Origin of the sequence: Massilia sp. CFBP9026 (genome assembly GCF_034045165.1) — a bacterium.
Classification (GTDB): domain Bacteria; phylum Pseudomonadota; class Gammaproteobacteria; order Burkholderiales; family Burkholderiaceae_D; genus Telluria; species Telluria arenae.
On sequence record NZ_JAXCWH010000007.1, the window covers coordinates 115,344 to 172,249 of the forward strand.

General features: G+C 67.5%; 47 protein-coding genes (2 of these 47 cut by a window edge). 19 read left to right on the forward strand and 28 right to left on the reverse strand.

Annotated features, from left to right (window positions below):
* The 3 genes from SOM28_RS17965 to SOM28_RS17975 all read left to right on the forward strand — a co-directional run.
* Positions 1-3,068: the 3' portion of a two-component regulator propeller domain-containing protein gene (locus SOM28_RS17965; protein ID WP_320468937.1), read on the forward strand. Its footprint begins 757 nt before the window's first position; the window shows 3,068 of its 3,825 coding nt (coding positions 758-3,825); the start codon falls outside the window, past its left edge; it ends in the stop codon at positions 3,066-3,068.
* Positions 3,065-4,075, forward strand: coding sequence for a GlxA family transcriptional regulator (locus SOM28_RS17970; RefSeq protein ID WP_320468938.1), 1,011 nt, complete (start codon positions 3,065-3,067; stop codon positions 4,073-4,075). Before SOM28_RS17965 ends, SOM28_RS17970 begins: the two co-directional genes overlap by 4 nt.
* Before the next feature lie 144 nt (positions 4,076-4,219).
* Entirely contained in the window at positions 4,220-4,627 is a 408-nt protein-coding gene (locus SOM28_RS17975; protein WP_123068125.1) for a RidA family protein, read from the forward strand.
* A gap of 44 nt (positions 4,628-4,671) precedes the next feature.
* Here the strand turns inward: SOM28_RS17975 and SOM28_RS17980 are convergent, their stop codons facing one another.
* Together SOM28_RS17980 and SOM28_RS17985 are read right to left on the reverse strand one after the other, a co-directional pair.
* Complete coding sequence (locus SOM28_RS17980) at positions 4,672-5,613, reverse strand: D-2-hydroxyacid dehydrogenase (protein WP_320468939.1); 942 nt, start codon at positions 5,611-5,613, stop codon at positions 4,672-4,674.
* A gap of 150 nt (positions 5,614-5,763) precedes the next feature.
* Positions 5,764-6,057 (reverse strand): hypothetical protein, encoded by a 294-nt coding sequence (locus SOM28_RS17985; RefSeq protein WP_147934630.1) that lies wholly within the window; start codon positions 6,055-6,057, stop codon positions 5,764-5,766.
* A 227-nt stretch (positions 6,058-6,284) separates the two neighbouring features.
* Between SOM28_RS17985 and ligD the strand changes: the two genes are divergently transcribed.
* Positions 6,285-8,855, forward strand: coding sequence for a DNA ligase D (gene ligD / locus SOM28_RS17990; protein WP_320468940.1), 2,571 nt, complete (start codon positions 6,285-6,287; stop codon positions 8,853-8,855).
* Here ligD and SOM28_RS17995 read toward each other — a convergent pair.
* The 5 genes from SOM28_RS17995 to SOM28_RS18015 form a co-directional block, all read right to left on the reverse strand.
* Positions 8,818-9,693, reverse strand: coding sequence for a hypothetical protein (locus SOM28_RS17995; RefSeq protein WP_320468941.1), 876 nt, complete (start codon positions 9,691-9,693; stop codon positions 8,818-8,820). The genes ligD and SOM28_RS17995 overlap by 38 nt on opposite strands.
* 153 nt (positions 9,694-9,846) lie before the next feature.
* Positions 9,847-11,310, reverse strand: a complete 1,464-nt coding sequence (locus SOM28_RS18000; RefSeq protein WP_320468942.1) for a catalase — start codon at positions 11,308-11,310, stop codon at positions 9,847-9,849.
* Between the two features lie 153 nt (positions 11,311-11,463).
* Complete coding sequence (locus SOM28_RS18005) at positions 11,464-11,697, reverse strand: hypothetical protein (protein ID WP_147934627.1); 234 nt, start codon at positions 11,695-11,697, stop codon at positions 11,464-11,466.
* Positions 11,698-11,699: 2 nt separating this feature from the next.
* A complete protein-coding gene (ku, locus tag SOM28_RS18010; protein ID WP_320468943.1) occupies positions 11,700-12,782 on the reverse strand; it encodes a non-homologous end joining protein Ku in 1,083 nt (360 codons plus the stop codon).
* Positions 12,783-12,807: 25 nt separating this feature from the next.
* Positions 12,808-13,776, reverse strand: coding sequence for an SDR family oxidoreductase (locus tag SOM28_RS18015; protein WP_320468944.1), 969 nt, complete (start codon positions 13,774-13,776; stop codon positions 12,808-12,810).
* Between the two features lie 155 nt (positions 13,777-13,931).
* On the opposite strand from SOM28_RS18015, the gene SOM28_RS18020 reads away from it, so the two are divergent.
* Positions 13,932-15,416: a diguanylate cyclase gene (locus tag SOM28_RS18020; RefSeq protein ID WP_320468945.1), complete on the forward strand. Its 1,485-nt coding sequence runs from the start codon at positions 13,932-13,934 to the stop codon at positions 15,414-15,416.
* A 121-nt stretch (positions 15,417-15,537) separates the two neighbouring features.
* Positions 15,538-17,214 (forward strand): SulP family inorganic anion transporter, encoded by a 1,677-nt coding sequence (locus tag SOM28_RS18025; RefSeq protein WP_320468946.1) that lies wholly within the window; start codon positions 15,538-15,540, stop codon positions 17,212-17,214.
* 9 nt (positions 17,215-17,223) lie between these two features.
* Here the strand turns inward: SOM28_RS18025 and SOM28_RS18030 are convergent, their stop codons facing one another.
* Positions 17,224-17,853, reverse strand: coding sequence for a 1-acyl-sn-glycerol-3-phosphate acyltransferase (locus SOM28_RS18030; protein WP_320468947.1), 630 nt, complete (start codon positions 17,851-17,853; stop codon positions 17,224-17,226).
* 190 nt (positions 17,854-18,043) lie between these two features.
* Here SOM28_RS18030 and arsC point away from each other — a divergent pair, with 190 nt between their 5' ends.
* Positions 18,044-18,391: an arsenate reductase (glutaredoxin) gene (gene arsC / locus SOM28_RS18035; protein ID WP_320468948.1), complete on the forward strand. Its 348-nt coding sequence runs from the start codon at positions 18,044-18,046 to the stop codon at positions 18,389-18,391.
* Positions 18,392-18,416: 25 nt separating this feature from the next.
* Here arsC and SOM28_RS18040 read toward each other — a convergent pair whose 3' ends face one another.
* The 10 genes from SOM28_RS18040 to SOM28_RS18085 all read right to left on the reverse strand — a co-directional run bounded on the left by SOM28_RS18040 (position 18,417) and on the right by SOM28_RS18085 (position 28,746).
* Positions 18,417-19,616, reverse strand: a complete 1,200-nt coding sequence (locus SOM28_RS18040; RefSeq protein WP_320468949.1) for a DUF1565 domain-containing protein — start codon at positions 19,614-19,616, stop codon at positions 18,417-18,419.
* 122 nt (positions 19,617-19,738) lie between these two features.
* Entirely contained in the window at positions 19,739-20,176 is a 438-nt protein-coding gene (locus SOM28_RS18045) for an acyl-CoA thioesterase (protein ID WP_320468950.1), read from the reverse strand.
* Between the two features lie 379 nt (positions 20,177-20,555).
* Complete coding sequence (locus SOM28_RS18050; RefSeq protein WP_320468951.1) at positions 20,556-21,266, reverse strand: hypothetical protein; 711 nt, start codon at positions 21,264-21,266, stop codon at positions 20,556-20,558.
* Between the two features lie 7 nt (positions 21,267-21,273).
* Positions 21,274-23,928 carry an aminopeptidase N gene (pepN, locus tag SOM28_RS18055; RefSeq protein WP_320468952.1) on the reverse strand — a complete coding sequence of 885 codons (2,655 nt, stop codon included), beginning with the start codon at positions 23,926-23,928 and terminating at the stop codon, positions 21,274-21,276.
* Positions 23,929-24,154: 226 nt separating this feature from the next.
* On the reverse strand, positions 24,155-25,219 hold the full coding sequence (locus SOM28_RS18060) for an alkene reductase (protein ID WP_123068142.1): 1,065 nt from the start codon (positions 25,217-25,219) through the stop codon (positions 24,155-24,157).
* 9 nt (positions 25,220-25,228) lie between these two features.
* A complete protein-coding gene (locus tag SOM28_RS18065; protein ID WP_123068143.1) occupies positions 25,229-25,525 on the reverse strand; it encodes an ArsR/SmtB family transcription factor in 297 nt (98 codons plus the stop codon).
* Between the two features lie 99 nt (positions 25,526-25,624).
* A complete protein-coding gene (locus SOM28_RS18070) occupies positions 25,625-26,593 on the reverse strand; it encodes a succinylglutamate desuccinylase/aspartoacylase family protein (protein ID WP_320468953.1) in 969 nt (322 codons plus the stop codon).
* A 72-nt stretch (positions 26,594-26,665) separates the two neighbouring features.
* Positions 26,666-27,136 (reverse strand): hypothetical protein, encoded by a 471-nt coding sequence (locus SOM28_RS18075; RefSeq protein WP_320468954.1) that lies wholly within the window; start codon positions 27,134-27,136, stop codon positions 26,666-26,668.
* A gap of 103 nt (positions 27,137-27,239) precedes the next feature.
* A complete protein-coding gene (locus SOM28_RS18080) occupies positions 27,240-28,109 on the reverse strand; it encodes a pirin family protein (RefSeq protein WP_123068145.1) in 870 nt (289 codons plus the stop codon).
* Between the two features lie 40 nt (positions 28,110-28,149).
* Positions 28,150-28,746 (reverse strand): FMN-dependent NADH-azoreductase, encoded by a 597-nt coding sequence (locus SOM28_RS18085; protein WP_123068146.1) that lies wholly within the window; start codon positions 28,744-28,746, stop codon positions 28,150-28,152.
* Positions 28,747-28,856: 110 nt separating this feature from the next.
* On the opposite strand from SOM28_RS18085, the gene SOM28_RS18090 reads away from it, so the two are divergent.
* Complete coding sequence (locus SOM28_RS18090; RefSeq protein WP_123068147.1) at positions 28,857-29,819, forward strand: LysR family transcriptional regulator; 963 nt, start codon at positions 28,857-28,859, stop codon at positions 29,817-29,819.
* On the opposite strand, the gene asd is transcribed toward SOM28_RS18090, so the two are convergent.
* On the reverse strand, positions 29,809-30,663 hold the full coding sequence (gene asd, locus SOM28_RS18095) for an archaetidylserine decarboxylase (protein ID WP_491715952.1): 855 nt from the start codon (positions 30,661-30,663) through the stop codon (positions 29,809-29,811). The two genes, SOM28_RS18090 and asd, sit on opposite strands and share 11 nt — an antisense overlap.
* Positions 30,664-30,949: 286 nt before the next feature.
* Here asd and SOM28_RS18100 point away from each other — a divergent pair, with 286 nt between their 5' ends.
* Positions 30,950-33,118, forward strand: a complete 2,169-nt coding sequence (locus tag SOM28_RS18100; RefSeq protein ID WP_320468955.1) for a TonB-dependent receptor plug domain-containing protein — start codon at positions 30,950-30,952, stop codon at positions 33,116-33,118.
* Positions 33,119-33,131: 13 nt separating this feature from the next.
* Here the strand turns inward: SOM28_RS18100 and SOM28_RS18105 are convergent, their stop codons facing one another.
* The 4 genes from SOM28_RS18105 to SOM28_RS18120 are packed head-to-tail and all read right to left on the reverse strand — an operon-like array spanning position 33,132 to position 36,594.
* On the reverse strand, positions 33,132-33,974 hold the full coding sequence (locus SOM28_RS18105) for a DMT family transporter (RefSeq protein ID WP_320468956.1): 843 nt from the start codon (positions 33,972-33,974) through the stop codon (positions 33,132-33,134).
* A 3-nt stretch (positions 33,975-33,977) separates the two neighbouring features.
* Complete coding sequence (locus SOM28_RS18110; RefSeq protein ID WP_320468957.1) at positions 33,978-35,222, reverse strand: MFS transporter; 1,245 nt, start codon at positions 35,220-35,222, stop codon at positions 33,978-33,980.
* A 50-nt stretch (positions 35,223-35,272) separates the two neighbouring features.
* Positions 35,273-35,932, reverse strand: a complete 660-nt coding sequence (locus SOM28_RS18115) for an HD domain-containing protein (RefSeq protein WP_320468958.1) — start codon at positions 35,930-35,932, stop codon at positions 35,273-35,275.
* On the reverse strand, positions 35,929-36,594 hold the full coding sequence (locus SOM28_RS18120) for a ribonuclease HI family protein (RefSeq protein ID WP_320468959.1): 666 nt from the start codon (positions 36,592-36,594) through the stop codon (positions 35,929-35,931). The genes SOM28_RS18115 and SOM28_RS18120 overlap by 4 nt, the downstream gene beginning before the upstream one ends.
* 103 nt (positions 36,595-36,697) lie before the next feature.
* Here SOM28_RS18120 and SOM28_RS18125 point away from each other — a divergent pair, with 103 nt between their 5' ends.
* Complete coding sequence (locus SOM28_RS18125; RefSeq protein ID WP_320468960.1) at positions 36,698-38,602, forward strand: S9 family peptidase; 1,905 nt, start codon at positions 36,698-36,700, stop codon at positions 38,600-38,602.
* A gap of 24 nt (positions 38,603-38,626) precedes the next feature.
* Here the strand turns inward: SOM28_RS18125 and SOM28_RS18130 are convergent, their stop codons facing one another.
* Positions 38,627-39,130 (reverse strand): YXWGXW repeat-containing protein, encoded by a 504-nt coding sequence (locus SOM28_RS18130; RefSeq protein ID WP_123071467.1) that lies wholly within the window; start codon positions 39,128-39,130, stop codon positions 38,627-38,629.
* Between the two features lie 161 nt (positions 39,131-39,291).
* A complete protein-coding gene (locus SOM28_RS18135; protein ID WP_123071466.1) occupies positions 39,292-39,528 on the reverse strand; it encodes a hypothetical protein in 237 nt (78 codons plus the stop codon).
* 214 nt (positions 39,529-39,742) lie between these two features.
* On the opposite strand from SOM28_RS18135, the gene SOM28_RS18140 reads away from it, so the two are divergent.
* The 8 genes from SOM28_RS18140 to SOM28_RS18175 all read left to right on the forward strand — a co-directional run bounded on the left by SOM28_RS18140 (position 39,743) and on the right by SOM28_RS18175 (position 52,315).
* Positions 39,743-42,856, forward strand: coding sequence for a penicillin-binding transpeptidase domain-containing protein (locus SOM28_RS18140; protein ID WP_320468961.1), 3,114 nt, complete (start codon positions 39,743-39,745; stop codon positions 42,854-42,856).
* A 91-nt stretch (positions 42,857-42,947) separates the two neighbouring features.
* The gene (locus tag SOM28_RS18145) at positions 42,948-44,246 is read left to right on the forward strand and encodes a hypothetical protein (RefSeq protein WP_123070811.1); all 1,299 of its coding nucleotides are present in this window, start codon (positions 42,948-42,950) and stop codon (positions 44,244-44,246) included.
* The gene (locus SOM28_RS18150) at positions 44,243-44,803 is read left to right on the forward strand and encodes a hypothetical protein (RefSeq protein WP_229415018.1); all 561 of its coding nucleotides are present in this window, start codon (positions 44,243-44,245) and stop codon (positions 44,801-44,803) included. The genes SOM28_RS18145 and SOM28_RS18150 overlap by 4 nt, the downstream gene beginning before the upstream one ends.
* 27 nt (positions 44,804-44,830) lie before the next feature.
* Positions 44,831-45,937, forward strand: coding sequence for a hypothetical protein (locus SOM28_RS18155; RefSeq protein ID WP_229415019.1), 1,107 nt, complete (start codon positions 44,831-44,833; stop codon positions 45,935-45,937).
* Entirely contained in the window at positions 45,934-46,938 is a 1,005-nt protein-coding gene (locus tag SOM28_RS18160; RefSeq protein ID WP_320468962.1) for a hypothetical protein, read from the forward strand. Before SOM28_RS18155 ends, SOM28_RS18160 begins: the two co-directional genes overlap by 4 nt.
* 145 nt (positions 46,939-47,083) lie before the next feature.
* On the forward strand, positions 47,084-49,117 hold the full coding sequence (locus tag SOM28_RS18165) for a coiled-coil domain-containing protein (protein ID WP_320468963.1): 2,034 nt from the start codon (positions 47,084-47,086) through the stop codon (positions 49,115-49,117).
* Positions 49,118-49,127: 10 nt separating this feature from the next.
* A complete protein-coding gene (locus tag SOM28_RS18170; RefSeq protein ID WP_320468964.1) occupies positions 49,128-51,383 on the forward strand; it encodes a bifunctional serine/threonine-protein kinase/formylglycine-generating enzyme family protein in 2,256 nt (751 codons plus the stop codon).
* A gap of 41 nt (positions 51,384-51,424) precedes the next feature.
* Positions 51,425-52,315, forward strand: a complete 891-nt coding sequence (locus SOM28_RS18175) for a pirin family protein (RefSeq protein WP_123070816.1) — start codon at positions 51,425-51,427, stop codon at positions 52,313-52,315.
* Between the two features lie 223 nt (positions 52,316-52,538).
* Here SOM28_RS18175 and SOM28_RS18180 read toward each other — a convergent pair whose 3' ends face one another.
* The 3 genes from SOM28_RS18180 to SOM28_RS18190 all read right to left on the reverse strand — a co-directional run bounded on the left by SOM28_RS18180 (position 52,539) and on the right by SOM28_RS18190 (position 56,517).
* Complete coding sequence (locus SOM28_RS18180) at positions 52,539-54,089, reverse strand: FHA domain-containing protein (RefSeq protein ID WP_320468965.1); 1,551 nt, start codon at positions 54,087-54,089, stop codon at positions 52,539-52,541.
* Positions 54,090-54,205: 116 nt separating this feature from the next.
* On the reverse strand, positions 54,206-55,189 hold the full coding sequence (locus tag SOM28_RS18185; protein WP_123070818.1) for a PP2C family protein-serine/threonine phosphatase: 984 nt from the start codon (positions 55,187-55,189) through the stop codon (positions 54,206-54,208).
* A gap of 62 nt (positions 55,190-55,251) precedes the next feature.
* Positions 55,252-56,517, reverse strand: coding sequence for an MFS transporter (locus tag SOM28_RS18190; protein WP_320468966.1), 1,266 nt, complete (start codon positions 56,515-56,517; stop codon positions 55,252-55,254).
* Positions 56,518-56,625: 108 nt separating this feature from the next.
* On the opposite strand from SOM28_RS18190, the gene SOM28_RS18195 reads away from it, so the two are divergent.
* A protein-coding gene (locus tag SOM28_RS18195) for a GNAT family N-acetyltransferase (protein ID WP_123071331.1) crosses the window boundary here: on the forward strand, positions 56,626-56,906 show its 5' portion. 205 nt of this gene lie beyond the right edge of the window; only the first 281 of its 486 coding nucleotides appear in the window; it begins with the start codon at positions 56,626-56,628; the stop codon falls past the right edge of the window.

Here is a 56,906-nt window from a genome sequence, read left to right on the forward strand (position 1 = left end):
AGGGCCTGGGCGACGTGCACATCCGGACGCTTTACCACGACAGCGGGGCCCAGCTATGGGTCGGCACCGAGACCGACGGCCTCAAATGGCTCGACCCCTCCAGCGGCCGCTTCATCAGCTACCGCAACGCGGCCCAGGACCCGCACAGCCTGTCGGACAACCAGGTGCCGGCGGTGCTGGTCGACCGCACCGGCACGCTGTGGGTCGGCACGTATTTTGGCGGCATCAACCGCACCGACCTGGCCAGCGGCGGCTTCGCGCGCTATGGCGATACCGAGGGCATCGGCCGCGCGCGGGTGCGCGCCATCGCCGGCGACTCCTCCGGCCGCCTGTGGGTCGGCACCGTCAGCGATGGCCTGATGCTGCTCGACCCCGCCACCCGCCAGGCCAGCCGCGTGCGTGGCGCGCTGCTGGGCGACAGGGTGACCGCGCTCGCCAGCGCCCGCGGCCGGTTGTGGATCGGCACCCCGACCGGCCTGCTGTGGCGCGCCCCGGACGGACGCATGGGCCGGGTGGCGCTGGCCCCCGGACCGAACGCCAGCCATGTGCAGGCGATCCGCGCCGGCCGTGACGGCACTTTATGGGTGACGACGCGCGACGGCCTGTCGGCGCTGGCGCCCGGGGCCGAGACCACGCGCAGCTGGCGCAACGATCCGCTCGACCCCACCAGCCTGGGCGACAACTATGGCCGCGCGCTGCTGGAAGACCGGCACGGCATCCTGTGGATCGGCACCGAGTCGGGCCTGGAACGGTTCGATCGCGCCACCAATACCTTCACCCGCTTTCGCAACGACCCGTCCGATCCGGACACCTTGCGCCACAGCCGCGTCAACTACCTGCACGAGTCGCGCTCGGGCGAGCTGTGGGTCGGCACCGCCGGCGGGCTGCACCGCATGATGCGCGACGGCGAGCGCACCTGGTTCCGCTTCTATCCCTTCCCCGATGCCGGCGAGGCGCCCTCGGTCGGCGCCATCCTCGAGGATGACGACGGCATCCTGTGGGTCAGCTCCACGGCCGGGATCACGCGGGTCGATCCGGTCAATGGCCAGACCAAGAGCTACTCGGCCAAGGACGGCCTGATCGATGGTTCCTATTTCGTCGGCTCGGCCTGGCGCGGCGCCAACGGGCAGATGCATTTCGGCGGCATCAACGGGATGACCTCGTTCCAGCCCGCCGAAGTGAGAGATAACCCGTTTCCGCCGGCGGTCGCGATCACCGACCTGCTGGTACTGAACAAAACCCGGTCCATCCCCGACCTGCCGATCCGGCGCGAGATCACGCTGTCGCACCGAGACACCGTGTTCACCCTCGAATTCGCGGCCCTGCACTACGCCGACCCGCAGGGCAACCGCTACGCTTACCAGTTGGCGGGCTTCGACCAGGGCTGGGTCGACACCAATGCCAGCCGGCGCTTCGCAACCTATACCAACCTCGATCCGGGGCGCTACGTATTCCGGGTCCGGGCCAGCAACAAGGATGGCTTGTGGAGTCCGGACGCCGCCACGCTGGCGATCACGATCACGCCGCCATACTGGAAGACCTGGTGGTTCCGCACGCTGGCGGCGGCCGCGGTGCTGGCGCTATCGTACCTGGCCTACCGGCTGCGGGTGCGCGCGCTGGTCGAGCAGAAAGGGCTGCTGGCGCGCGAGGTCCATGCCCGCACCGCCGAACTGCTGTTGCAGAAGGAGGCGGCCGAACGCGACAAGCGCGAAGTCGAGCGCCAGAAGGAATCGGTCGAGCGCGCGCACCGCAATATCGCGCTGCTGTCCGACATGGGCCGCGTGCTGACCGCGAACCTCGACAACGAGGCCATCATGAACACGCTCTATCAGCACGTGGTGGCGCTGATGGACGCGCCGGTGTTCGCGGTCGCGCTATGGCGCGCGGAGCGGGGAATGCTCGAGCTGCCGTACGCGATGATGGTGGGACGGCGCATGGCGCCGCGCGAACTGCGCTTCGATCCGGCGCGCCACCTGCTGTCGTGCTGCGTGGCCGAGGGCCGCGAATTCCTGCTGATCGACGTCGAGGCGGAACTGCCGGCCGTGCTGGCGCACCCCGTCGATGCGGTCGACGCGGTGGCGGTGTCGGGCACGGCGGCGCTGGCGCCGCGCTCGCTGCTGTGCGTGCCGGTGACGGTGGGCGATCGGGTGCTGGGCGCGGTGACGGTCCAGAGCCGCCAGCCCGGCGCCTACGGCCAGGTCCACCTCGACATGCTGGGCACCCTGGCCGCCTACGTCGGCGTGGCGATGGACAATGCCGAAGCCTATCTGCGCCTGAAGGAAACCCAGGCCCAGCTGGCCGCGCAAGAGAAACTGGCTTCGCTCGGTTCGCTGGTGGCGGGCGTGGCGCACGAGCTCAACACCCCGATCGGCAACAGCCTCTTGATGGCCAGCACGCTGCAGGAGCGCACCAGCGCAGTGGCGGCGCGCTTCGCGCACGCCACGCTCAAGCGCTCCGACCTGGAAGACTATATGGCGGCCTCGAAAGAGGCGTCGGAGCTGATCGTGCGCAGCCTGCACAATGCGGCCGAACTGGTGAGCAGCTTCCGCCAGGTCTCGGTCGACCAGGCCAGCGCCCAGCGCCGCCGCTTCGACCTGGCCCAGGCGTGCCACGAAATCGTGGCGACGCTGATGAATACGGTGCGCCTTGCCGAACACCGCCTGCTGCTCGACGTGCCGGCCGGGATCGTCATGGATGGATTCCCCGGCCCGCTGGGCCAGGTCCTGATCAACTTCGTCAACAACGCCATGCTGCACGCCTTCGAGGGGCCGGGCGGCAGCATGACGATCGGCGCCGTGCTGCACGACGGCCGGGTGACCATCACCTTCCGCGACGATGGCCGCGGCATCGAGACGGCCCATCTCGGCCGCATCTTCGATCCCTTCTTCACCACCCGCATGGGGCAGGGCGGCACCGGGCTGGGCCTGAACATCGTCTACAACATCGTCACGAGTCTCCTTGGCGGGACGATCCGGGTCGAAAGCACGCCCGGCGCCGGCACGCTGTTCGTGCTCGACCTGCCGCTGCATGCGCCGGACGCGCCGGCGGCCGAGGCTGGGCCGGCATGAACAACACACCCCAAGCCAAGCCTCGTCACCGTATCCTTCTTGTCGGCTTTCCACCTGCACAAATGCTCGACATCAGCGGGCCGCTCGACGTATTCACGATCGCTAACGAGTTGAGCGAGGCGGCAGGTTGCGGCGCACCCTACCAGATCGACCTCGCGGCTCCCAGCGCCGGTGCGTTGATGACCACATCCGGCGTATCCTTGCAGGCCGAATTCAGCCTGCTCGATACAACGTTGAGGCCGGATACTGTACTGGTATGCGGTGGGCGTGGCGCTCGCGTGGCATCGCGCGATGCAGGCCTCGTCAAGGCGCTTGCAACGCTCTGCGATCGCGCGCACCGGGTCGGCTCGATCTGTACCGGCGCGTTTCCGCTGGCCGCCACGGGCGCGCTCGACGGTCATCGCGCAACGACGCACTGGGGACACTTCGACGAATTCTCCGATCAATTCCCGCACATCGACATCGACCGCGATGCGCTGTTCCTCAGTGCAGGAAAATGTCATACATCGGCTGGGGTTACTGCCGGTATCGACTTCTGCCTGTCGCTCGTCGAGAAGGATCTTGGCCGTGCGATCGCTCTGTCGGTCGCTCGGGAACTGGTCGTCTTCATGAAACGGCCGGGTGGCCAATCCCAGTTCAGCACCTTGTTGATGCACGATGCCGCCGGGACCGGCGCCGGGAAGGCGCCATTTGCGGAACTCGTCAGTTGGATGGCTGAGCACTTGACCGACGATTTGTCGGTCGACGTGCTGGCCGGGCGAGTTGCAATGAGCCCCCGACATTTTGCCCGGCGTTTCAGCGTGGCGCTGAAGGTCGCGCCAGGCCGCTACGTGCAGATGCTGCGGCTCGAAGCTTCCCGCCGCCTGCTGACGGAAAGTACCTTGTCCGTCAAGCAGATCGCGGACCGTTGCGGGTTTCAGTCGGTCGAGACGATGCGTATTGCATTTCAGCGTAATCTGAATACCTCGCCATCCGAGTTCCGCGACCGGTTCCAGACGATTGAGTAGCCCGCTGGCGTACTCCATCTCATGGCAGTTTTTTTGGGATGGATGTCATTGTGGCCCATTCAGTGGGCGCCTACACTCGCGGCATGTCTTCAATCGGGAATCACATGAACGTCATTCCCATTAGCCTAGCGGACCGGAGCGAAAATGAAGCAATGCATCACTGAAGGGGCAAACCTGCCGGCCTGGTCTTCGCCGATCAGTCATGCGGTCGTTGCAGGCGACACCTGCTACCTGAGCGGGCAACTGGCCATCGACCTTGATGGAAATTATGTTCCTGGAACTAGCCTGGAGGAGGCACGGCGCGCATTCCAGAACATCGGCCACGTCCTGCAGGCATCTGGTTTCACGCTGAAGGACATGGTGTTCGTCGATATCGCTTTTATCGACCTGGCTGACGTGCCGCAGGTGAACACGCTGTTTGCAGAGCTGTTCGACGCAGGGCGCCGTCCGGCCCGCACCGTCTACCAGGCGGCCCGCTTGCCCTACGATGCCCGCATCAAGGTAGCCGGTGTGGCGGTGCGCACTTCTGCCGGTCACCCGGCGGCCAGGTAAGCTCGGCCAGCTCGACGAGCATCGCTTGCGCGGGCAGCCGCGTTTTACACCACGTTGCGTGGAGCACCCGCCCGCCAGGCCTCGATATTATCGACCAGCATGTCGGCCAGCGTCTGCATGGCACCAAAGCTGGCCCAGGCCACATGCGGGGTCAGGACGAAGTTCGGCAGGCGCAGGCCGAGCAGGGGATTGCCGGACGATGGCGGTTCCTTGGAGAGGACGTCGAAACCGGCGCCGATGCGGCCTTCCATCAGCACCTCGGCCAGCGCCGCCTCGTCGACCAGGCCGCCGCGCGCGGTGTTGATCAGGAGCGCGCCCGGTTTCATCAGGCCCAGCTCGCGCCGGCCGATCAGGTCGCGGGTCTGTTCGGTGAGCGGCAGGTGCAGGCTGACGATGTCCGAGGTGGACAGCAGTTCGTCCAGCGCCAGTTCGGTGACGTCCGGGTCCTGGATCGGCGAGCGCGAAGTGGCGGCCACCCGCATGCCGAAGGCGCGCGCGATGCCGGCGACCCGCTTGCCGAGCGCGCCGTAGCCGACAATGCCCAGGCGGCTGCCGGCCAGGTCGCCGATCGGGTGGTCGAGCAGGCAGAAGCGGCTCGACGTTTCCCATTTGCCGGCCTCGACGTCGAGGGCATAGGCGCGCAGGTTGCGGCGCAGCGCCAGCATCAGGGTGAAGCAGTGTTCCGGCACCGAGACCAGCGAGTAGTCGCGGATATTCGAGACCACGATGCCCCGTTCGCGGCAGGCGGCCAGGTCGACGTTATCAAGGCCGGTGGCCGCGACCGCAACCAGTTTGAGGTCGGGCAGTCGCGCGATCGCATCCGCGCGCAGCGGCACCTTGTTGGTGATGGCGACGGTGGCGCCGGCCAGGCGTTCCACGACCTCATCCGGGCTGGTGCCCGCGTGATCCTGCCAGGTATGCGCAAAGCCCGGCACGCGCACATTGGCTTGCAGGCTGTCTCGATCGAGGAAGACGATACGGTCCATGATGTCCTTTACACAGCGGGCAAAAGCTTATTGTAGAGCAGACAAGGCAAAAGACAGGAAGGCCTGTCTTTTGCATGGGAGCGGCGTTGGGGACGTCGCGATATGGTGGGGCTCGAGCCGGCTTCTGGTGAGGGCCTTGAGCCGTGGGGATTACTGCGAGCGGGCGACGCCGTCGGCCTTCGCTTCGACCTGGTCGGCCTTGGCTTCAGCTTTCTTCTCGGATGCTTTCGCTTCCGCCTTGGCCACGTCGGCCTTTGCTTCGGCGTTGGCTTTCTCTACCTTCTCGTCGGCCTTGGCGACTTCTTTCGCATGCTTGGCGTCGGCCTTGGCTGCATCTTTGTGGGCCTGCGCTTCGGCATGGGTAGGGGTGGTGGCGGCAGGCGTCTGGGCGAACACGGAAGTAGCGAACAGACCAGCGATCAGGGTAGCGGCGATTTTGCTCATGGTGTCATTCCTTTAAAGTGGTTTGAAACTCGGTTGCTCTCGTGTGGGGCTCCGTGGAGTTGTTTTCCCCGTGTTACTGAGCAGATAACGGGCCCCGTTACGGTCCAGTTGACGAAAATTACATCCGCTTACATTTGTTCTTTCGACCACGGTCAGCGTTCGCTGCCGTACAGTCCGTGGCGCGGGCCGGGAATAGGCTGTAATCAATTGGTCCCAGGAGCACCGCGATGCCAGACGCACTCAAAGTCTATAAAGCCAAGCGCAATTTCACGATCACGTCCGAGCCCGCCGAGGGCGGCACGCCCGGCGTCGATGAATTGACCTTCGTCATCCAGAAGCATTGGGCCAGCCGCCTGCATTACGATTTCCGCCTCGAACTGGATGGCACCATGAAGAGCTGGGCGGTGCCGAAAGGCCCCAGCTATGACACCCACGACAAGCGCATGGCGGTGCACGTCGAGGACCACCCGATCTCGTACTCCGATTTCGAAGGAACGATTCCGGCCAAGCAATATGGCGCCGGGAAAGTCATCATCTGGGACAAGGGCACCTGGGAACCGCTGGAAGATCCGCACAAGGGTTTCGCCAAGGGCAGCATCAAGTTCGAGATGCATGGCCACAAGATGCGTGGCCGCTGGACCCTGGTGCGCATGAAGGGCCGCGGCAACGAGAAGCAGGAACCATGGCTCCTGATCAAGGAGAAGGACGAGTATGCGCGCTCGTCCGAGGAGTTCTCGCTGGTCGACGAGATGCCGGACAGCGTCAAGAGTCTGCCGATGCCGGAGCGGGCGCAGCGCAAGGTCGACGCGCTGCGCGAGGAAGAGGAAGAAAAAGATGCGTCGGCGCCGAAAAAGAAGACGGCTGCGAAGAAAAAAGCGGCCGCCAAGCCCACGGCGGCGCCGGTAGCCGATCTGGTCGCCTTGCCCGAGAAATTCTCGCCCGAACTGGCCACGCTGGTGGACGCACCGCCGCCCGATCCCGAGAACTGGGTATTCGAGGTCAAATTCGACGGCTACCGCATGCTGGCGCGCATCGAGGACGGCGCAGTACGCCTGATCACGCGCAATGCCAACGACTGGACCGACAAGCTGTTGCCGCTCAAGGCCGAGCTGGAACGCATGAAGCTCCCCGACGGCTGGTATGACGGCGAGATCGTGGTCCATGACGAGAGCGGCAAGCCCGATTTCGGCAAGCTGCAGCTGGCCTTCGACGGCAAGCATGCCGAGCAAATCGAGTTCTTCCTGTTCGACGTGCCGTACTTCGACGGCCACGATCTGCGCGAGTTGCCGCTGGTCGAGCGGCGCGGCCTACTCGAAAAACTGCTGGCGAAGAAGAAGTCGGACAAGGTCCGCTTCTCCGCCGAATTCGGCGACAAGCCGGACGAGCTGGTGGTCGCCGCCTGCAAGATCGGCCTGGAAGGCGTGATCGGCAAGCGCCGCGATGCGCGTTACGTGTCGCGGCGCTCGCCCGACTGGATCAAGCTCAAGTGCGGGCTACGCCAGGAGTTCGTGATCGGCGGCTTTACCGATCCCAAGGGTTCACGCACCGGCATCGGTGCGCTGCTGCTCGGGACGTATGATGAGGAGGGCGTGCTGCGTTACGCGGGCAACGTCGGCTCGGGCTTCAACTATTCCTCGCTGGCCTCGATCGCCAAGCGCCTGGAGAAGTTGCGCACCGACGAAAGTCCGTTCCCGGCGCGCGCCGTCCCCGGCCGCAAGCACCACTGGGTGAAGCCGGTACTGGTGGCCGAGGTCAGCTTCTCGGAATGGACAAGCGCCGGCGCCGTGCGCCATCCGGTATTTCAGGGCCTGCGCGAAGACAAGCCGGCCAAGGGCATCACACGTGAGAAGGCACAGCACATGACCGAAGCGACGCCAAAGGACGATGAAGAACCCGTTGCGGCGCCCGGCAAGCTGCCGGCATCGATGAAGATCACGAACGGCGACCGCGTGATCGACAAGGAGAGCGGCGCGACCAAGCTCGACCTGATTCGCTATTACGCGCTGGTCGGCGAACTGATGATGGAGCACCTGAAGGGCCGGCCGGTGTCGCTGGTGCGCGCACCCGAGGGCGTGGGCGGGGAGCTGTTCTTCCAGAAGCATGCCGACGTGCGCAAGATGCCGGGCCTGCGCCAGCTGGATCAGGCGCTCGATCCCGACCATCCGCCGATGCTCGAAGTGGCGAAAGTAGAAGGCATCCTGTCGTCGGCGCAGTGGAACGTGGTCGAGATCCATACGCAAAACGCGCTCAAGGGCACGTACCAGAAGCCGAACCGCATGGTGTTCGACCTCGACCCGGGCGAGGGCGTCGAGTGGCCGGCGATGCAGGAAGCGGCACAGCTGATGCATGCCTTCCTCGACGAGCTGGGCTTGCCGGCTTTTCTCAAGACCAGCGGCGGCAAGGGCCTGCACGTGGTGGTGCCGATCAAGGGTAGCTACGACTGGGATACGGTCAAGGCGTTCTCGCAGGCGATCGTGCGGCATATGGCCGACACCTTGCCCGACCGCTTCGCCTTCAAGAGCGGCCCGAAGAACCGGGTCGGCAAGATCTTCATCGACTACCTGCGCAACGGGCAGGGCGCAACCACCGTCGCCGCCTGGTCGGCGCGGGTGCGGCCCGGACTCGGGATTTCGGTACCGCTGCGCTGGGAAGAACTGGCGGGTCTGAAGTCGAGCACGCAGTGGACGGTGGCCAATGTGCACACGCGGCTGGACGAGGGCAATGCGCCGTGGGAAGGCTACGCCAGTGCGGCGAAGACGCTCACGAAGGCGATGAAGGCGCTCGGCTTTGTGCCTTGACCCCTGGCCCGAAGGCGTCCCAGGCGAGTGCGGCCAGGAAGCCGAGGGCGAGGAATTCGAAGAGGAACTGGCTGTAGCTGAGCATTCCTTCCAGCGGCGGCTGCTGCATGAAAAAGCTGAACACGAAAGTGATGCCAACGATCCCCTTGAGCAGCGCGACCAGCAGCGCGGCCGTCAGCAGACGGGCGAGCTTCGTTCCGGGCAGGCGCTCCCATACCAGGGCGAGCAACAACGTCGCGCCGATCACCGGTTCGAGCATGGTGAGATACGCAGCCAGCGTGACGTGGAAGGGGTAGGGGAAGACGTATAGCGCGGGACGGGCGAGCCAGGCGAAGTGCTCCATGAGCGGCGCCAGCGCCATGCCGGCCAGCACCTGGCCTCCCATGCATACTGCCCCCGTCGCCAAAGCAGCGACGACCAGCGACACGCCGCCGCGCACCCAGCGCACGGCGGCAACGCACAGCACGGCCTGGATCAGGATCCGTGCCACGGGCTCGATCAGCCCGATCGCCGAATAGGTCCATCCGCTCGTCACCACGCCGCCCATGATGCCGGCACGCGCCGTTTCGCGGATGGTCAACAGCAAGGCGAAGACGATGAGTGTGCGCGCCACGAAGCCTCGCTGCGCGAACGCCGGTCCGGCCAGCCGCAGGACGACGAACGCCGCGCCGATCGCGAGCGACAGGTTGAGCCAGCGCGCCCAGGCCGGCGGCGATGACATTGGAAAGGGGATGCCCCAGGCCAGCATCGCCACGTGAATCGTCAGGGCGACGGCGCCGGCCAGTACCAGGCTCGCTGCAAGCAGCAGGGGTTGTCGTGGGGCAGTTGGTGCGAGCATGCGGGGATCCGGTTGAGTTGGCCGCATCGACGGCGCGGTTCCGGAGTATGGCCGAGCATGCCCTGTACGGGAATGCACATGTCGCGCGACACAGAAAGCCGCCACGCGGAACGGATGTCCCGGGTGGCGGCAAGAGGCAGGGGCGCTGCCGGGTCAGTCGACGTTGCGGCCCAGCGCCTTGAGCGAGGCGCGCACGCCGCGTCCGTAGGCTGGATCGGCCTGGTCGAAGTGGCCCAGCTGGCGCTGCAGGATGTCTTCATCCACCTGGCTCAGCGGGCCGGCCAGGTTGTCGCACAGGTTCTGGCGCGCCTGGGCGTCCATCAGGCGGAACAGGTTGCCGGCCTGCGTGTAATCGTCTTCCTGGCCGCGGAAATCGAAGCGGCCGGCATCGCCTTCCAGGGCCAGTTCGCGCTCGCCATGGCCCATGCCGGTGGCGCCGGCGCCCACGCTATTGAGCGTGTGGTAGTTGCGCGCCGAACCGCCGTTGGCGATCGCCATCGATCCATCGCGCTGGTGGTTGTGGACCGGGCAGCGCGGGGCGTTCACCGGCAGGTGCTGGTGGTTGGTGCCGACGCGGTACAGCTGGGCGTCGTGGTAGCCGAACAGGCGGCCCTGCAGCATCTTGTCCGGCGAGTAGCCCAGTCCCGGCACGACATTGGCCGGCGAGAAGGCGGCCTGCTCGACTTCGGCGTGATAGTTCTGCGGGTTGCGGTTCAGTTCCAGCACGCCGACCGGCTGCACGGGGAAGTCGCCATGCGGCCAGACCTTGGTCAGGTCGAACGGATTCCAGCCGGTGCGCGCGCTCCAGGCTTCCAGTTCCTGGATGGTCGCGACCTGCACCTGCACGTCCCACTGCGGGAAGTCATTGCCGGCGATCGCATTGAACAGGTCGCGCTGGGCGTGATCCGGGTCGCTGCCGGCGATGCGGGTAGCATCCGCCGCGCTCAGGTTCTTGATGCCCTGGCGGGTCTTGAAGTGCCATTTCACGTAGACGCGCTGGCCCTGTTCGTCGATCAGGCTATAGGTGTGGCTGCCGAAACCGTCCATGTGGCGGTAGCCGTCCGGGGTGCCGCGGTCCGAGAACAGGATCGTCACCTGGTGCAGGCTCTCCGGCGCATTGCTCCAGAAGTCGAACATCATATTGGCCGACTTGAGGTTGGTCTGCGGGTCGCGCTTCTGGGTGTGGATGAAGTCCGGGAAGTTGATCGGGTCCTTGATGAAGAATACCGGCGTGTTGTTGCCGACCAGGTCCCAGTTGCCTTCCTCGGTATAGAAGCGCAGGGCGAAGCCGCGCGGATCGCGTTCGGTATCGGCGCTGCCTTTTTCGCCGCCGACGGTCGAGAAGCGCAGGAAGACCGGGGTTTGCTTGCCGACGTGGGTGAACAGGTTGGCCTTGGTCAGCTTGCTGATGTCATGGGTGACGGTGAAGGTTCCATAGGCGCCCGAGCCCTTGGCGTGGACGACGCGCTCGGGAATGCGCTCGCGGTTGAAATGTTGCAGCTTTTCGATCAGGTGGAAATCCTGGAGCAACAGCGGGCCGCGCGGGCCGGCGCTCAGCGAATTCTGGTTGTCGGCGAGCGGGATGCCGGAGGCGGTGGTCAGGCGGGGTTGGCTCATTCGTGATCTCCTCATTGCGATGAATTTCAATGAGTTAGATTCTAAAGAGCAATTCGATTTAGGGAAAGATAATTGCTTTAATTATTATGATAGGTTTTTACAATACCTCGAAAGGAAGAGATGCAAGAAAGCGGTGCGGCCGCCTTCTTGCACTCAGTTGTCGTTCTTGAAGATACCCCGGATATTCATCGCCATCAGCGCAAACTGCAGGGTGATCAGGGCCCAGGCTTCGTCGTGCCAGCCCCAGACGATCCACATCAGGTTACTGAGGATGAACATCCAGAATCCGAACACCCTGCGTTCGGCGCGCTTGGAGCCGATCAGGAAGGCGGCGTAGAGGCTGACCACCATGGCTGGCCATTGGAGGAGGTCGATCAGTTCCCCCATCCTCACGCCGCCTTCTTGCGTGCCGGCGCCTTGGCCGGGGCCTTTGCTGCTGCCTTCTTGGCCACGGCTTTCTTTGCGGCCGGCTTGGCAGCGCTCTTGCTCGCTGCGGTGCGGGTCGACTTGGCGGCGGTGGCGCCCGAACGGCTGCCCGCGCCGGACGTCTTGCGCGCGCGCGGCGCGGGGGCGTCGTCGTCGTCGTCCTCATCGTCGGCCGGCTTCCTCGACTTGCGCGGTGGTGGATCGTCGTCATCGTCGTCGTCATCTTCCAGCGCCGCCAGCGCGGCCTTGGCCGGCTTCTTGCCCAGGCTGGCCTGGAGCAGGGCGACCAGGTCGATGACCTTCCCGCTCGTGCGTTTTTCCTTCTCGGGCTCGGGCTGGGTGATGGTCTTGGTCTGCTTGGCCTTGATCTTCTTCTTGACCAGGGCAAGCACGTCCTCGCGGTAGGTGTCGTGATACTGCTTCGGCTCCCAGTCCTCGCTCATGCCCTCGACCAGCGCCATCGCCATCTTGAGTTCCTTGACGGTGACGGCGGCCGTCTTCGAGTCGGGCGACGGGATCTTGAGTTCGCCCGCGTCGCGCATCTCGTCCGGGTAGCGCAGGGTGTTGAGCACGATGGTGTCGCCCACGCACACGAGCGCCGCCAGGTGCTGCTTGACGCGGATGACGACGCGCGCGATGCCGATCTTGCCGGCCTCGCGCAGGGTCTCGCGCAGCAAGGCGTACACCTTGGCGCCGCCCTTGCCCGGGGCGAGGTAGTAGGGCTGGTCGTAGTAGATCAGCGGCACGTCCTCGGCATCCACGAAGGCCTGGATGTCGATGGTCTGCGTCGCCTCGGGGTTGGCGCGGCGCAGGTCTTCGTCGGACAGCACGACGTACTCGCCGTCTTCATATTCATAGCCCTTGACGATGTCGTCCCACGCCACCTCCTTGCCGTTGCCCTTGTTGTAGCGCTTGAAGCCCACCGGCGAAAAGTCGCGCCGGTCGAGCATGGTCAGGTCCAGCCCCTTGCTCTCGACCGCGGTGTACATATCGACCGGAATATGGACCAGCCCGAAACTGATCGCTCCCTTCCACATGCTGCGCATGGACGTTCTCCTTTTTTTTCGCCTGTCAGCCGACCGAACCGGTAATCGGCAGCACGATGCCGGTGATGTAGCCCGAACACACGGGCGAGGCCAGGAACACATAGGCCGGCGACAGTTCTTCTGGCTGGGCCGGGCGCTTGTAGTCGGTGGCGGCGCCGAATTCCTTCAGCTGCTCGGGCGTCTGGTCGGCCGGGTTCAGCGGGGTCCAGACCGGGCCCGGGGCCACCGCGTTGACGCGGATGCCCTGGTCAATCAGGCTCGAGGCGAGCGACATCGTGAAGGCGTGGATCGCGCCCTTGGTGGCCGAATAGTCGAGCAGCTTTTTCGAGCCCTGCAGACCGGTCACCGAGCCGGTGTTGATGATCGCCGCGCCGCGCTTCAGATGCGGCAGCGCCGCGCGCGCCATGTGGAAGTAACCGTAGATATTGGTGCGGAAGGTCTCGTCCAGGCGCTCGTCGGTGATGTCGAGCAGCGAGTTCGCATGTTCCTGGAAGGCGGCGTTATTCACCAGCACGTCCAGGCGGCCGAATTCGGCGACCACTTTTTCCACGGCCTCGTTGCAGAACGCCGCGTCCTTGACGTCGCCCGGGATGGTGATGCAGCGGCGGCCCTCGGCCTCGATGCAGCGCCTGGTTTCCTCGGCGTCCTCGTGTTCGTTCAGGTACATCACGGCCACGTCGGCGCCCTCGCGCGCGAACAGCACGGCGACCGCGCGGCCGATGCCGGAGTCGCCGCCGGTCACGATGGCGCTCATGCCTTCCAGCTTGCCGCTGCCCTTGTAACCCTCCGCCATGAATTTCGGCTTGAGTTCCATCTGCGCCTCGATGCCGGGCTTGGCCAGGTGCTGGCCGGGCATCGGCGTCTCCGGCTGCGGGACGCCGGTCTGCACGGCGCCCTTGTCGTCACTCTTGGCCTTCTGCATGCTGCCGTCGATCTGGTCCTGGCGGTTCTGTATGGCCTTCTGCTTGTTTGCCACGTCGTCCTGCTGTCCCATCGCGCTTCTCCCATGAATATGCATTCGATCTGGAGAGTATTGGGCGCAGCGCAACGCGCGACGGTGCGGTTCCACACACAGCGCTGCGCTTATGGCACACTCGCGATGGAAACATGCCGAGTCGGTAATACCTGGAAACGTTTTGGAGGATGGGAATGCAAGAAGAAGGCGCGCGCGCAGACACGGTGGACGATGAACGCAGCTGCCTGTTCGTCAATCCGGTGGGCCAGCGCCGCGCCGATTTCCAGTCCGCCTGCGCCGGCGTGTTCGCGCAGTTGCGGGTGGCCTCCGGCGCCGAGCAGGCACGCAGCCTGCTGGCGCGCGAGCCTGCCGACCTCGTGGTGCTGGACCTCGAACGCTGCGAACTGGGTATCGACCTGGCGGCCCTGGGCGCCCTGGTGGCCGAACGGGCCGGCAAGCCGATCCTGGTGCTATGCCCCTTCACCAATGCGCGCTGGTTGCCGGCGTTGATGGCCTTCGGCCCGGTCGACTACGCCATCGGCCCGCTGCGCGCGCAGCAGACCCGCGCGCTGCTGGACGCGCGCCTGCGCACCGGCTTCGCGCCGGCGCCGGCGCTCGCGTCGACCTCCGCCGAGGAAGAGCTGCACGCGCTGCTGGCGCTGCGCGGCGCCAGCCAGGAAGCGCTGGGCCACGCCGACGACAGCGAGCGCTTCGCCGAGCGCCTGTGCGCGGCCTTGTCGGGCTGGCCAGGGCTGGTGCATGCGGCGCTGTTCCAGCACCGCGACGGCGACCTGCACCTGGAAGCCGAGCAGGGCGTGGCCGGCCTGCACCTGATGGCGCTGCTCAAGGATGAAGGCCGCCTGCTGCAGTCGCCGTTGCGCCATGCCTTCCCCGGCCTGCTGGCCGCCGCCAGCGGCGAATTCACCCTGCTCGATGCGCCGGACAAGGCGGGCGAGCCCGAGCTGGCGGCCAGCCTGGAGCGCTTTGGCGTGCGCATGGTGGTCGGCCTGCCGATCCCGGGCCAGGGCCCGGGCGGCCCGCGCGGTTCGCTATGCCTGATGTTCGACCACGCGCGTGCCTTCTCGCGCGCGCAGCTGCAGGCGCTGGACGACCTGGCCCAGCTGGCGTCGCATGGCCTGCGCATGGCCGAGGTGACGCGCGAGAACGAGATCCTGCTGGCGCGCGTGACCCACCTGGCCACGACCGACGCCCTGACCGAAGTCGCTAACCGCCGCCACGGCGAGCACCTGCTCGAGCAGGAGATCAAGCGCTCCCGCCGCTACCGCCTGCCGCTGGCGCTGGTGAGCTTCGACATCGACCGCTTCAGCCAGGTCAACGACAGCTTCGGGCATCCGGTGGGCGACATCGTGCTGCGCACCGTGGCCAATACCGCGCGCGCGCTGCTGCGCGCCAGCGACGTGCTGGTGCGCTCGGGTGGCGAGGAATTCCTGGTGATCGCCCCGCATACCAGCGCGATCGACGGCCTTCGGATGGCCGAGAAGCTGCGCGCTGCGATCGAGCAGGTCGAGATCCCTGGCTGCGACCACGTGACCATCAGCCTGGGCGTGGCCCAGCTGGGCGAGAGCGAGAGCGGCGATTCGCTGGCGGTGCGGGCCAATGCCGCGCTGGCGCGCGCCAAGCGGGCTGGCCGCAACTGCGTGGAACTGGCGATGTCCTGAGCGGCTATTGCCTGCGGTAGGTAAGGCGCCGCAATCGCGCGATCGAAAACCGAATATAGATATGCGGTATTTATGCTACGCTAGCGGCCTTTCAAACAGGCAAGACATCCCAGGGTAATCCATGCTTCAGTGGCTGCGCGAATACCGGCGCGCCGCGCTGCCCGGCGACATCAGCGCCGGCATCGTGGTGGCGATGATGATGATCCCGCAGGGCATGGCCTATGCGCTGGTGGCCGGGTTGCCGCCGGTGGTCGGGATCTATGCCAGCATCTTCCCGCCGCTGCTGTACGCGCTATTCGGCACCAGCAGCACCCAGTCGGTGGGGCCGATGGCCATCGTGTCGCTGATGACGGCGTCCACGCTGGCGCCGCTGGCCACGCCCGGCACCGGCCTGTATGGCGTGCTGGCGGCCCAACTGGCGCTGATGTCGGGCCTGGTGCTGCTGGCCTGCGGCCTGTTGCGCATCGGCTTTCTCGCCAATTTCTTTTCGCGCCCGGTGATGAGCGGCTTCACCATCGGCTCGGCGATCGTCATCGCCTGGGGCCAGCTGCGCACCCTGGTCGGCGGCCCGATCGCGCTGGATGCCTCACCTCACTGGCCCAGCATCGCGCTGGGCTTCGGCTCCCTGGCCTTGCTGGTGATGGCGCGCGAATGGCTGGCGCCGATGCTGCGCTGCTTGCGCGTCAAGCCCGTCGTGGCCGATATCGCGGCCAAGCTGGCGCCGATGTTCGTCGTGCTGGGCGCCACGGCGCTGGTGCCGCTGCTGGCGCTGGATCGGCTGGGCGTGGCCACCACCGGCGCGGTGCCGGCCGGCTTGCCGGGCCTGAACCTGGCGACGTCGAGCGGCCACTGGCAGGCCTTGCTGCAGCCGGCGCTCTTGATCGGCTTCATGGTGTTCCTGATCAGCATGTCGGGCGCCCAGGTGCTGGCGCTCAAGCGCGGCGGCGAAAAGCTGGTCAGCAACCGCGAGCTGGTCGGCCTGGGCGCGGCCAATGTCGGCAGCGCCCTCTCCGGCGGCTTTCCCGTCACCGGCAGCATTTCGCGCTCGGCGGTGAATTTCGCGGCCGGCGCCAATACCCAACTGGCGAGCATGATCACGGCGGGCCTCTTGGCCCTGGCGCTGGTGGCCCCCACCGGCTGGCTGGCCCTGCTGCCGCTGCCGACGCTGGCCGCGACCATCATCGTGGCGGTGCTGGGCATGCTCGACTGGTCGACCCTGCGCACCGCCTGGCGCTATGACCGCGCCGATGCGCTGGCGCTGCTGGCCACCGCCGGCGGTGTGCTGGTGCTGGGGGTGGAGGCGGGCGTGCTGGTGGGCGTGGCGCTGTCGATGGGCGCGCTGATCTGGCGCGCCAGCCGGCCGCACATCGCGGTGCTGGGCCGCATCCACGGCACTGAACACTTCCGCAACGTCGACCGCTATTCGGCCGAGACCACGCCGGGCCTGCTGATGTTGCGGGTCGACGCCGGGCTGTTCTTCGGGAACGTCGATGCGGTGAACGAGCGCATCGACGAGGAATTGGCGCAGCATGCCGGCACCGCCCATCTGGTGCTGGTGCTGTCGGCGGTGAATGCGATCGACACCTCGGCCCTGTTTGGCCTGGGCGAATTGAACGCATCGCTGCGCCAGCGCGGCGTGACGCTGCACCTGGCCGAAGTAAAAGGGCCGGTGATGGACCGGCTGCGCGACAGCGACTTGCTGGGCCAGCTCAGCGGGCAGGTATTCCTGAGCGCGGCGAATGCCTGGGACCGGCTGGCGGGGTCGAGTGCGGCGGGCCGGCCGCAGCCGGCTGGCTAAGAAATAACGTCAGGCGCGCTTGCGCTCGGCGTCCTTGTCGTCCTTCGAGGCGAGCACGATCGGCGCTGCATTTTCGGGGTAGAGGGCGGTGACATCCCGGTACACGGCGCGGATGGTGTCCATGTCGCGCTCGATGTCGCCGGATGGCTGGAGCGTTTCGGTCAGGCGCAGCTCTTTCTTCTTGTAGTCGAAGCTGACCAGCAGCATCGGCACGTTGGCGGTTTGCGCCAGGTGATAAAAGCCGCTCTTCCAGTGGGGGCGATAGCCGCGCGTGCCTTCCGGCGTGATGCCGACCCAGCACCAGTCTTCCTTCAGTATCTGCTGCGCCAACTGGCGCGTGGCGCCCATCGGTGCGCGGCGGTCGACGGCGATCCCGCCCCAGTAGCGCATCAGGCGGCCCATCGCGCCGCGGAACAGCGTGTCCTTGGCCAGCCAGCGGAACGGGGTATCCAGCGCCCATTTGGCGACCATGCCAATGGGGAAGTCCCAGTTCGAGGTATGCGGGTAGATGACCGCGATCCCGTGGGGACCGGGCAGCGGCTTGAAGTAGACTTTCCAGCCGAACAGCTGCAGCACGCGCAGCGCGGTGCGCTGGCGCAGGGTGGGCAATGCTTCGGGGCGCTGCAGGTAATCGTCCATCCGGTCTCCGTTGCGGCGTAATGACATATGGTTGTGGAATTCCATTACGCTCTAGAAAATCAAGCGTGGGATTCTAGCCGGAGCGGGGAGGGGGGACAAGCAAAAATGCTGGTGCAGGGTATGCGCTGTGGTTATCATGCCGCTGTTTGAACGACAAGCCAATAACAACCCGACACCGCCTGTTATGACAATGGATATCACGATTTACCACAACCCGCGCTGCGGGACCTCGCGCAATACCCTGGCCGCCATCCGCGAGGCCGGCCACGAACCGCAAGTAATCGAGTACCTGGGCACTCCACCGAGCCGTGAACAACTGGCGCGCCTGATCGCCGACGCCGGCCTGCAGCCGCGCGACGCCGTACGCCGCAAGGAAGCCCTGTACGCCGAGCTGGGTCTCGACCGGCCCGAAGTAGACGACGCGGCCCTGCTCGATGCGATGGCCGCGCATCCGATCCTGATCGAGCGGCCCTTCGTGGTCACGCCGAAAGGCGTGCGCCTGTGCCGGCCGTTCGAGCGGGTGCGCGAAATCCTGTAAGCGCCATGACTACGCCGTGACGCCGCTAGGATGGCGGCGCCGACGGCATGGCCCCGATGTCGGCCTTGCGCATCGGCCGCGCCCCGGTATTGCCGCTGCCGGGCGGCGCCGATTCAAGCGGCAAGCCCTGACCGATCGCCGGCGAGCCGCGCCGCAGGCGGAAGTCCGGCGTGCCGCTGGCGCTGTACTCGACGAACTGGGGCGGCGCGCTGATGCTGCCCGTATGCTCGCGGCCGGGCGACAGCTTCCAGTCGTCGCCGGCGTTCTGGTACACGAGGTTGTTGCGGAAGCTGTTGTGGCGGCCGATCGCCCCTTGTTCGAGGATGCCGTGGTGGTTGTCGTAGACGATGTTGTTGCTGACGTGGGTGTGGTCGTTCGGCCCCTTGCTGTGATAAAAGTCGCCGCCGCCGACCACGATGCCGGTGCCGGATGCCGCCACGGTATTGCCTCGCACGGTCACGCGGTTGGCGTCGTGCCACAGATGGATGCCGGCGCCCGACACACGGTAGACGACGTTGCCCCGCACGTTGGCCGTGGTGCTGACGTAGATGCCGTGCATGTAGCGGCAGCCGGGTGGGCCGATGTCGTGCACGTGGTTGCCGGTCACGACCACGTCCACGCCCTTGAAGTAGCTGTCGATGCCGATGCCCGAGCCACCCTTGGGCTCGCACGGCACGTCGTTGCCGATGTGGTGGATGCGGTTGCCGTGCACGCCGTTGTGCGAGCCGCCGTTATAAATGCCGCTCAGCCATTTCATGCCGCTCTGGTACTGGGTGCCGTCGATCTCGAAGCCGGCGATGTCGATGTAGCTGCCGCGGTTGTCCCAGGCCGCGCTCTGGCGCGCGTCGAGCGGCGGCACGATTTTGGCGCCCCAGCGCTCGGTGCTCTGGAAGACGATGCGTGCTTCGAGTGTGCCGCTGGTGGTCGTGCGCACGCCCCCTGAATAGATGCCGGGCGCCACGTGCACGGTCGTGCCGGGCGTGACCACCTGGGCCGCGCGCGCGAGGGTGCGGAAGGGTTCGGCGCGGGTGCCGGGATTGCTGTCCGACCCGTTGGGTGCGAGATAGAGATGGGTGCGCACCAGTTCGGGCACCACGAGTTCTTCGTGCCCGCCGTCGCGCAGCCGGCAGCCGGCCAGCAAGGGCCCCGCGAACAGCGGGCAGGCAAGCAGCCAGAACAGGATCAGGCGCATATCGATCGGGATCTTGGGCAGAATCCGGAACATCGCATCCTCGTCGTCGGATCGGGTGACGGAACCAGTCTGATCCCGCCCAAGCGGGTGGTACGCCGGATCGATCAAACTCGTCCTTGAGCATGCGCAATGCAACCATGCGCGCGGACCGGGGCTTAGGCTGGTGCAACCACCACGGGCATATAGGTGTCCAGGAACTCGGCCGGCATGCGGCGCGGCCGGCCGCTGCCGATCTCGATGCAGACCAGTTCCCAGCGCCCGCGCAGGACGGTGGCGCCGTCGCTGTCGCGCACTAGCTGGAAGCGGCGTTCCATCGTCAGCTTGCCGTCGCCGCCGACCAGCCAGGTGGCCAGGCTCAGTGCCTCGCCTTCCACGGTGGGCAACAGGTATTCGTAGTCGCCGCGCCGGATCGCCATCGCGCGGTCCAGGCGCCGGTAGTCGTCCAGCGACAGGCCCAGCCCTGCCGAGTGGGCCCAGCCGGCCTGCTCGCACCAGCGCACGTAGACCGCGTTATTGGTGTGGTTCAGGCCATCGATGTCGCCGGCCTGCGGCACGACGGGCAGGATGAACGGTTGCGGATAATCCCAGTCCAATGTGTTTCCTCTGCAAGCGCGGCGGGGGCCGCGGACCCGGCCATTATATGTTTACGATCATCCTGCTGCTGTACCTCCAGCAGAATCTCGATGTCACGCTGGAGAGCAGCAGCCTGCGCGGAGAATTCGCCAGCGGCGCCGCATGCGAAGAGGTCGCCGTCCGCTTGCGCGGCGCGCTGCCAACACCCGAAGGCCATGCGGCGGCCTGGCATGACGCGCTGTGCGTGCCGATCGCGCGCGGGGTCAAGGTGCGTGAGGGCGCGCCGCTCGACCTCGGCGCGCTGCTGCGCGAACACCCGCCAGCCGAGTGCGGGGCCGACGGCGCCTGGCGCCGGGTGGCGGAGCTGTGCGTTCCACCGCCGACGGCGACAAGCGGCGCTCAGTCGCGCTTGAATTCGGCCTGGGAGGGGCAGGGTACGAGGCCGGCCGTGCCGCCGCCGCCCGGCTTGTCGAACAGGACCGCGCCGCCGCCCTCGGCGCCGAACATGCTCGGCCGCACGCCGCCGCCGCTGCGGCAGTAATATTTACCGTTCCTGCGGAAGCGGTAGACGATGGTGCCGTCGGGCGAGGTATAGCTCTCCGAGGTCAGCGTGCGCGAGCTGTCTTTGCGGGCGCCTTCGACGGCGCTGGCAAAGCGCTTCCATGGCGTGTCGGTCGGTTCGAGCGGCGCCAGCTTTCCCTTGCGTAGGTCTTGATCGACGCCGCCGGCTGCACGCCTGGCGCGGCCGGCCAGCGTCTCTTCTTCGGATGCGGCATCGTCTTGTGGCGACGGCTGGGCCAGTGGATCGGGATAGGATTCGGCGACAGGCTCCGCCACCGGGGCATCCACAGGGAGCGTGATCGGCTGCGCTGCGACAGGAGCGCGTGCAGGCGATCGTGGAATCGGTGGAGGTGGTGGAGATTCAACTGCAGGCGGGGGCACCAGCACCGGCACCACGAGGAATTCACGCAGCGCCGGCACGACGGATGGTAACGACCGCACGCCGGTGGCATCGAGCCACCACCATGCGAGCAGCAGGTGCGCGCCGAGCGTGACCAGGAGCGGCCAGCCCGGCGCGCGGCGCGGCATCAAGCCGGCGTCCGCGCGCATCTATTGCTTACTTCGGCGCCGTCATCGCCCCCTTGATCGCCACGCAGCGCTGCTCGTTCTGCAGGGTGTCGAGCAGCGAGCGGCGGGTAAATGCCGACAGGTCTTTCATCTGATCGGCAGCGCGGCTCAGGCGCTGCACGCTTTGCGGCGTGCAGGCGGTCGGGATCATGGTGATGGCGTAGGCGCGCATATAGACCGGGCCGGCCGCCTTGTCGATCGCCGGCAACCGCGCCAGGCGCGCATCTGCTTCGAGCTCGCTCAACTGACCCTGCTCGGCCGGGAACACGCTGCCCATCGCCGTGCGGATGCGCGAGAACGGCAGCGGCGTCTTGAGGTCTTCGATCTTGCCGACCCACTCGGCCTTGACCTTCGGATCCGGACGCGACGCGGTGGCTGCCACCGCCGCCACCTGGCCGGCGTCGGATTTGTCGCGCGCGCTCTCCGCTGCGATCAGTCCGTCGGCGCCGGCGTGGTTGTAGCGATTGAGGTGGGCGATGAGCGCCCAGCGCTGGTCCTGGGTGAGCTCCATGCCGGCGGCGTCGACCTTGCCGTCGAGGATGCCGGCCAGACGGGCCAGCGCCTCCGGGCTGGAGGCCACGCTCACGTAGAGACTGAACCAGCGGCGCTGGACGTCGGCGTTGGCCTTGTGCGCCAGCACGCCGTCCCAGGCCATCTTCTCCAGGGCGGCATAGGTCTGCTTCGCATACGCATTGTCGAGGCGCATGGCGTCGAGGTAGGCCTTCGACTGGACGACCTTGCCCAGCACGTCGCCGAGCAGGGTGTAGTCCTTCTCTTGCGGCGCATTGTTCAGGGCCACGGTGATGAAGTCGTTCAGCGGCAGCTGGGCGTCGCGCACGCCGTCCCACAGGCTTTGCCACAGCATGGCGCGCAGCAGCGGATCGTCGACCTGCGACAGTTTCGTGCGCGCGGTATCGAAGGAGCGCGCGTCCAGCTGGACTTTCGCATAGCCCCAGTCCTGGTAGTTCGGATAAACCAGGTCAGGGCAGGCCGCGCCATCGAGCTCCTTGACCGCGGTCTTCGCGCCCTTGTACGTCACCGGCACATTCTTGACCAGCGACAGCTTGCCGCCGTCGATCTTGAACGCCGCCACCTGCACGCGTTGTTCGCGCAGCGTCGGCAGCTCCTTGCTGGGCGCGGCTTGCGTGAGGGTGAAGTCCTTGATCTTGCCGTTGCTGCAGCTGTAGTTGGCGGCGATCGTGTTCACGCCGGCGTGGTACAGCCATTCCTTGGTCCAGCCCGACAGGTCGCGGCCGGCGGTCTTGGCCAGGGTGTTGATGAAATCATCGAGGGTGGCGTTCTGCCACGAATACTTGACCAGGTAGTTGTGCACGCCCTTGCGGAACACTTCCTCGCCCAGCAAGTGGCGCAGCTGCTTGAGGGCGGCGCCGCCTTTCGAATAGGTGATGGCGTCGATATTGTCGAAGGCATTGCTAGAGGACGGCACCGGCACCTCGATCGGGTGGGTGCTCGCGGTCTGGTCCTGGATGTAGGCGCGCTGCTTGCCGGTCTGGTAGAACTTCTGCCACGAGTCCTTGAACTCGGTCGATTCGGCAGTGGCAAGGATGCCCATGAACGAAGCGAAGCTTTCGTTGAGCCACAGGCCGTTCCACCACTTCATGGTGACCAGGTTGCCGAACCACTGGTGGGCCATTTCGTGCATGATGACTTCGGTCATCGACTGCTTCTGGTCGGCCGTCATATTGGCCACGCCGTAGCGCGCTTCGGCGAAGGTGATGGCGCCGGCGTTTTCCATCGCGCCGTACAGGAAGTCGGGCACGATCAGCTGGTCGTACTTCTCGAACTGGTAGGGGATGCCGAAGTATTCTTCGAAGAAGGTCATGCCCGCCTTGGTCTGGCGGAACCAGTCAGCGGGGACCACCTGCTTGGCCAGCGACTGGCGCGCGAACAGGCGCATCGGGTACTTGCCGCTATTGTCTTCCCAGACCTGGTAAGGGCCGGCGTGCAGCGAGAAGTTGTAGGGGCTCAGGCGGCGGGTCTGCTTGAAGGTCCAGCGGCGGTTGGCGCCGGCATCATCGATCTTCGTTTCGCGGGTGGTGGTGACCACGTGCCAGTCCTTCGGCGCGGTGACGGTAACGGTGTAGCTGGCCTTCAGGTCGGGCTGGTCGAACAGGGGGAACATCTGCTGGGCGGCCACCGGCTCGAAGTGCGAGTAGGTATACACCCGGCCATCGGCCGGGTCGACCATGCGGTGCAGGCCTTCGCCATTGGTGCTGTGCAGGCGCTCGTAGGCGACGGTGACGTTGTTGCGGCCCTTGGCCAGGTGCGCCGGGTCGACGGTGATGAACCAGTCGTTGTAGCGTGCCTGGACTGGCTTGCCGTTGACGCTGACCGACTTGACGGTGGCCTTGTTCAGGTCGAGGGTGACGGCGGACTTCGTGTCCTTGAGGTCGAAGGTGACGGTCGTGGTGCCGGCGAAGGTTTCCTTGCCGGTCAGCGTAAAGTCCAGCACATAGTCCACGTTCGCGATGCGGGCGGAACGGGCAAACGCATCGTCCTGCGAGAGGAAGGCGGTTTCGGCGCGGGCCTGGGCCTGTTTGGCCGGCGCGGCGTGGACGGCGCCGCCGAAGACGAAGGCGGAAGCGATGGCGACGGCCATCACGCGGTGTGCGGGAAAGTTCACTGAAAAATCCTCTCTCGGTGGGCGCATCTGGGTGCGCGAAATGTCAATCGCGCAAGAATAGCACTAACGTTCCACGGTGGACACCTGTTGGAGAGATTGCGTGCTCTCGATATGCGTGTTCGATAGCATTGTGAATACGCGCAAAAACGGGACCTTGCGGTCCCGTGGAAAGAGGCGCCGCCACTTCGCCGGCGGTGGGCGGCGAAGCGGTGGCGAAAGCGATGTATCAGGCAGCCTGCTCCAGTGCCGGATAGTCGGTGTAGCCGACCGGGCCCGGATGGTAGAAGGTGTCGGTATCCGGCTCGTTGAGCGCGGCGCCCAGCTGCAGGCGCTTCGGCAGGTCCGGATTGGAGATGAACAGCTGGCCCCACGACACCGCGTCGGCGGTGCCGCTGGCGATCAGCTCCGCGGCCTTTTCGCGGGTGAGCTGCTGGTTGGCGATCCAGACGCCGCCGAATTCCTTCTTGATCATCGGGCCGAGCACGTCCGGACCTTGCCCTTCGCGGGTGAAGATGAAGGCGATCTTGCGCTTGCCCAGCTCGCGCGCCACGTAGCCGAAGGTCTCGGCCGGGGTCGAATCGCCCATATCGTGCGAATCGCGGGCCGGCGCCAGGTGCACGCCGACGCGGTCGGCGCCCCAGACGTCGATGCAGGCGTCGGTCACTTCGAGCATCAGGCGCGCGCGGTTCTCGATCGGGCCGCCATACGCGTCGGTGCGCTTGTTGGTGGAATCCTGCAGGAACTGGTCGAGCAGGTAGCCGTTGGCGCCATGGACTTCGACGCCGTCGAAGCCGGCCTTCTTGGCGTTCTCGGCGCCCTTGCGGTAGGCGGCGACGATGCCGGGGATTTCATCGAGTTCGAGCGCGCGCGGGGTGACGAAGGGACGCTTCGGACGCAGCAGGCTCACGTGGCCGTCCGGCTGGATCGCCGATGGCGCGACCGGCAGTTCGCCGTTCAGGAACGACGGATCCGAGATGCGGCCCACGTGCCACAGCTGCAAAAAGATGCGGCCACCGGCCTTGTGCACGGCCTCGGTGACGATCTTCCAGCCTTCGACCTGCTCGTCGGACCAGATGCCGGGCGTGTCGGCGTAGCCCACGCCCATCGGGGTCACCGAGGTCGCTTCCGACAGGATCAGCCCGGCCGAAGCGCGCTGCACATAGTATTCGGCCATCAGCGCATTCGGCACGCGTGCGCCGCCATCGGCGCGCGAGCGGGTCAGCGGCGCCATGACGATGCGGTTCGGCCATTCGAGGGCGCCCACCTTGATCGGGTCAAACATTGTAGTCATCGGGTATTCCTAAAGTCCGTCGTTCAGTTGTGCGAGGAAGGCATGGATGGCTTCCTCGTTCCGTTGGAGGAAAATCCATTGGCCGACGCGACGCGTGCTCACGAGCCCGGCGCGCTGCAGGGTGGCCAGGTGGGCCGACACCGTCGATTGCGACAGGCCGGTTTTCTGGTCGATGAGCTTGCAGCACACGCCAATCTCGAGCGGATGTTCCTGCTCGCTGAAGTGCAGCTGCGGCTCCTTGAGCCACTGCAGGATCTGGCGCCGCACCGGGTTGGCCAGGGCCTTGTGGATCGCGTCGATGTCCATGGGTTTCCTTATATCGGCTTCTTTCGATCCGAATATCGTCATCTTACGATATTCACGAAATGTTTGCTGGCGACGGCTCGAAATGCCCTGTTCAAGGTCTTACTCGCGGCCGAAAGTCGCGTTGGGGCGGGTCAGGTAATACCACTCGGTATTGGCGGCGGCGTTCGCGGCCGGGAACAGGATGCGGCCGCCGAATTCGGCCACCACCGGCGTGCCGTCGGCGCGGTGGCCGAGCAGTTCGCCTTCGCTCACCGGATCGAAGCTCTTCCACGGGCGCACGAAGGCGTCGTCCGCGTGCAGCTTGTCGTGCACCACGACCATCGACAGCGCTTCCATCTCTTCGAAGGCCACCGGTTGCGGATCGGGCGCCGCGATCAGGCCCAGGTGGGCCAGCGTGTTCATGATGGCGCGGTAGGCGACGTCGGGCGCTGCAGGATCGTCGTGCTGGCCGCATTCGAGGGTGAGCGCGTAGCCGCCGGTGCTGCGCATGTACTCGGTGGTGCCGACGCCGTAGCGCAGCACGGTTTCCAGTTCGTCGGCGCTACGGCTGCGGCGCTGCACGCCGTCGCCATAAGTGGCCAGCCAGCCGTCGACGAAGCGGCGCACGCCCAGGCGGCGCGCCCAGGCGCGTTCCTTCGCGGCGTGGCGGAACGGCTGCAGCGTACCGTCGTTGTCGAGCGGCCCGACCATCACGAACGGCTCGCCGGTGGCGGCAAAGGAGTGCAGGTCGAGCAGCACGTCGTGCTGGCCGAGCAGGGGGCACAGCCAGTTGGCGACCTGGTCCTCGAAGTCCAGCGGTTTCTCTTTCGGGAACAGGTCGCGGTTCAGGTTGCGGTCGCCGTTGCGGGTGTTCTGGGCGTAGGCCAGCGGATTGACGATCGGGACGAAGGTGACGCTGCCGGCCGCGATGTGCAGCTTGCCGCTGTCGATTTCTTCCATGACCCGCTGGATCGCCTTGGTGCCGCACACCTCGTTGCCATGGGTCGCGCCCATGATGATGACGCGTGGGCCGGTCTGCAAGCCGGTGTAGTTGATGGATTTGAATTGGAACTGGCGGGCGGAAGTCATGGCTGTGTAGGCTGTGGGACGAAGGAGGATGGGTATTTTATCGGACAACGCATATGGGCTCGAAAGCGCGGCTCAGCCCTGCGCCTCGATGACACCGAACCCGGCCGGTGCGTCGCCAAGATAGGCCAGCACCGCATGCGCCTGGATATTGGCGTCGTACTGCGCGTTGGCCGCGATCGCGGCGCGCAGTCCCGGCACGATGTCAGGCGTGTGTGGCTGGCGGTACGCCTTGATCAACAGATGCACCAGGTCGGCCGGCGCATCGGCGCGGCGCAGGCGCGATTCGATGATGGACAGCAGCGCGCGCTGCATGCGTGGGGTGGGGTTGCGGATCTCGCCGAACACGTAAGGCGTGTTGGCGATCGCGGCGCAGACGATGCTCTCCATCCGGTCGGCCTTGTAGTCGGACGGGATGTCGAAATACGCCTTGTTCCAGCGGGTGTGCGGATAGGCGTGGCCGGGCGGGAAGCGGTCGGCGTTTTCCAGGCCCATGGCCCGGCTTGCGCGCGACCACAGGTCGCTGAGGGTGTCCAGCAGTGCCATTACGAGATGTCTTGCGCTTGTGTCATCCCGCGAGTGTAGCGCATGGCCGTCAACCTCGCATAGGGGGCAGCAGGGCGGTTTGGGGCGCCCTGCTGCCGATCGTTCAAGTGAACCTGCCGGCGCGGAAATCCTCCACCGCCTGCTGCAGTTCGGCCTGGGTATTCATCACGAACGGACCGTACTGCGCGATCGGTTCATTCAGCGGACGCCCGGCCAGCACCAGCACGCGCGTGTCGGCCACTGCCTTGATGCGCACGCCGTCGGCGCCGGGCGAGTTATCGAGGATCGCCATGCGCGCCTGGCCGACGCCCTTGCCCTCGATGACGGCCTCGCCACGGAACACGTAGACGAAGGCATTGTGCCCGGCCGGGATCGGCTGCTCGAAGCTCACGCCGGCCGGGATCTCCAGGTCGAGGTAGAGCGGCTCGGTATGCGCGCGCTGCACGGCCCCGGTCACGCCGTGGGTGCTGCCGGCGATGACCTGCACCGTCACGCCATCGTCCAGCGTAAAGCGCGGCACTTCCTCGAGCGGGATGTCGCGATACCACGGCTCGATCATCTTGTCGCTGGCGGGCAGGTTCAGCCACAGCTGGAAGCCTTCCATCAGGCCCTCGTTCTGCTCCGGCATCTCGGAGTGGATCACGCCGCGGCCGGCCGTCATCCACTGCACGCCGCCATCGGTGATCATGCCCTCGTTGCCGGCGCTGTCGCGGTGGCGCATGCGGCCGGCCAGCATATAGGTGATGGTCTCGAAACCGCGGTGCGGGTGCTCCGGGAAGCCGGCGATGTAGTCGCCCGGCTTGTCGCTGCCGAAGGCGTCGAGCATCAGGAACGGATCCAGGCGGCGCTGCAGGGGACCGGTCAGCACGCGGTTGATCTTCACGCCCGCGCCGTCCATCACGAACTGGCCGTTGATGATGCGCTCGACGCCGCGCGTTTTCTGGATGGGGGTAGTGGCAACTGCGGTATTCATGCTGTTCTCCTGTTGGTTGCGCCGCCTGGCGGGCGGCAAATTACGCCAGTGCTGCCTCAATGGCGGCGTTGGCCGCGGCCTGGCCCTTGGCCACCGCGTCCGGACCCATCGCCATGCCCGACGAGTAGATGAAGGTGTGGTCGTTCAGGCCGAGGAAGTTCAGCAGGGCGCGCATCTGCGGCACCTGCGGGTCGGCCGCTTCGTCATAGACGCCGCCGCGGGCCGCGGCCACGTACACCTTCTTGTTCTTCAGCAGGCCTTCCGGACCGGTCTCGGTATAGCGGAAGGTCACGCCGGCGCGGGCGACCGCGTCGAACCAGCTTTTCAGTTGCACCGGCATCGCGAAGTTGTACATCGGGGCGCCCAGCACGATCACGTCGGCCGCCTGCGCTTCGGCGATCAGCGCGTCATCCAGGGCGACGCGCGCTGCCTGTTCGGCGCTGCGCTGGTCCGCCGGGGTGAACAGGGCGCCGACGGTGGCGCCGTCCAGCAGCGGGTGCGGCTGGGCGCCGAAGTCGCGGCGCACGACGGTCGCGCCCGGGTTGGCGGCGGTCAGCTTGTCGACGATCTGCTGGGTGACGCGGGTGGATTCCGATGCGTCGCCGCGGACGCTGGTGGTGATGTGCAGGATGTTCATGGTCAGGCCCCTTCGTTTGGTAGAGAGTTTCGATGGGGCTACTTTAGCAATTCCAAAATCAGTCCGGAAGCCAGTAAAATGGATAACATTATTCTGCTGATGGGACAATCATGGACGTGGAGCCGAATGACTTGCTGCTGTTTGCCCGGATCGTCGAGTCGGGCAGCTTTACCCGCGCCGCCGAGCGCGTCCACCTGCCCAAGTCGACCGTCTCGCGCCGCCTGGCGCTGCTCGAGACGACCCTGGGCGAGCGCCTGCTGCAGCGCACGACCCGCAAGCTGGTGGTCACCGAGTTCGGCGCCAGCCTGTACGAGCACGCGCGCCGCCTGGCCGACGAAGTCGATGCCGCCGGCGCGCTGGCCCAGCACCGCCAGGGCGAACCGAGCGGCAAGCTGCGCATCTCGGCGCCGGGCGACTTCGCCAACAGCGGCCTGAACGAAGTCATCGCGCGCTTCCTGGAGCGCTATCCGGCGGTCAGGCTCGAGATGGACCTGACGCCGCGCCGGGTCGACCTGGTGGCGGAGAACTTCGACATCGCGATCCGCATGGGCGACCTGCCGAACGACGCGACCCTGAGCGCGCGTCCGATCACGCTCGAGCAGCCCGGCCTGTATGCGGCGCCAAGCTACCTGGCGCGGCGCGGCATTCCCGAGCATCCCGACGATCTCGACGCGCACGACGTGCTGTGCATCCTGAGCCGCACCGGTGGGGCCGTGCCGTGGGTCTTGATGCGCGGGAAGCTGAAGTGGGAGCGCGCGCTCAACGCGCGGCTGACGGCGAACTCGCCCGACCTGCTGGCGCGCATCGCCTCGCGCGGCGCCGGCATCGCGCTCAGCTCGACGCTGTTCGCCCAGCCCTATATGCAGACTGGAGAACTGGTGCGGGTGCTGCCGGAATGGGATATGCCGACCGCCAGCGGCTGGGCGGTGTTCCCGAGCCGTAAGCTGATGCCGGCCAAGACCCGGGCCTTCCTGGAGATGATCGAATCGGCGTGCACCGAAAAGGGCCACAGCCCGCATGCCGCGGTTGCCGCGTTCAGGGCGCGCGCGGCACTGGAGGACGTCAGGACTTGAGCGGCCGCTCGCCCATCGGTTCGCCCAGGCGCACCTTGCCTTCGGGCGCCCAGGCCGGGTTGAAGGCGATGGCGCCGCGCTGGAACAGCATCACGACGGTGGAGCCGAGCAGGAAGCGGCCCATCTCTTCGCCCTTTTTCAGCGTGACCTGGCCGGGCTCGTAGTTCCATTCGCAGATGCGCGGCATGCGTGGCGGATTGACCACGCCATGCCAGACGGTGGCCATGCTGCCGACGATGGTCGCGCCGACCAGGGTCATCACGAAGGGCCCGAATTCATCGCTCTCGAACACGCACACCACGCGCTCGTTGCGCGCGAACAGGCCCGGCACACCGCGCGCCGTGGTCGGATTCACCGAGAACAGCTTGCCCGGCACATAGATCATGCGCGTCAGGCGGCCGTCGCACGGCATGTGGATGCGGTGGTAATCCTTCGGGCTCAGGTAGACGTTGGCGAAGTGGCCGTGCTGGAAGTGAGCGGCCAGCGCCTGGTCGCCGCCGACCAGTTCGGCCGTGGTGAACTTGTGGCCCTTGGCCTGGAAGATCTGGTGATCGTCGATGTCGCCGAATTGGCTGATGGCGCCGTCGACCGGGCACACATAGTCGCTGGCTGCCAGCGGACGCACGCCTTCGCGCAGCGGGCGGGTGAAGAATTCGTTGAAGCTGGGGTAGCTGGCGATGTCCGGATTGGCCGCCTCATCCATGTTGACCCCGTACTTGCCCACGAACCAACGGATCAGGCTGGTCGTCATCGATCCGCCCTTGTGGCCGGCGACGCGGCCGGCGAAGTTGGTGATCGCCTGCTTCGGCATGACGTATTGCGGCAAGACTTTTATACGGGACACGGACGATCGCCTTTCTTCGAAAAGTGCGCATTATAGCGGGCGTGCTACAGCGAAAGTGCCGAATGGAAATGATATTTCCATGTCAAGGCATGCCCGAGTGTACTCCAGGTGGTGGCACAGTGGCGAACGCTGGTGCTGATGCTTTTGTATGGAAGTTCGGATTGCTAGGACATGGAATAATATAATTCTTCATGTAAGAAGCATAAACTTCCAATAAGACGTTTACATTGTGCCAGTGATGGGCATATATTTCCTCCATATACACCCAATAACCAGGAGATCCCCTTTGAAAACGCCGAACCGAAGCCGCCGTCCCCTTTCCCTCATCATCCTGGCGGCGTTCGCCGGCCCGACGTGCGCACAGCAGGAGGAAGCAGGAGCTCCTGTCTCACAGGTAGAAATCAAGGGCAGCAGCGCCAGCTATGACCCGCGCCGCGACGACACCGCCACCCGCACCGTGATCGGGCGCGATGAGCTGGGCCGCTATGGCGACCGGTCGGTGCTCGACGCCTTGAAGCGTGTGCCGGGCGTGACCGTGAACACCAACCAGGCGCGGGGCGGTGAAATCCAGATGCGCGGACTCGGTGCCGGCTATACCCAGATCCTGATCAACGGCGAGCGGCCGCCTGGCGGTTTCGACTTCGATTCGCTGTCGCCCGACGTGGTCGAACGCATCGAGGTGCTGCGCGCTGCCACCGCCGACCTGTCGACCCAGTCGGTGGCCGGCACCGTCAACATCATCCTGCGTCGCGTTGCCAAGGAACGCGAGCGCCAGCTCAAGCTGGGGATGCTGCAATCGTCGCAGTTCAGGGGCCCCAATGCGGCGCTGCAGTTGAGCGAGCGCGGGGAGGGTTTCGCCTGGTCGCTCGCCGGCGACGCGACCGCGGAACGCTATGACCGCGCCTGGAGCATCTTCGAAGAGACCATCGCGCCAGGCGGCGCAGTTGCCCTGGCGCGCATGACGAGCGCGCCGGAAGAGGGCCGCATGCGGCGGATGAACCTGACCCCGCGTTTCGAATGGACGCTGGCGGATGGCGACACGATCAGTGTCGAGACCTTCGTCAACGTCAATCGCTTCCGCAACCGCACCCATTTGTCGATCGCGACCGAGATCGGCCAGCCGCCACCGGTTCCCGACCAGCACAACCGGATGCGGGCCGACGCCGAAGACCTGCGCACCGACCTGAAATGGACCACCGAACTTGATTCCGGCGCCACCCTGGAGACCAAGCTGGGACTCAGCGGCGAGAATGCCGACAACACGATCTTCCGCCGGGGCGCCGATCCCCTTGGCGTTCCGGTCACCGACGGCTGGGTCGATTCCGGCTGGCGCGATCGCGGTGTGAATTCGACCGGCAAGTATATGCGCAAGCTGGAAAACGGCCACGCCATCGCGGCCGGCTGGGACGGCGGCGTCGGCTGGCGCGACGAGATGCGCCACGAGCGCGACGCGATCCGGGTCTTCCCGCCCGGCCTGCCGCTCGACGAAACGTTCGAGGCGCGCGTGGCCCGCATGGCGGTGTACGCCCAGGACGAATGGAACATCACGCCGCAGTGGTCGATGTACCTGGGCCTGCGCTGGGAGGGTATCCGCATCCGCGCCTCGGGCGACTCGTTCGACGCCACCCGCAGCAGTTCCAACGTCTGGAGCCCCATCGTGCAGACCTTGTGGAAGATCCCGGACCGCAAGGGCGACCAGCTGCGTTTCGCCGTGACCCGTACCTACAAGGCGCCGGATCTGTGGAATCTGCTGCCGCGCCGCCAGGTGTGGGAAAACAACAGCGCTACCGAGGCCGATTTCCAGGGCAATCCGGAGCTCAAGCCCGAATTGGCCTGGGGCGTGGATGCCGGATACGAACATTACTGGGCCGAGAGCGCGATGGTCGCGCTGCGTGCGTCGCTGCGCCGCATCGAGGACTACACCAGCAACCGGATCTACTTCGACGGCTACCGCTGGATCGTCACGCCGGTGAACGACGGCCGCGCCGAGGTCCGCACGCTTGAACTGGAAACCAAATTCCCCCTCGCGTCGCTGTTCGCGCAAGCACCGGCGATCGATGTGCGTGCCGGCGTGAGCCGTCACTGGGCGCGCGTGAAATCGGTCCCCGGTCCCGACAACCGGCTGGAGCGGCAGACGCCGTTGTCGGCCAACGTCGGTCTCGACTACAAGGCGGGAGCGCTGGCGCTGGGAGGCAGCGTCGCCTTCACGCGCAACGGGCAGGTAAGGGTGACAGCCAATCGCGGCTACTACTCGGAAGCGCGCACCGACCTCGAAGCCTATGCGGCGTGGCGCTTCGATCCGAAGCGGCTGGTCCGGCTGTCGCTATCGAACCTGGCGCACGAGGATTCGGGCTTCGAGGTGACCTACGCCGATCCGGTTGCCGGCGTCGAGAAGCGCCGCTTCGATTATCCAGGCGCGGTGCGCATCCAGGCAAACTATGAGCTGAAGTTTTGACTGTCGATCCCGGTTATGCCAGGCGCACCGCCGCCGCGCCCAGCGCCACCAGGCCGGCGCCGCAGATCCGGGCGCGGGTGGCGCGCTCGCGCAGCACGAAGACGGCGATCGCGGTGGCGAACACGATCGAGGTTTCGCGCAGGGCGGCGACCACCGCGACGGGCGCCTGGGTCATCGCCCACAAGGCGATGCCGTACGAGCCGGTGGTCGCTGCGCCGCCCATCAGCGCCAGTCCGGGATGGCGGATCAGGTAGGCCGGCAGCTGGCCGGCGCTGCGGCGCCATGACAGGGCCGCGATGCCGATCCCGGTAAGCAGGAAGATCCAGGCGGTGTAGGCGGCTGGAGCGCCCGAGCGCCGCACTCCCAGGCCGTCGACCAGGGTGTATGCCGCAATCACCGTCGCGGTCAGCAGTACCAGGGCGGTCGGACGCAGCCCGCCCGAGGCGTGGCCGCGCGCACCCAGGGTCAGTGCGGCGCCGCCGGCGCAGATCAGGCCGATGGCGATCCATTGGGCGCCGTGCAGCGACTCGCTGGCCAGCAGGCCGCCGCCCAGCGCCACCAGGACCGGTGCGACGCCACGCATCAGCGGGTAGGCATGGCCGATGTCGGCCACACGATAGGCCGCCGCCAGCAGCAGGTAGTAGGCGATCTGCAGCATGCTGGAGGCAGCAATGAAAGGAAAGCTGGACGCATCCGGCGCCGGCAGGAAGGGAAGCGCAAGGGCAGCCAGCACGGCGGCGCCGCTGGTCACGGCCAGCGCCGCCATGAACGTGTCGGGCTGTGACTTGAGGGCGGCATTCCAGGCCGCGTGCAGGAAGGCCGCGAACAGGATCGCGGCAAGCACGTGGGTTGGCATGGCCTAGGCCTTCACGCCGGCATATTGATGGCTGCGAAAGTAATGCCACGCCACGATCAATGCCACCGCCTGCATCGCCGCGCACAAGAAGAAGCTGCTGCCGACCCGCCAGTCGCCAGGGGGCAGGTGGCTGACCGCGCTCAGGATGCCGGTGCCGAGCAGGGGCGTGACGATCACCCCCAGGCTGCCGATCGACTGCAGTGAGCCCATCACCTCGCCCTGCTGATCGGGTGGCGAGGATTTCGAGACGATGCCCTGCAGGGCGGGCCCGGTGGCATAGGCCAGCACATTGGCCAGGATGAAGACGTACATCATCCAGCCCTGGGTGGCCAGGCCGTAGGCGAGGAAGGTGAGCATGCCGGAGGTGAGCGCCATTAGCGACAGCCGCACCTCGCCGAAGCGGTGGATCAGCTTGCCCAGCAGCCAGGCCTGGACCACCACCGAGCCGAGGCCGACGCAAAAGAGGGCGATGCCATTGTCGCGCGGCGTCCAGTCGAAGCGGAAGGTGGTGTACAGGACCCAGGTCGATTGCAGCATCATCTGGGCGAAGGTGGCCAGGGTGATCACGATCACCAGGCCGCGGATGTCTTCGCGCTTGACCAATCGGAGCAAGGCCGAAAAGGGATTCAGGCGCGCCAGCTTGAACGGTTCGCGGCCTTCCTTGGCAAGCGACTCCGGCACGAAGAAAAAGCCATACACCAGGTTCGCCGCCGACAGCGCCGCCGCCACGTAGAACGGCAGGTGCAGGTTGGCGTCGCCCAGCAGGCCGCCCAGCATCGGGCCGCAGATGAAGCCCAGGCCGAAGGCGGCGCCGATCTTGCCGAAGGCCTTGGCGCGGTTCTCGCGGGTCGAGATGTCGGAGGCGTAGGCCGAGGCGACCGACATGCTGGCCGACGACATGCCGCCGATGATGCGGCCGACGAACAGCCAGGCCAGGCTGGGCGCCCAGGCCGTGACCAGGAAGTTCAGGCACATGCCGGCCATCGAATACAGCAGCACCGGACGGCGGCCGATGCGGTCGCTCAGCGCGCCGAGCGCCGGCATGAACAGGAATTGCAGGATACCGAAGGTCGCCGCCAGCAGCCCGTACCACAAGGCCCGCTTGTCCGGCCCGTCGACGAACTGGTCGAGCAGCAGCGGCAGGACCGGGACGATCAGGCCGATGCCGAGCATGTCGATGAAGACGCAGACGAGGACGAAATTGAGTTTGCCGGGAACAGCTTGCGGTGCTGCGGTCGAACTGGTCATGGACACCTCGGTCAATACAGTTCGTCTATCTTAGCATTGCTACATATGATCTAGGATCCACTCCATTCGGCCGCGAACTCTTCGCGGAAGGCCAGCAGCTTGCCGAGCCGTTCGCGGCCCAGCGCACGCGCGGCGTCGGTCTGCATCATGTCCGGAAGCTTCTGCAGCTTGACCATGATGTGATCGAGCGAATAGCGCCGGTCGTCGAAGTCACGCTCCTTTCCCAGCGGGTCGCTCGGATGGGCCAGGCTGCTTTCCATGCGGCCGGCGATATAGAACATGCGCGCCAGGCCCACCAGGCCCAGGCCGTCCATGCGGTCGGCGTCCTGCACGATCTTCGCTTCGATCGTCTCGGCGGGGATCGCGGCCGAGAAGCTGTGCGCCTCGATCGCATGCGCCACGGCGTCCAGTTTGTCGGCCGGGAATCCCAGGTGAGCCAGCTGGTGGCGCGCCAGCCGCGCCGAGCGGCGGGAGGCCTGGTCGCGTTCGGGATCGTTCTTCGGCAGGTTGACCAGGTCGTGCAGGTAGCAGGCGGCCAGCACCACCAGGCGGTCGGCCTCGGGATGGTGTTCCAGCAGCGCCTGCGCGGTGCGCCATACGCGGTCGAGGTGGGCGCTGTCGTGGGCGCCGTCGGTGTCGGCGCTGCTGGCGGCCATGGCGGCCAGCCTGGTGCGCCAGCCGGAGAGATCGGTATTGCTTGTTTCGGTCATGCTTCTTGTTCCAGGGTGAGGGGCGGCACGGCGCGCTGGGACAGCGCGTCGGCCCGTGTATTCTTGTGGCGCGGGATCCAGCGCAGCCGCGCCTGCGGCAGGCGGGCCAGCAGGACCAGCGCCTCGCTGCGCAGCAGGCCCAGGGCCGGCGCATTGGCGCCATCGGGGGCGTTGACGTCGTCGATCACGACCTGGCTGTCGCCCAGCACCAGCAGGTCGGTCGCGCCATGCTCGACGGCCGCGTGCAGCACGGCGTTCAGGGCGCGGTATTCCGCTTCGCTGCTGTTGCCATGGCCGCCGTCGATGGACAGTTCATAGTGCTGCCCGGCCGGCCCTTCGAGCACGGCGCCCAAGCCGCAACGGCCAGGGTTCGGCCGCGCCGAGCCATCGAACCAGGCGCGCCAGGCGCTGGTCTCCGGTCCGGCGCCGCGGGTGCGCGCGGCGGCCACGCTGGCCTGGCGCCGCGCTGCCTGCAGTTCGGCGTGGCGGCGCTGGGCCTGACGGTCGGTGAGCAGGCTGGCCAGTCCGGCGTTGCCGGCGCTGAGCATCAGGGTTTTTTCCAGGGCCTCGGCCTCCGACATGCCGGTGCGCGCGGTCAGGCGCCGGGCGGCGGACAGCTCGGTCTTGAAGGCGGCGGCTTGCAGGGTGGCGAGGTCGATCATGGCGAGAGCATAACCGATCCACGATTGTTGACAGGTGTTAAGACTTTTGAAACACTCATCCTGTTGGACTTAACCACAGGAGAACATATGCATCAGAATCGCCGTGCTTGTCAGTCTGTCCCTGTTTTCCATGCTCGCCGGCGTCGGCCTGGCGCCGATGCAGGCCCTTGCCCAGGCCGTGCCGGCCAAGCCGCGCGCTCAAGCCGTCAAACGCTACACGATCGAGCAGTTCATGGCGACGACCTCGCTCACCGGCGCCTCGTTCAGCAAGGACGAGAAGCAGATCCTGTTCAGCAGTAACGAGTCCGGCATCTTCAACGCCTACACGGTGCCCGTCGGCGGCGGCAAGCCGCGCGCGCTGACGGCGTCGAAGACCGACACCACCTACGCGGTCGGCTATTTCTACAACGACGACCGCATCCTGTTTACGCGCGACGGTGGCGGCGACGAGCAAAACCACCTGTACGTGCGTGAACTCGACGGCAAAGAACGTGACCTCACGCCAGGCGACAAGCTGAAAGCCTCGTTCGCAGGCTGGAAACCTGACGGCAGCGGTTTCTACGTCGTCACCAACGAGCGCGATCCGAAGTTCTTCGACCTGTACCTGTATGACGCCGCCACCTATGCGCGCACGGTGGTCTACAAGAATGACAGCGGCATGAATGTCTCGGCCATCAGCCGCGACGGCAACTGGCTGGCCTTCAACAAGCCCGCCACCACGTCGGACAGCGACGTCTATGTCTATAACGTGCAGGCGCGCGAAATGAAACACATCACGCCGCACAAGGAGCCGGCCAGCCATGCGGCGGCGGATTTCGACCCGGCCTCGAAGCGCCTGCTGTTCACGAGCAATGCACAGGGCGAGTTCGCGCGCATCAAGTCCTATGACCTGGCCAGCGGCGACGTCAAGGAGGTCGAGAAGGCCGACTGGGACCTGCTGGGCACCGACTATTCGCGCAACGGCCGCCACCGCGTCAGCTTGGTCAACCGCGACGGCAGCATCGAAGTGCGCCTGTATGACGAAGCAGGCAACCCGGTGGCTTTGCCCAAGCTGCCGGGCGGCGAGATGCGCCAGGTGACCTTCTCCGAAAGCGGCAAGCTGATGGCGTTCTACCTCAACGGCGACCGCTCGCCCAACAACCTGTACGTGCACGACTTCAGGAGCGGCAAGACGTCCCAGCTGACACGCAGCCTGAACCCGGAGATCGACCCGAACGACCTGGTCGAGGCCGAGGTGGTGCGCTTCAAGTCGTTCGACGGCATGGTGATCCCGTCGATCTACTACCGGCCGAAGGGCGCGTCGCCGAGCGCGAAAGTGCCGGCCGTGGTGCTGGTGCACGGCGGGCCGGGTGGCCAGACCATGCGCGGCTACAGCGCCCGCATCCAGTACCTGGTCAATCACGGCTATGCGGTGCTGGGCATCAATAATCGCGGCAGCTCGGGCTATGGCAAGACCTTCTTCCGCGCCGACGACCGCAAGCACGGCATGGAGCCGTTGTGGGACTGCGTCGAGGCCAAGACCTGGCTGGCGAGCCAGGGTTATATCGATCCGGAGCGCATCGGCATCATGGGCGGGAGCTACGGTGGCTACATGACCCTGGCGGCGCTGGCCTTCCGGCCCGAGGCATTCAAGGTCGGCATCGACATCTTCGGCGTCAGCAACTGGGTGCGTACTTTGGAGAGCATCCCGCCGTACTGGGAAGCGCAGCGCAAGGCGCTGTACGACGAGATCGGCGACCCGGTCAAGGACAAGGAGTTCCTGGTCGCGACCTCGCCGCTATTCCACGCCCATCACATCCGCAAGCCGCTGATGGTGATCCAGGGCGCCAACGACCCGCGCGTGATCAAGGCCGAAAGCGACGAGATCGTCGAGGCGGTGCGCAAGAACAAGGTGGAAGTCGAGTACATCGTGTTCGACGACGAGGGCCACGGATTCTCCAAGAAGAAGAACGCGGCCGCGGCGGATGCGAAGATCCTCGCCTTCCTGGACAAGCACCTGAAGCGCTGATCCGCATCCTGGCCGCGCCGTGGTTCAGTAGCGGTGGGGATTGTCCGGGCGGCGGTCGTGGCGGTTGCGCACGCCGTCGCCATCGCGGTCGCGGTCATGGCGATCGCGGATGCCGTCGCGGTCCCGGTCGCGGCCATGGTGGCGGTCGTGCTTGCGGTGATGGCGGTCACGATCGTCGCGGTAGTGGCCCGGTGGCGGGCCGTAGTGGTGGGCCGGGCCGCGGTTCCAGCGCGACGGCTCCATCACCCAGCGTCCGCCGCGATGGTGCCAGCTCGGCGGCGCGTACACGTAGCCGGGGCGCGCGGTGACATAGTGGCCCGGCACCCAGTGGTGGCGATGCTTGCGCCATTCCCAGAAACCGGGCGCCCAGACATAGCCGCGGCGTGCGGTGGGAATGACTTCGTAGACAGGCGCCGGCGGCGCGGTGTTGATCACGACCGAGATATGGGGCTGGGCGTGCGAGGCCAGTGGGGTGAAGGCAGCAGCGCCGATGGCGATCAGGGCTGCAATCAAAAGGGGGGATTTCATGTTCGTCTCCAGATCCTTGAGCGGATGCGATGGAATATAGCAATCCGGGAATCGGGACGTGGCGTTTGAAGCAAGTTCTTACAACTGATACAGCTCAGTAGGCGAGGCAGGACCCGGTCGCCGCGCGCCGCACGATGGCGGCACGTCGGCGACTAGCGCGCTCACATGCGGCTCCCGGCGGTGACGGTGTCCGCCGCCAGCAATTGCGACTTTTCGGCGGCGTCCAGGCGCTTGGCGCTGACCGTCACAACCGCCATCTTGTCGCCGCTGGCGATGGCTGCGCTGTCGATGCTGTAGTTGTCTGCACGGGCGTCGGGAATCTTGGCCAGATAGCCCGCCGGGACGGCGACCAGGGCGGCGGCGATGAAGATGGCTTCCATGTGTTTGAGGACGTTCATTTTGCAGCTCCTTTTCAGGTGGTTGGTGTGTCGATGTGTTCACTGTAGGCCAAGCGCCGCATGGTCTCCAGCGGGATGCGACGAGCAGTCGAAAACGCGGAATGAGCTGCATCAGGCGGCGGATGAAGCCCCTCCGGCACCTTCTCTTTCACCTCCCCTCCGCTAGCTGAGCGCGAAGGGCGCGTGGGCGCCACGTAAACACTGGATGACAGGCATGCTCGCGACCCTGATCGACCAATTGGCCGCTACGCGCACGGCGCGCCGCCGTTCCCGTAACCTGCGCGCTGGCGCCCGCCCGATGAGCGCCGGGGCCAGCTGGTCCCTGTCCCTTGGCCCGGCCTGGGCATGGGCCGTGCTGGCCGTCGTCCTGGTCGGCGCCGTCGCGCTGGCGATGCATGCGCGCGCGTTACCGGACGGCGCGGCCGAAACGCCCGGTACGGTCGCGCTGGGCGCCCTGCAGCCGATCGCGCCGGGGCTCGACTTCGTGGTTCCGCGCGAGAGCGGCATTTCGCTCACCCAGCACGGCGGCCTGGCCCTGCTGGTGGCGAGCGGCATGCGCGCCGGCCCGGCGCTGCGGGTCGACCTGTGCACCCAGATGCTCGACCCGGCGCGGCCGCGCATGCTGCCGCTGCGGATCGGCTATCCCTTCGACGAGGCGGCGCGCATCGCGGGCGCGGCCAATGCGCCGCCGCGCAGCGTGCTGCTGGCCCGACCCGGCTCGACGATGCCGCGCATCGACATCACCGGCAATGCTGGCGCCGGCACGACTGGCTTGACGCTCGCCTGGAATGCCGGCGCTGCCACGGCGGGATGGATCGGCGATGCCAGCGGCGGCAACGCGACGCGCGCGCGCCAGGGCCAGGCCCTGCTGGGCAATAGCGGCTGGCTGCTGTGGGGCAGCGAGGCCCTGCGCTTCACGCGCCGGCCCAGCGCCGCCTGCCCGCAGGCGGGCGAGCTGGTGCTGCATCATTTTCAGCAGGGCGCCGCCGGCGGCGCGGCCCTGGTGCAGGCTTTCCCGGCCCAGGGAGAGCCAGTGCAGCTGCGCCTGGCGCCGGGCGCATGGCAGGTGCCACTGCTGCCGGGCCCCGGCATGGAAGACCAGGCGCTGTTCGAGGCGCTGCGCGCACGCGGCCTGCTGCGCCTGGGCCGCGACGGCCTGGTCGAGCTGGCGCCGCGCGATCTGCTGGCCTGGCATCGCGCCGGCCAGGAGGCGCGCGCGCCGCTGCCGGGTTGGGAAGATCACCAGCTCGATGCAGGCGACCGCCGCCTGCTGGAGCGCCTGCACCACCGCGCCGACGGCGCCTTTTTGCGCGAACAGGTGCGCATCTTTAATAGCGAGCGCCGGCTGGTGGCCTGGCGCACCCGGCCGGGCGCCGACACGGTCTGGCATGCGCTTGCCGGCGGTGCGCCGGCGCCGCGCGAGACCGGATTGCCGGTGGCCGCGATGCGCCTGTTCGCGCGCCTGCCCGAAGGCTGGGAACCATGGCAGCGGGTCGGCGGCTGGGAAGGCGGCCGCCAGGGATCGCTGGTGACTTTGAATACACCAGCAACCGGCAGGCCGGTCGAGCTGCTAGTGGCGGGCCGGGTGCGCGGCGTGTCGGGCGCTCACGTGCTGGCCCAGGGCGCCTGCGATGGCCGCGCTTGCCCTGATCGCGAGGCGGTGCAGCGGCTCGTGCTGGCGCCGCTGGCCGGGGCGGCCGCGATCGCGGTGCAGGTCGAGCCGCTCGACCTGGCGACGATGTCAGGCGGCGCCGACGCCGCCTACCGCCACCTGGCCATGGTCGATGGCCGCCTGGCCTGGCAGGCGTTGCCGGCCGGCGGCAGCGGCGGAACTCGGCCCGCCGCCGTGCCGGTGCACCTGCGCGACCGCCATGGCGAAGCCTTGTGGGCCGATGGCGCGCCGGCCGAAGCGGCGCTGCACGCCGGCCTCGCGCCGCTGCTGGGCGTGCACCGCCAGCATGACGGCAGCGTGGCCGGGATGCTGGCGCGGCTGGACAGGACCAAGCACGAGGCGCAGCTGAGCCTCGACCTGGGCCTGCAGGCCAGGGCCCAGCAACTCCTCGACTGCATCGGCCTGCGCGGCGGCCGCTGGGACGGCCAGGCCTGCGTCGGCGGCCTCGATGCCCAGCCGGAGCGGCGCGCCGGCCTGGTGCTGCTGGATGCGGGCAGCGGCGACATCCTGGCCGCGGCCTCCAGCGGCGGCGGCCAGGCCGATCCGGGCCGCTGGGGAGAATTGCGCGACTTCGACCGCGCCGATCCGGCGCGCAGCCCGCTGCGCATCGCCGCCTTTCAGCACGACGGCGGCGCACACCGGGCGCCCGGCTCGACCTTCAAGGTGATCACCGCCCTCGGCCTGGAGGGAGCGGCGCGCGGCGACGCCCGCCTGGACGGCCTGCTGCAGGGTTTGCCCCTGCACGAGGTGAACCGGCTGGCGCAGGCGGGCGGCTACGATTTCCGCACCGGCGCGCCGAGTTATCCCTTTGATGGCAACCGGGCCCGCATCACCAACTTCCGCGACCAGATCACCAGCACCCGGGCCCAGGACGGCCGTCTGGGCCTGGCGCAGGCGATGGCGCACAGCGTCAATACCTGGTTCGCCTGGAGCGCGGAACTGAGCGATCGCACGCTGATGGGCCAGCCGGACGGCGGCATGCCGGGCGCGCGCGAACTGGAGCCGGGTGCCCTGGACACGGTGCGGCCGGTGGCGGCGATGGCGGGCCGGCTGGGTTTCGGCCAGCCACTGCGGCTCGACGGCGGCCTGCTGCCGCCCGACTACCGCTGGGGCGAGTGGGACGCGCTGCAGGCCAGCGCCTCGCGCCTCGACCCGGTGCACAGCCGCCACGAACTGCGCCAGATGGCGATCGGCCTGCGCATGCAGACCACGCCGCTGCAGATGGCGCTGGTGGCGGCCGCGGTCGGGGAGGGGCGCACCGTGGCGCCGCGCCTGCTGCTGTCGCTGGACGGCCGCGCGGCGCAGGCTGGGGCAGGGGAGCCGCTGGGCGTGCGCCTGGACCGCGTGCGCGCCGGGATGAAGGGCGTGATCGACGGCGGCACCGCGGCCGGGGCGTTTCGCGCCGCCGGCTTCGACGCGCTGCGCCCCGGCCTGTACGGCAAGACCGGCACGGCGCCGGCCGGCCAGGACGATCTGGCGACCGTCTGGTTCATGGGCTGGCTCGAGCCGGGCAGCCTGCCGGGCCAGACCGGGCGGCTGGCCTTCGCCGCCTTCGTCAGTCATTCGGCGGCTACCGGCGGCGGCCATGCGGCCCCGGTCGTGGCCGCTCTGTTGCAATCCATGCAAGGCCATTCGTTGGAAAAGAGGGACAAATAGAGCCCTCTTGCGCGCCTCAAGGCCGTGTTTGTATGGCATCATCTATTTCAATCCGCTATGGCTGCGGAGCGAAACAGAGGATGGGTAAGGTATGCGTTTGCCGGGAACCCGGTATCAGGAACACGGTTGGGAGCAGGTCCGCAAGCTGCTGGGACACTGTTCCCTGCAGGCGTGCGCCCGGCTGGGGCCGGAAACCTTGCTCGACCCGGATCCTGAACAGTCGCTCGGCGCCTATGTCGACGCGGTCGGCCATGCCCTGTACGCGGCCGGCGCGCGTGCTGAGGCGCATGGAAACAGCTATGGCGATACCTGCGGCGAGCTGGCCTTGACCCTCGTCTACGAGCTGCACGCGCGCCCGGCGGATTGGGCCTCCTTGTGCGCGGCAGTGGCGGCCGAGCATGCGCGCATCGGCTCGTTCTGGAGCCAGCCTGGCGGCGAGGCCCTGCTGCGCAAGAAATTCAACGACCTGTACGCAGTCCTGCGCGACAAGGTCGATAGCGACAACTACCAGGCCGCCTGCGGCCGTCCCTGCAGTCCCAACCGCATGTATGCCTATCGCATGCTCGATACCGCCTGGCACGAGGTCGCGCGCCTGTTCGAGGGCTGGCGCGAGCACGCGCAGCAAGTCGGCGCCATCCTGGGCCGTGAGGTCGTGGCGATGCCGATCGAGGCGCGCCAGCTGCGCACGAGCGGCGACTGCAAGCCCGAATGGATCATGCGCTGGAGCGAAAGCCTGGAGGTGCATACCGGCGCAGCGGGCCCGCTGCACACGAAGTCCAAGCGCTTCGCCAGCCTCAAGAACAGTCCTGAAAAGATCGGCGCCATGCTGCGCGAGATCGGCGAATACGAGCTGCTGTCGGCCAACCGCGACCAGGATTGGCTGCACGACGCCGGCGAGGCCAGCGCCTGGCTGGACGACTACTGGCGCGTGCTGGATGAATCGGAACAGGGCAGCACGCCTGGCCCCGACCTGATCCTGGAAGCGCGCCAGGACGAGCTGGACGCCGCTGAACCCGAGGCCACGATCGATGCCGACCCGGTCGAGGCGCAGGAGACTGCGCGCCTGGCCCTCGTTGCGCAACAAGTTTCACTCCCCCCCAACTATCTTGTACTGGCGGCGCTGGGCGAGGACCGCGCCAGCTGGGCGGCGCGCCGCATGGCGCAGGATTCGCTGCCGGTGCGGCTGGCGGTGTATCTCAAGCTGCTCGGCCCATTCGACGACAGCTATCCGTCCGAATGGCTGGATCCGCAGACCGGCGAGCTGCCGACGATGCAGCAGCTGGCCGGGCTGGACGGGATATCGCTGCCGACCCTGCGCAAGCGGCGTGACGCCGCGGTCGCGCACCTGAACGAGATGGCGGGAATGGAGGAGGAAAGACGATGGGCATGACGGAACTGGATCGCAAGCTGCAGGCCGGGGCCTTGCTGGGACGCCGGATCGAGGGCGACCGCCTGGTGCTGGCCGACGCGGTGCTGGCGCAGGCGCTGGACGGCAGCCGGCCGCTGACGGCGGGCGAGCGCGCCGCGCTGCAAGGCTCGCCGCTGACCTTGCGCCGCCTGCGCCATCTGGCGGACAGCCGGCGTGCGCAGGCGCAGCCGGTTTGCTGGCGCGGCAGCCGCGGCCTGCTGCGCGCGGCCGACAGCGGCAATGCCCTGGACCTGCTGCGCACCGACGACGGCATGTGGCGCCTGCACTTCGTCGACGCCGCGGGCAGCCTGGCCGTGGTGGTCCAGCTCGACCCGGAAGCGGCGGGGGCCGCCGGGGTGATGGAAGTACGGCCGGCGATCCAGGTGCGGGATGGCCGCGGCGCGCTGGTACTGGAAGGACAACTCGATGCCGACGGCGAGTGCGAGGGGCCGTGGCCTTTCGAAGCGCTGCCCGCGGCCCATTTTCAGCAGCATGGAGCGCGCTTCGAGGTGATTCCTCGGGCGACGCCGATCACGTAGTGGTGTTCTGACATACCCGGAAGGACGATGATGCTAGGTTCGCTGTTCAAGAATACGTTGCAGAACACGCTGCGCCCGCTGCGGCAGCCGGAGTTCGACGCTAGCCGCCTCGGCAACGTGGCGATCGCGCTGCCGGCGCCGAATGGCCTCACCGTCCCGCCAGGCTGCGCCGCCGTGCTGGTCGACCGGGGCGGACGCAGTCGGCGCCAGGCCGCCGGCAGCCGCATCGCCGCGATCGAGGGCGAAACCGCATGGTGCGTCCATCCGGGCCCCTATACCTGCGAACTGGCGCCGTTCGCGGGCGCGCCCGAGATCGGCCTGCGGGTGCACTTCGCGATCGACGCCAGCGACCCGCGCGCCACGCACCAGCGCTTCGACCTGTTCCTGGCCAGCGAGGCCGGCTGCATGGTCGAATTGAGCGGATTCGTCGAACTGGCGCAGACCGCGCTGCAGCGCGAGCTGGCCCAAGGCAACCTGGAGCTGCCTCCGTGCACGACCCTGGAAGAGTGGAATGCCTTCCGCACCGGTTTCAACCAGCTGATGTATACGCGGTTCGGCGTGACGGTCGACGATTGCGTGCCGGTCGACCTGGGCGCCGCGCGTGATTACGCGGCCACGCTCGATGCGCGCCTGGCCGCGCGGCTCGACGCCGTCCATCCGTCCGCCGCCGCCCGCGAGGGTGCGCTGGCCCCCGTGGCGCCGCAGCAAGCGTTCGTTCCCGCCTGCGAGGATGCGCGCGCGCTGCGCCGCCTGTTCCTCGAGCTGCCCTGCCTGATGTGCGCGGTGCGCATGGCGGTGCTGCCGGCCGACCAGGGCCGCTTCCGCCAGCACCAGGAGCTGCTGCGCCGGCTCGACCTGGTCAGCCTGTCGGTCGGCACCATGCCGGCCCTCGAGCTGGCGGCTCCCGGCCAGCCGCTGGCGCAGGAAGAGCAGCTGCGGCGCGCGCGCCACAGCCGCCGCGCCGCGGCCGCGCTCGATGAGGCCTGGGCGCTGCTGGCGCGCCTGAAGGTGGCCGGCGAAAGCCCGCTCGACAACCTGTTCGACGAAGCCGACCGCATCGTGGCCAATCTTGAGACCGAGGCTGGTGCGCGGCGCGCCGTTACGGCACGCGAAACGGAGCTGGAGGAGGCATGAACGCAGACGCAAGTGCGGTCCAGTGCCGCAGCATCGCCGTCGATGGCGGCATGCTGACGATCACCGCCACACGCCGCCCGCGCGCGGGGCGCGCCGACGTCAAGTGCAGCGTGCCGGGTGCGCCCGGCGTGGCCGAGCGCATGCAGCAGGTGGTGCGCCTGGCGCGTCATACCGAGCCGCGCTTCGACAGCCGCGACCAGGTAGTGCTGAGCCTGGACCGCGCTCCGGCCGAGGGAGATCGTGACTGGGAACTGGCGGCGGTACTGGCCGACCGCATGGTGCGCGACGTCTTTGCGCCACGGCGCGAGGTCGTGGCCAACGGCTGGTCCGACGCCTGGCACCTGGGCCGGATCGATGGCCGCAGGCTGGCCGGTTCGCCAGACGGCGTGCTGCTGGGTGGCGCCGACGCACTGGCGCACCTGGGCGCCCTGAGCGGCCAGCCCGATCCCGCCGCCGCGATCTCCAGCGCGCGCGCCTGGTTCCCGATGCATAGCGGCGGCGAACACGATGGCCTCGGTTGGGTCGAGGTCAGCGTGCGGCCGCTGGCCAGGGCCGGAAGTGGAGATGACGATCCGGTCAGCGTGCCGGACGTGGACGCGGTGCGCCAGGCGCAGGTGGCGGCAGTTCTGGCCGGGTCGCGCCACTTCGACGGCCGCGGCCAGGGCCAGTGGCGCACCACGGTGCGTTTCGGCGAGCCGCGCTTCGCGGGCGACTCTTACCAGCTGGCGCTGGTGATGGCCGACCGCATGGCGCGCGGCCGTGAATTCTTGGCGCGGGGCCGGGTGATCGCCACCGGCAGCTCCAGCGCATGGCATGCGGGGCGGGTCGAAGCGGTCGAGGCGCTGGCGCCCAAATGCGCGCTGATCGCGCGCGAAGCCGGCCCGGGCGACCGCATCCTGCTGCCGAAAGAGTGGGAAGCCGCTCTGCCTCATGGACTGCGCGAAGCCTTGCGCGCGCGCGGCGCCAGCCTGGCTTGCGTCGAGCGGATCGGCATCATCTAGCAGGAGTAGCGGTTTGTTTGACCGGATCGCACCCTGCGCACGGGAGCGATCCGTGCCGAAGGCATGGCCCTGCTAAAATCCAGTGGCTGGACAGCAGGTTTGCAGTTGAAAGTGACGAGAAGTACAGGACAAAACGGAGTCGGATATGTTGCAGATGTTCGGAATTAAAGGCGCCAATTGCCCGCGCTGCGAGTGCAAGAACGCGCCCGAGGCGCGCTATTGCGCCGGCTGCGGCGTGATCCTGGGCGCGCCGCGCAACAAGCCGGTGCTGGTCGAGAACCGCTGGGTGCCGGGCCCCGACGAACTGGCCGTGTTCTTCGGCGTGCGCGAGCTGTCTGGTCTGTTCGTCAAGACGCTGCGCGTGCCGGCCACGGCGCGCGGCTTCATCCTGCAAGGAGAAAAGGCCACCGAGGTGCCGCAGGGCGAATACGAGATCGAAGGTTTCTTCACCCGCCTGAACCACCTGCTGCGTGACCAGCACGCCGAGATCCTTGTCACCCGCACCGGTGCGCTGGCGGTGCCGTTCGAATTCGACGATATCCCCACCTGCGAATATCTCGATATCGCACTGCGCTTTTCGGTCAGCGTCAGGATCGAGAACGTGCCGGCCTTCGCCCGCCACTTCATGACCACGCCGGGCACGATCGGCGCGCTGGAACTGCGCGAGCTGCTGTCGCATCCGGTGCGCCAGCTCGCGCTCGAATTCATCGGCGCGCGCTCGATCCGCGAACTGGCGGCCAATGGCGAGTTGCGCGAACAGCTCGACCAGCGCCTGCAGGGCGGCCTCAAGACGCTCCTGGCCGGCTACGGCCTGGCGGTGACGGCGGTCGAGACCTTCGAGCTGCGCCACGACAAATACGACGCCAACCGCGCCCGCATCGGTAGCTTGTGGCTGGCGACCGACGAAAAGCACGTGCAACTGGCCCACAGTCGCCACCTGGACGAGCTGTACACGGCCGAGGAATGGCAGCGCATCAAGCGCAGCGAAGAAGAAGGGCGGCTGCGGCTGCGCCGCGCCGAGCTGCGCCAGGATGACGCCATCGCGCGCGCCGAACTGTCCCTGCAGGGCGCCGACCGCGCGCATGGCGTGCGGGCGCGTCAGATCGAGCTGTATGGCCGCATCCTCGAGGCGCAGTCGCGCAAGCAGGCGCTGGCCAATGGCGCGGCCGGGGTGCTGGCCGAACTCGAGCACGAGATGGCGCAGAAGAACGCGCAGCGCGCCGACGAGGCGGCCGAGTGGCAGCACCTGCGCGCGCTGGCCGGCGTGCGCATGCGCGCCGAGATCGCGAGCGCCCAGCAAGAGGCCACCCAGGCACGCCAGCTGGCCCAGCAGCGATTTTCCCAACAATTGCTGCAACAGCAGATCCGTAACAAGATCGAACAGGCGCGCCAGATAGAGGACGCGGCGCGCCAGCGCGCCGAGCTGGCAAGGCTGCGCGAGAGCGAAGAAGAAGCGGCGCGCCGTCTGCGTGACATCGAGGGCGCCGAGCACGAGGCGACATTCCAGTCCCTGAAGCTGGCCAATGAGGCGCGCCGGCGCGAGGCCGAGCGGGCGCAGGAATGGGAAGACGAACAGGCGCGCCAGCGCATAGAGAGCGTGCGCCGCGGCGCCCAGCAAGAGAAGCTGCTGCGCACGATCGAGGCCGACAGCACGCACGCGCGCCTGATGCAGGACGTCACCCTGGAGGCCGACGAGCGCCGCGCCGGCATCGCGGAAGGCGCGCGCGCGGCCGACCGCGCCCACGAACTCGAACTGGCGCGGCTGGCGATGGCGCGCGCCGAAGCGCTGGGCGCGATGGACGATACCGCCAAGCTGGCGCTGGCCGAGGCGCCGAATGCGGCGGTGCTGGCCGACTACCTCAAGACGCGCGTGCATGCGACGATGGATGGCGACCAGTTGACGGCGCTGGCCGGTGTGGCCGGCGTGGGCAAGATCGACGCGGCGCTGGCCGACGCGCGGGTCGTCGCCGAACAGGCGCGCCGCGAGCAGGAGGTGGATAAGGACCGCCGCCACCAGCTCGACCTGCTGGCCATGCAGAACGATGTGAACAAGGCGGCGCTGACTTCGCAGGCGACGCTGGCCACTGGCATCGTGGGCGCGCGCCAATGCGTCCACGGCCATCCGGCCGGGCGTGACGACCGTTACTGCGCCGCTTGCGGAGCGACGCTGCCGGCGTGATTCAATAGCAATGCAGACTGCCATCGACAAGATCCGCGAACTACGCGCGCTGCACGAAGACGGGCTGTTGAGCCGTCAGGAGTTCGACCTGCGCAAGAACGCGATCCTGGACGCGGCCTACACGCCGGCCGAGCGCGCCGGCGCCGGGGCCGAACCGCAGGCCCTCGGCACTGAGATCGGTCCCGTAGCGGACGTGCCCATGCCGCGTCCCGGCACCGAGATCGGCCTGATGGCAGGCCAGGAAATCGGCCCGCAAACCCGCCGCTACCGGCTCGAGCGCCTGATCGCCCACGGCGGCATGGGCCAGGTGTGGCAGGCGACCGACCTCGCCACCCATGCCGAACTGGGACACAGCGCCCAGGTCGCGCTCAAGATCCTGCCGCCGCACCTGACCCAGGCCACCAGCCACGCCAAGCTCCTGATCCAGGAAGCCACGCGCGCGCGGCGCCTGGCGCACGAGCGCATCGTGCGCGTCTACGAATGGGCGCAGGATCCGGCCACGTCCAGCTACTTCATCATCATGGAGTACCTGGAAGGTGAGGACCTCGATGCCGTGCTGGCGCGCGAGTCCCGGCTGCCCCTGGACCGCGTGCTGGCGCTGCTCGACCCGGTGGCCGACGCCCTCGACTATGCCTGGGGCAAGCACCGCCTGGTGCATCGCGACATCAAGCCGGGCAATGTGTTCGTCACCCGCAAGGGAGAGGTGAAGCTGCTGGACTTCGGCATCGCCGCGCGCGCCCGAGCCAGCGGCGCCATGTCGCCGTTCGATGCGCCGGCGACGTCCGGCACCGCCGGCTACCGCTCGCCCGAGGCGGCGCTCGAAGGCCGGGTGCCGGAGCCGACGCTCGATGTGTACGCGGTGGCGGTGATGATCCACCAGCTGCTGACCGGTGTGCTGCCCGGCGCACCGGGCGGACAGGTGCCCGAGACGCTCGGCGCGCGCCAGTGGGACGTGCTGCGCGCCGGCTTCGCATCCGATCCGGCGCAGCGTCCGGCCACGGTGCACGCGCTGCTGGACGCGATCCGCGCCGCGGCCGGCCCGTCGGCAGAGGAACTGGCCGTGCAGGAGGCGGCGCGCCGGGTCGAAGCGGAGAAAGAAGCGCGCGAACTGGCCGCACGCCGCAAGGTGGAGGCCGAAGCCGCGGCGGCGGCCCAGGCCCGGCTCGATGAGCAGCGCCGCGTCCAGCTGCGCGAACAGCAGCGGCGCGAGCGGGTGGCGGCCGAGGAGGCGCGCCTGGCACGCAAGGAATCACTGCGCCAGCAGTTGCTGGCCAAGCGCGACGAAGAGGTGGCGAAGGCGCAGGCAGCCAAGGAAGAGACGGCCCGGAAAGCTGCCCAGGCCAGGGCCGCCGCCGCATATATCGCGCAGCAGAAGAAAGCGCGCGAGGAAGAGTTGGCGCGCGCGGCCGAGCCGGCGCCAAGCGCGCCGCCGCCAGCGATGCCGGCAGTCGACCCGGGCGCCATCCTGCACGACCCGTTCACCGACGGCAGCGGCAACGGCCCGGCCCTGGTCCTGATCCAGGCCGGCCGTTTCGAAATGGGCTCGCCCGATCACGAACGCCGCATCGCGATGGCGGCCGGCTCGCAAAAGAACTGGATCGCGCGCGAGACCCCGCAGCACTGGGTCGGCATCGAACGTCCCTTCGCCATGGGCCGCTATCCGGTGACGGTCGGCGAGTGGCGCGCCTTTGTGCAGGCCAGCGGCTGGGAGCAGCATGGCGAGGTCAATTGGGAATCCCCCGGTTTCCCGCAAACCGAGATGCATCCGGTGGTCGGCGTCACCTGGTTCGACGCGTTGCAATACGTGGCCTGGCTGGGCGCGGCCACCGGCAGGCGCTACCGGCTGCCGAGCGAGGCCGAATGGGAGTATGCCTGCCGCGCCGGCAGCAAGACCGCGTTCAATGTGGGCGACACCATCTCGACCCTGCAAGCCAATTTCGACGGCAGCTTCACCTATAACGGCGGCCCGCGCGGCGAGTTCCGGCACGGCACCACGCCAGCGGATATGTTCGCACCGAATGCCTGGGGCCTGCACGATATGCACGGCAACGTCTGGGAATGGGTGCAGGACGTGGTGCATGACAACTACGAGGGCGCTCCGATCGACGGCAGCGCATGGGAACTGGGCGGCGACCAGGTGCGGCGCATCCTGCGTGGCGGCTCCTGGCTGTACAACCCGCGCTACCTGCGCGCGGCGCTGCGCAACGGTTTCTCGGCCGTGCTGTCGAACGATATCGTCGGCTTTCGGGTGGTGCGCGAACTGTAACTCCGGTGTACAGTCGAGCATTGCCTTCGCAGGAGTCCACCATGACCATCGCACACCTCTTCAAATCGCACGACAAGGACCTGGGCGGCGGCTTCACCGTGCGCCGCATCCTGCCGGCGGCGGCCAAACAATCGGTCGGCCCCTTCCTGTTCTTCGACCACATGGGACCGGTGGAGGCCGAGCCGGGCACACGCCATGACGTGCGTCCGCATCCGCATATCGGCCTGGCGACCGTGACCTACCTGTTCGAGGGCGCGATCATGCACCGCGACAGCCTGGGCACCGAGCAGCGCATCGAGCCGGGCGCGATTAACTGGATGACGGCCGGCAGCGGCATCGTGCACTCCGAGCGCACGCCCGAAGACCTGCTCGAACGCAAGCGGCGCACCCACGGCCTGCAATTGTGGGCCGCGCTGCCGCGCGAACACGAGGAAGCGCCGGCCGCGTTCAGCCACACGCCGGCCGACCAGATCCCTGAAGTGCAGCTCGACGGCGCCAAGGTGCGGGTGCTGGTCGGCACCGCGCTGGGCCAGACCTCGCCGGTGCCGACCTTCGCCGAAACGCTCTACCTCGACGTGCACCTGGACGCCGGCGCCGCCATCGAACTCGACCGTCTGCCGGAAGAAGCCGCCCTCTATGCTCCGTTCGGCACGATCGAGGTCGACGGCGAGCCGGTTGCCGCCAACACGATGGCGATGCTCGAGCCGGGCGCCGCGGTGCGGGTGAGTTCGCGCGAGGGCGCGCGCTTCGTCGTGATCGGCGGCGCGCCGCTGGACGGAAAGCGCTTCATCTTCTGGAATTTCGTCTCGACCAGCCGCGAGCGCATCGAACAGGCGGCGCACGACTGGGAAGCGGACCGTTTCGTGGCGGTGCCCGGAGAAACGGAACGCATCCCGCTGCCGCCCTTGCCGGCGGCCTGGCGCCACGACTGACTTGCCGCGCGGCTAAGTGGCGCGGGAGGGCTGCGGGCAGGCGTAAGCTGGTGTCACCAACGTGGGCTTATTGCATACGAGAGGTAACGTCATGAAGATTCCTGAACACCTGCGGGCGCCGGCGATCGTGTTCGCCCTGCAGGCAGCACTACTGGCCGGCGCCGCGCTTGTCTTCCTGATCCTGATTCCGCCGCACGGCTGAGCGCTCGGCCGAAAGGCGGCGTCAGGCGTCGAGTGCGACGGTGAAAGCGTGGTGGTGGCGTTCGCTGCCGCCGCGGGGGCCGCCGTGCGCCTCGGGATAGGCTTGTGCGACGAAGCGCGCAGCGATGCCAAGCCCTGTCTGCTGCAGGCGGTCCAACTGGGCCTGCGGCGCCAGCGGAGTGTCGCGGCCGCTGTCGCGGTCGCGCTGCCAGAAGCCGCCGTCGCGATGGAACAGCATCGGCAGCGCGGCGGCGCGCGGCATGCTGGACGCTTGCTGGTGCCGGTTCGACGCAGGAATGCAGTCCGGCGCCATCAGGTAGAAGCATTCGGCGCGTGCGCCGGCGTCCAGCCGGTGCAGCACCACCGCGTGCGCCATCAGGGCCGTCACCTCGAGCGTGACGATGCCCTTGATGCTGGCCGTCAGTTCGAGCCGCATGCCGAGCCGCAGCTGCACCGGCATGTGCTTGCCGGGCCAGACGCCGTCCAGCAGCACGCCGTAGCGCGACACGTCCTCGATCTCGAAGCCATGGCGGCTGCGGCGGATGACGGCGTGCCGTCCCGACAGGCGGCGCGTCAGGCCGCCAATCTCGGCGCCGGTTTCGCCGTGGTGGGCCAGCAGCAGGTCGGCCTCGGCGGCGATGCTCTCGAAGCGGCCCAGCACGCACTCGTCGAGCGCGAACAGGCGCACGTGGCGCTGGGTGGCCGAGTCGGCCTCGGCGTGCACCAGGCAGGCGCCGGTCGCGGGGCAGGGATGCAGCGCCGCCTCGACCGGGATGTCGATCTCGATCAGGTCTTCGTCCCAGGCGATGGTCGACATGCCGAGGTCGATCTTGCCGCTGCCGCTGTCCAGGTTGAGCTGGGCGATCGAGGCATTGCGGGCAGTGACGTCGATGTCGATCCGTCCGCCGCCCGGTGCATTCACGCGGGCGATACCGGCGTCGTCGGCTGTCACGCGCACGTTCTTGTGGGTGGCGAGGAAGGTTTGGTGGATCTCGCCCAGGCTGGCGTCCTGGCGCGGCACCAGGATGACGGGCGAGCAAGTCCAGGTGCGATTCGATTCCGGGGCCTGGCGATGATGGCTGTGCAGCTCGATCTCGATGCGGTACTGGCCGTGTTCCAGGCCGCGCGAGGAAAACTCGAGGAACAGGGGGCGCCAGTCGCCGCGCGAGGTGCGCTGGAAGGCATAGCTTTCGCCGCCGTGCAGCCGCAGGGCCGAACGCACCAGCATGCGCACCTCGGGTGCGCAATCCATCGGCATGCCGCGCAGCTCGAGCCGGATCGCCTGGCGGCCGCCGGCGGCGCGCGGGTCAAAACCGCTGATGTGCAGCTGGGGGCGTTGCAGGTTGGCTCGGGGTAACGTCGGCGCCGGCCCGATATCGGTCGGGCGCCGGCTACGCAGGGCGGTAATGGCGTCGAAACTCGACGGCAGGCCGGCCGCTGGCGCAGTGGTCACCGGCGTGAGGACTGGCTGCGTGTCGACCGCGGGCTGGGCATGCCCGTGCGCGCACATGGCGTCGTCGGGCATGACCCAGACGGTGCAGTGTGGATGCTCGGGATTGCGGCAGCGGTTCATGTCAGGGCGACAAGTTAAATAATGGTCGAAATCAATATTGCAAGCTTACGCTGTTTTTGAACCGCACGGCGCACCAAGTTCGTTGATTAACAACATTATTTTCTAAAAGCATGAGATCAGTTGGTGGCTTTGGTGGGGGCTTCTACCGGCAATACGGTTTCATCCGCATGGCGGGCCAGCGGCCGTAGGACGAGGGCAGTCAGGTTATCGGGCTGCAGTCCGGCCGGCGGATCGTTTTCCAGCAGGCCGAACAGGCGCTCGACGAGGGTCACCGCAGCCGGATCGCCCTGCATCAGTGCTGGCCAGCCGGCCACGAAACCGTCCGGCTGGGCGCAGGACCAGAACCCGTCGGTAGCCATCAGATAGGCCGCGCCGGGCCGCAGGGCCAGCGCGCGGCGGTCGGCCAGGTGGGCCAGCCAGCAGGGCAGGATGTCCGGGGTGAGGGCGAACAGCGGGTCGGACAGGCGAGTCGGGTCGGCGAAGGCATTGCCAAGGATGAAAGCCTGGGCGATCTGCGGCGCATGGCGCCCGTGCACCTGGCGCCACCAGTCCGCTTCGTCAAGGCGGCCGGCGAGGGCGGCCACGGTGGCAGGCACGTGGTCGACGGTTAGGGGTGTGGCGTGCGCCGCGTCGAGTTCGTACAGGCGTGAGTCTCCCACGTGGTACAGCAGCGGCGCGCCGCTCGCCGGCAGTTCGAGCAGGGTCAGCGTGGTGCCGGGCCGCCCGGCGCCGCTGGCGCCCTGGGCAAAGCGCGCCTGCAGGCCGGCGTGGATGGCGTCCAGCCGCCCGCTCAGTTCTTCGAGCGTGGCGCAGGCTGGCATCATCAGTAGGGCCGCCGCCAGCGCTTCGGCCGCCTCGCGCCCATGGCCATGCCCGCCCATGCCGTCCAGCACCGCCAACCGGCCATGCCCGGCCGGCCAGCCGTCCACGGTGAGAAAGCACGGCTGCTGGTCCTGCAGGCGGCAGGCGCGGCCGTCGAAATCGATGACGACGAAATTATCCTGGTTTTCGGCGCGGGTGGATGGGCCGCAACCGACGCGGCTCGCGACCGCGACGTCGAAGCAGGGGGCGAAACGGAAATCGGCGAGCGTGACTGGCATTGGCAAAATGATCAGGATAATACCGCCACTTTACACGCTGGCGTGACGGATCAAAGACACGATTAGATGGGATGTTTCCGGCCGCCCGTCAGCAAGACCAGGGCGTTGAGCACCACGCAGGCGCCGGCGGCGGCGAACGCGGCGCGCACGCCCCAGGCGTCGGCGACCAGTCCCCACACCACGCTGCCGGCCGCATAGCCGCCGGCCATGATGAACAGGTAGATCGACAGCGTACGCGCGCGCACCTCGGCCGGGAAAGACAGCTGGGCCGCCGCGTTGAGGGTCGAGACGGTGGTGGACCAGGCCATGCCGCCGCACACGATCATGGGCGCGAGCAGGGCCAGCGAGCGCGTATGCGGCATGGCCAGCAGCATCGCGCCATACACCAGCAGCGCGCCGGCCAGCAGCCCGGTGCGGTCGACCCGGGCCCGCACCTGCGGCAGGAAGAAGGCCGCGGCCACCGCGCCGCCGCCCAGGCAGCCCATCAAGGTGCCATACACGCCGGCGCGCAGGTGCAGCACGTCGCGCACGAACACCGGCAGCAGGCTGGCGAAGGCGATGGTGGCGAAGAAGACCGAACACACATTGCGCAGGATGCGGCGGTAGCGCGGGCAGCCGAAGGCGGTGGCGAAGCCCAGGCGCAGGCGCACGCCGAACTTTTCGCGCGCGGCTGGCTGCGGTTCGCCTTCGCGCCACCAGTGCCAGTAGACTCCCAGCAGGCCGATGAAGGACACGGCGTTGGCCAGGAACAGGGCGCCCGGCCCGATCCAGCCGAACAGCAGGCCTCCCAGCGCCGGGCCGAGGATGGCGGACAGGTTGTACGACAGGTTGTTGAGCGTGGCGGCGGCTTCGACTTCGTCGGGTTCGACCAGGCTGCCCAGCGCCGCCTGCCAGGCCGGCCAAACGAAGGCGGTGCCGATGCCCAGGCAAAAGGTGATCGCCAGCACCGGGCCGCTGGATACCTTGCCGCTCCAGACCAGCACGGCCATCGCGCCGGCGCACACGGCATTGAACAGATTGCAGAAGAACAGGAACTTGGGCCGGTGCACGGCGTCGGCCAGCACCCCGGCGAGCAGCGCGAACAGGAATATCGGCAGATAGGTGGCGGTCTGCACCAGCGAAGTGATCGAAGCCGATTGCGACAGCGAGGCCACCAGCCAGGCCGCGGCGAAGGTCTGGACCCAGGTCCCGAGATTCGATACCAGGTTGGCGAGCCAGATGCGGCGGTAGCGGGCATGGCGCAGTGGCTGCGTCAGGGGCACCTTGCGGCGTCTGGGAACCGTGCCGGCGGCAGGGGAAAATAAGGCGAGGAAGCTGGCTTTCGGCATGGTCGAACCATGGTAGGACGGGGCCGGCTCACCCGTCAATAAAATTGCATTATGGAAAATCAACGCTGTGGTATGTTTACGTTCCGCGCAACACTGTCAATACATGCCATGGATATCCGGCCGCTGGTAGACACCGATATTCCGCTGCTCGTTCCCGCCATCGCAGCCCAGTTGCGCGAGCTGGCGCTGGAGTTCATCGTGCACGAATCGACGCGCGAGGGCGCCGCGACCTTCCTGGCCGAGAACGACCAGATCGGCGTGCGCAAATACCTGGCCATGGGGCATGTGTACCACGTGGCGCTGGACGAGGGACAGCTCGCAGGCTTCATCGCGATCCGCGACAACAGCCATTTGTTCCACCTGTTCGTCGGCAAGCGCTGGCAGGGACG

What these genes read in the sequence shown, in the direction of transcription:
- SOM28_RS17970 (WP_320468938.1), top strand. Translation starts at nt 3,065, where the DNA reads ATGAACAACACACCCCAAGCCAAGCCTCGTCACCGTATCCTTCTTGTC.
- SOM28_RS17975 (WP_123068125.1), top strand. Translation starts at nt 4,220, where the DNA reads ATGAAGCAATGCATCACTGAAGGGGCAAACCTGCCGGCCTGGTCTTCG.
- SOM28_RS17980 (WP_320468939.1), bottom strand. Translation starts at nt 5,613, where the DNA reads ATGGACCGTATCGTCTTCCTCGATCGAGACAGCCTGCAAGCCAATGTG.
- SOM28_RS17985 (WP_147934630.1), bottom strand. Translation starts at nt 6,057, where the DNA reads ATGAGCAAAATCGCCGCTACCCTGATCGCTGGTCTGTTCGCTACTTCC.
- ligD (WP_320468940.1), top strand. Translation starts at nt 6,285, where the DNA reads ATGCCAGACGCACTCAAAGTCTATAAAGCCAAGCGCAATTTCACGATC.
- SOM28_RS17995 (WP_320468941.1), bottom strand. Translation starts at nt 9,693, where the DNA reads ATGCTCGCACCAACTGCCCCACGACAACCCCTGCTGCTTGCAGCGAGC.
- SOM28_RS18000 (WP_320468942.1), bottom strand. Translation starts at nt 11,310, where the DNA reads ATGAGCCAACCCCGCCTGACCACCGCCTCCGGCATCCCGCTCGCCGAC.
- SOM28_RS18005 (WP_147934627.1), bottom strand. Translation starts at nt 11,697, where the DNA reads ATGGGGGAACTGATCGACCTCCTCCAATGGCCAGCCATGGTGGTCAGC.
- ku (WP_320468943.1), bottom strand. Translation starts at nt 12,782, where the DNA reads ATGCGCAGCATGTGGAAGGGAGCGATCAGTTTCGGGCTGGTCCATATT.
- SOM28_RS18015 (WP_320468944.1), bottom strand. Translation starts at nt 13,776, where the DNA reads ATGGGACAGCAGGACGACGTGGCAAACAAGCAGAAGGCCATACAGAAC.
- SOM28_RS18020 (WP_320468945.1), top strand. Translation starts at nt 13,932, where the DNA reads ATGCAAGAAGAAGGCGCGCGCGCAGACACGGTGGACGATGAACGCAGC.
- SOM28_RS18025 (WP_320468946.1), top strand. Translation starts at nt 15,538, where the DNA reads ATGCTTCAGTGGCTGCGCGAATACCGGCGCGCCGCGCTGCCCGGCGAC.
- SOM28_RS18030 (WP_320468947.1), bottom strand. Translation starts at nt 17,853, where the DNA reads ATGGACGATTACCTGCAGCGCCCCGAAGCATTGCCCACCCTGCGCCAG.
- arsC (WP_320468948.1), top strand. Translation starts at nt 18,044, where the DNA reads ATGGATATCACGATTTACCACAACCCGCGCTGCGGGACCTCGCGCAAT.
- SOM28_RS18040 (WP_320468949.1), bottom strand. Translation starts at nt 19,616, where the DNA reads ATGTTCCGGATTCTGCCCAAGATCCCGATCGATATGCGCCTGATCCTG.
- SOM28_RS18050 (WP_320468951.1), bottom strand. Translation starts at nt 21,266, where the DNA reads ATGCGCGCGGACGCCGGCTTGATGCCGCGCCGCGCGCCGGGCTGGCCG.
- SOM28_RS18060 (WP_123068142.1), bottom strand. Translation starts at nt 25,219, where the DNA reads ATGACTACAATGTTTGACCCGATCAAGGTGGGCGCCCTCGAATGGCCG.
- SOM28_RS18065 (WP_123068143.1), bottom strand. Translation starts at nt 25,525, where the DNA reads ATGGACATCGACGCGATCCACAAGGCCCTGGCCAACCCGGTGCGGCGC.
- SOM28_RS18070 (WP_320468953.1), bottom strand. Translation starts at nt 26,593, where the DNA reads ATGACTTCCGCCCGCCAGTTCCAATTCAAATCCATCAACTACACCGGC.
- SOM28_RS18075 (WP_320468954.1), bottom strand. Translation starts at nt 27,136, where the DNA reads ATGGCACTGCTGGACACCCTCAGCGACCTGTGGTCGCGCGCAAGCCGG.
- SOM28_RS18080 (WP_123068145.1), bottom strand. Translation starts at nt 28,109, where the DNA reads ATGAATACCGCAGTTGCCACTACCCCCATCCAGAAAACGCGCGGCGTC.
- SOM28_RS18085 (WP_123068146.1), bottom strand. Translation starts at nt 28,746, where the DNA reads ATGAACATCCTGCACATCACCACCAGCGTCCGCGGCGACGCATCGGAA.
- SOM28_RS18090 (WP_123068147.1), top strand. Translation starts at nt 28,857, where the DNA reads ATGGACGTGGAGCCGAATGACTTGCTGCTGTTTGCCCGGATCGTCGAG.
- SOM28_RS18105 (WP_320468956.1), bottom strand. Translation starts at nt 33,974, where the DNA reads ATGCCAACCCACGTGCTTGCCGCGATCCTGTTCGCGGCCTTCCTGCAC.
- SOM28_RS18110 (WP_320468957.1), bottom strand. Translation starts at nt 35,222, where the DNA reads ATGACCAGTTCGACCGCAGCACCGCAAGCTGTTCCCGGCAAACTCAAT.
- SOM28_RS18115 (WP_320468958.1), bottom strand. Translation starts at nt 35,932, where the DNA reads ATGACCGAAACAAGCAATACCGATCTCTCCGGCTGGCGCACCAGGCTG.
- SOM28_RS18120 (WP_320468959.1), bottom strand. Translation starts at nt 36,594, where the DNA reads ATGATCGACCTCGCCACCCTGCAAGCCGCCGCCTTCAAGACCGAGCTG.
- SOM28_RS18130 (WP_123071467.1), bottom strand. Translation starts at nt 39,130, where the DNA reads ATGAAATCCCCCCTTTTGATTGCAGCCCTGATCGCCATCGGCGCTGCT.
- SOM28_RS18135 (WP_123071466.1), bottom strand. Translation starts at nt 39,528, where the DNA reads ATGAACGTCCTCAAACACATGGAAGCCATCTTCATCGCCGCCGCCCTG.
- SOM28_RS18140 (WP_320468961.1), top strand. Translation starts at nt 39,743, where the DNA reads ATGCTCGCGACCCTGATCGACCAATTGGCCGCTACGCGCACGGCGCGC.
- SOM28_RS18145 (WP_123070811.1), top strand. Translation starts at nt 42,948, where the DNA reads ATGCGTTTGCCGGGAACCCGGTATCAGGAACACGGTTGGGAGCAGGTC.
- SOM28_RS18150 (WP_229415018.1), top strand. Translation starts at nt 44,243, where the DNA reads ATGACGGAACTGGATCGCAAGCTGCAGGCCGGGGCCTTGCTGGGACGC.
- SOM28_RS18155 (WP_229415019.1), top strand. Translation starts at nt 44,831, where the DNA reads ATGATGCTAGGTTCGCTGTTCAAGAATACGTTGCAGAACACGCTGCGC.
- SOM28_RS18160 (WP_320468962.1), top strand. Translation starts at nt 45,934, where the DNA reads ATGAACGCAGACGCAAGTGCGGTCCAGTGCCGCAGCATCGCCGTCGAT.
- SOM28_RS18165 (WP_320468963.1), top strand. Translation starts at nt 47,084, where the DNA reads ATGTTGCAGATGTTCGGAATTAAAGGCGCCAATTGCCCGCGCTGCGAG.
- SOM28_RS18170 (WP_320468964.1), top strand. Translation starts at nt 49,128, where the DNA reads ATGCAGACTGCCATCGACAAGATCCGCGAACTACGCGCGCTGCACGAA.
- SOM28_RS18175 (WP_123070816.1), top strand. Translation starts at nt 51,425, where the DNA reads ATGACCATCGCACACCTCTTCAAATCGCACGACAAGGACCTGGGCGGC.
- SOM28_RS18180 (WP_320468965.1), bottom strand. Translation starts at nt 54,089, where the DNA reads ATGAACCGCTGCCGCAATCCCGAGCATCCACACTGCACCGTCTGGGTC.
- SOM28_RS18185 (WP_123070818.1), bottom strand. Translation starts at nt 55,189, where the DNA reads ATGCCAGTCACGCTCGCCGATTTCCGTTTCGCCCCCTGCTTCGACGTC.
- SOM28_RS18190 (WP_320468966.1), bottom strand. Translation starts at nt 56,517, where the DNA reads ATGCCGAAAGCCAGCTTCCTCGCCTTATTTTCCCCTGCCGCCGGCACG.